Source organism: Mesorhizobium sophorae (assembly GCF_002270415.1).
Taxonomy (GTDB): domain Bacteria; phylum Pseudomonadota; class Alphaproteobacteria; order Rhizobiales; family Rhizobiaceae; genus Mesorhizobium; species Mesorhizobium sophorae.
In genome coordinates this window covers 115,344-157,606 of the sequence record NZ_NNRI01000019.1, presented here as the reverse complement: position 1 = coordinate 157,606, position 42,263 = coordinate 115,344, and the positions used below count along the sequence as shown (strand labels likewise).

The 42,263-nt window shown below is 63.2% G+C and carries 43 protein-coding genes (1 of these 43 only partly in view); 15 read left to right on the top strand and 28 right to left on the bottom strand.

Annotated features, from left to right (window positions below; all coding sequences use genetic code 11):
* Positions 1 to 191: 191 nt before the first annotated feature.
* Complete coding sequence (locus CGZ66_RS27680; RefSeq protein ID WP_095089946.1) at positions 192 to 452, top strand: type II toxin-antitoxin system prevent-host-death family antitoxin; 261 nt, start codon at positions 192 to 194, stop codon at positions 450 to 452.
* Between the two features lie 149 nt (positions 453 to 601).
* A complete protein-coding gene (locus CGZ66_RS27675; RefSeq protein ID WP_342586880.1) occupies positions 602 to 886 on the top strand; it encodes a hypothetical protein in 285 nt (94 codons plus the stop codon).
* Positions 887 to 956: 70 nt separating this feature from the next.
* On the opposite strand, the gene CGZ66_RS27670 is transcribed toward CGZ66_RS27675, so the two are convergent.
* The 19 genes from CGZ66_RS27670 to CGZ66_RS27580 all read right to left on the bottom strand — a co-directional run bounded on the left by CGZ66_RS27670 (position 957) and on the right by CGZ66_RS27580 (position 21,650).
* Positions 957 to 1,439: an EF-hand domain-containing protein gene (locus CGZ66_RS27670; protein ID WP_095089978.1), complete on the bottom strand. Its 483-nt coding sequence runs from the start codon at positions 1,437 to 1,439 to the stop codon at positions 957 to 959.
* Between the two features lie 58 nt (positions 1,440 to 1,497).
* Positions 1,498 to 4,494, bottom strand: coding sequence for a bifunctional [glutamine synthetase] adenylyltransferase/[glutamine synthetase]-adenylyl-L-tyrosine phosphorylase (locus tag CGZ66_RS27665; protein WP_095089942.1), 2,997 nt, complete (start codon positions 4,492 to 4,494; stop codon positions 1,498 to 1,500).
* Complete coding sequence (locus CGZ66_RS27660) at positions 4,494 to 5,969, bottom strand: sensor histidine kinase (protein WP_095089940.1); 1,476 nt, start codon at positions 5,967 to 5,969, stop codon at positions 4,494 to 4,496. Before CGZ66_RS27660 ends, CGZ66_RS27665 begins: the two co-directional genes overlap by 1 nt.
* Before the next feature lie 7 nt (positions 5,970 to 5,976).
* A complete protein-coding gene (locus CGZ66_RS27655; protein ID WP_167392270.1) occupies positions 5,977 to 6,651 on the bottom strand; it encodes a response regulator transcription factor in 675 nt (224 codons plus the stop codon).
* A gap of 360 nt (positions 6,652 to 7,011) precedes the next feature.
* Positions 7,012 to 8,565: a Do family serine endopeptidase gene (locus tag CGZ66_RS27650; RefSeq protein WP_095089936.1), complete on the bottom strand. Its 1,554-nt coding sequence runs from the start codon at positions 8,563 to 8,565 to the stop codon at positions 7,012 to 7,014.
* A gap of 131 nt (positions 8,566 to 8,696) precedes the next feature.
* Positions 8,697 to 9,164, bottom strand: a complete 468-nt coding sequence (locus CGZ66_RS27645) for a cytochrome c-type biogenesis protein (RefSeq protein ID WP_095089935.1) — start codon at positions 9,162 to 9,164, stop codon at positions 8,697 to 8,699.
* Positions 9,161 to 11,152, bottom strand: a complete 1,992-nt coding sequence (locus CGZ66_RS27640; protein WP_095089933.1) for a heme lyase CcmF/NrfE family subunit — start codon at positions 11,150 to 11,152, stop codon at positions 9,161 to 9,163. Before CGZ66_RS27640 ends, CGZ66_RS27645 begins: the two co-directional genes overlap by 4 nt.
* 71 nt (positions 11,153 to 11,223) lie before the next feature.
* Positions 11,224 to 11,667 (bottom strand): cytochrome c maturation protein CcmE, encoded by a 444-nt coding sequence (gene ccmE / locus CGZ66_RS27635; protein ID WP_095089931.1) that lies wholly within the window; start codon positions 11,665 to 11,667, stop codon positions 11,224 to 11,226.
* A gap of 7 nt (positions 11,668 to 11,674) precedes the next feature.
* Positions 11,675 to 12,814, bottom strand: coding sequence for a c-type cytochrome biogenesis protein CcmI (gene ccmI, locus CGZ66_RS27630; RefSeq protein ID WP_095089929.1), 1,140 nt, complete (start codon positions 12,812 to 12,814; stop codon positions 11,675 to 11,677).
* Between the two features lie 127 nt (positions 12,815 to 12,941).
* Positions 12,942 to 13,559, bottom strand: coding sequence for a hypothetical protein (locus CGZ66_RS27625; RefSeq protein ID WP_245331242.1), 618 nt, complete (start codon positions 13,557 to 13,559; stop codon positions 12,942 to 12,944).
* Complete coding sequence (locus CGZ66_RS27620; RefSeq protein ID WP_095089927.1) at positions 13,556 to 14,989, bottom strand: ATP-binding protein; 1,434 nt, start codon at positions 14,987 to 14,989, stop codon at positions 13,556 to 13,558. The genes CGZ66_RS27625 and CGZ66_RS27620 overlap by 4 nt, the downstream gene beginning before the upstream one ends.
* On the bottom strand, positions 14,973 to 15,638 hold the full coding sequence (locus tag CGZ66_RS27615) for a response regulator transcription factor (protein ID WP_023812809.1): 666 nt from the start codon (positions 15,636 to 15,638) through the stop codon (positions 14,973 to 14,975). The genes CGZ66_RS27620 and CGZ66_RS27615 overlap by 17 nt, the downstream gene beginning before the upstream one ends.
* Before the next feature lie 90 nt (positions 15,639 to 15,728).
* Positions 15,729 to 16,028: a hypothetical protein gene (locus CGZ66_RS27610; RefSeq protein ID WP_095089925.1), complete on the bottom strand. Its 300-nt coding sequence runs from the start codon at positions 16,026 to 16,028 to the stop codon at positions 15,729 to 15,731.
* A 169-nt stretch (positions 16,029 to 16,197) separates the two neighbouring features.
* Positions 16,198 to 16,605 carry a DUF3168 domain-containing protein gene (locus CGZ66_RS27605; protein WP_095089923.1) on the bottom strand — a complete coding sequence of 136 codons (408 nt, stop codon included), beginning with the start codon at positions 16,603 to 16,605 and terminating at the stop codon, positions 16,198 to 16,200.
* Between the two features lie 82 nt (positions 16,606 to 16,687).
* Positions 16,688 to 17,494, bottom strand: a complete 807-nt coding sequence (locus CGZ66_RS27600) for an ABC transporter permease (protein WP_095089921.1) — start codon at positions 17,492 to 17,494, stop codon at positions 16,688 to 16,690.
* Entirely contained in the window at positions 17,494 to 18,327 is an 834-nt protein-coding gene (locus CGZ66_RS27595) for an ABC transporter permease (RefSeq protein ID WP_095089919.1), read from the bottom strand. The genes CGZ66_RS27600 and CGZ66_RS27595 overlap by 1 nt, the downstream gene beginning before the upstream one ends.
* A gap of 25 nt (positions 18,328 to 18,352) precedes the next feature.
* Entirely contained in the window at positions 18,353 to 19,468 is a 1,116-nt protein-coding gene (locus CGZ66_RS27590; RefSeq protein WP_095089917.1) for an ABC transporter substrate-binding protein, read from the bottom strand.
* A 69-nt stretch (positions 19,469 to 19,537) separates the two neighbouring features.
* Positions 19,538 to 20,632 (bottom strand): ABC transporter ATP-binding protein, encoded by a 1,095-nt coding sequence (locus CGZ66_RS27585; protein WP_095089915.1) that lies wholly within the window; start codon positions 20,630 to 20,632, stop codon positions 19,538 to 19,540.
* A gap of 91 nt (positions 20,633 to 20,723) precedes the next feature.
* Positions 20,724 to 21,650, bottom strand: a complete 927-nt coding sequence (locus CGZ66_RS27580) for a LysR substrate-binding domain-containing protein (RefSeq protein WP_095089913.1) — start codon at positions 21,648 to 21,650, stop codon at positions 20,724 to 20,726.
* Between the two features lie 84 nt (positions 21,651 to 21,734).
* Between CGZ66_RS27580 and CGZ66_RS27575 the strand changes: the two genes are divergently transcribed.
* The 4 genes from CGZ66_RS27575 (at position 21,735) to CGZ66_RS39400 (ending at position 26,165) form a co-directional block, all read left to right on the top strand.
* Entirely contained in the window at positions 21,735 to 23,339 is a 1,605-nt protein-coding gene (locus CGZ66_RS27575; protein ID WP_167392269.1) for an amidohydrolase, read from the top strand.
* Between the two features lie 22 nt (positions 23,340 to 23,361).
* Positions 23,362 to 24,294, top strand: a complete 933-nt coding sequence (locus CGZ66_RS27570) for a dimethylarginine dimethylaminohydrolase family protein (RefSeq protein ID WP_095089911.1) — start codon at positions 23,362 to 23,364, stop codon at positions 24,292 to 24,294.
* A 272-nt stretch (positions 24,295 to 24,566) separates the two neighbouring features.
* Complete coding sequence (locus CGZ66_RS27565) at positions 24,567 to 26,006, top strand: FAD-binding oxidoreductase (RefSeq protein ID WP_095089909.1); 1,440 nt, start codon at positions 24,567 to 24,569, stop codon at positions 26,004 to 26,006.
* A 21-nt stretch (positions 26,007 to 26,027) separates the two neighbouring features.
* A complete protein-coding gene (locus CGZ66_RS39400; RefSeq protein WP_245331241.1) occupies positions 26,028 to 26,165 on the top strand; it encodes a hypothetical protein in 138 nt (45 codons plus the stop codon).
* Positions 26,166 to 26,227: 62 nt separating this feature from the next.
* On the opposite strand, the gene CGZ66_RS39395 is transcribed toward CGZ66_RS39400, so the two are convergent.
* Positions 26,228 to 26,683 (bottom strand): hypothetical protein, encoded by a 456-nt coding sequence (locus CGZ66_RS39395; RefSeq protein ID WP_143748865.1) that lies wholly within the window; start codon positions 26,681 to 26,683, stop codon positions 26,228 to 26,230.
* A 154-nt stretch (positions 26,684 to 26,837) separates the two neighbouring features.
* Between CGZ66_RS39395 and CGZ66_RS27555 the strand changes: the two genes are divergently transcribed.
* The 3 genes from CGZ66_RS27555 (at position 26,838) to CGZ66_RS27545 (ending at position 30,259) form a co-directional block, all read left to right on the top strand.
* Positions 26,838 to 28,991, top strand: coding sequence for a transglycosylase domain-containing protein (locus CGZ66_RS27555; RefSeq protein WP_095089906.1), 2,154 nt, complete (start codon positions 26,838 to 26,840; stop codon positions 28,989 to 28,991).
* Between the two features lie 121 nt (positions 28,992 to 29,112).
* Positions 29,113 to 29,697, top strand: a complete 585-nt coding sequence (locus CGZ66_RS27550) for a DUF1214 domain-containing protein (RefSeq protein ID WP_095089905.1) — start codon at positions 29,113 to 29,115, stop codon at positions 29,695 to 29,697.
* A complete protein-coding gene (locus CGZ66_RS27545; RefSeq protein ID WP_095089904.1) occupies positions 29,690 to 30,259 on the top strand; it encodes a DUF1254 domain-containing protein in 570 nt (189 codons plus the stop codon). Before CGZ66_RS27550 ends, CGZ66_RS27545 begins: the two co-directional genes overlap by 8 nt.
* Here the strand turns inward: CGZ66_RS27545 and CGZ66_RS27540 are convergent.
* Positions 30,256 to 30,444 carry a hypothetical protein gene (locus CGZ66_RS27540; protein ID WP_095089902.1) on the bottom strand — a complete coding sequence of 63 codons (189 nt, stop codon included), beginning with the start codon at positions 30,442 to 30,444 and terminating at the stop codon, positions 30,256 to 30,258. The two genes, CGZ66_RS27545 and CGZ66_RS27540, sit on opposite strands and share 4 nt — an antisense overlap.
* A gap of 210 nt (positions 30,445 to 30,654) precedes the next feature.
* Here CGZ66_RS27540 and CGZ66_RS27535 point away from each other — a divergent pair, with 210 nt between their 5' ends.
* Positions 30,655 to 31,716: a hypothetical protein gene (locus CGZ66_RS27535; protein ID WP_095089897.1), complete on the top strand. Its 1,062-nt coding sequence runs from the start codon at positions 30,655 to 30,657 to the stop codon at positions 31,714 to 31,716.
* On the opposite strand, the gene CGZ66_RS27530 is transcribed toward CGZ66_RS27535, so the two are convergent.
* The 3 genes from CGZ66_RS27530 to CGZ66_RS27520 form a co-directional block, all read right to left on the bottom strand.
* Positions 31,694 to 32,041, bottom strand: coding sequence for a DUF1491 family protein (locus CGZ66_RS27530; RefSeq protein WP_095089892.1), 348 nt, complete (start codon positions 32,039 to 32,041; stop codon positions 31,694 to 31,696). The two genes, CGZ66_RS27535 and CGZ66_RS27530, sit on opposite strands and share 23 nt — an antisense overlap.
* Before the next feature lie 69 nt (positions 32,042 to 32,110).
* Positions 32,111 to 32,923, bottom strand: coding sequence for a peptidoglycan-binding domain-containing protein (locus CGZ66_RS27525; protein WP_095089890.1), 813 nt, complete (start codon positions 32,921 to 32,923; stop codon positions 32,111 to 32,113).
* The gene (locus CGZ66_RS27520; RefSeq protein WP_095089888.1) at positions 32,898 to 34,631 is read right to left on the bottom strand and encodes an ATP-binding protein; all 1,734 of its coding nucleotides are present in this window, start codon (positions 34,629 to 34,631) and stop codon (positions 32,898 to 32,900) included. Before CGZ66_RS27520 ends, CGZ66_RS27525 begins: the two co-directional genes overlap by 26 nt.
* Positions 34,632 to 35,166: 535 nt before the next feature.
* On the opposite strand from CGZ66_RS27520, the gene CGZ66_RS27515 reads away from it, so the two are divergent.
* Both CGZ66_RS27515 and CGZ66_RS27510 read left to right on the top strand, forming a co-directional pair.
* Positions 35,167 to 35,532 (top strand): DUF5330 domain-containing protein, encoded by a 366-nt coding sequence (locus CGZ66_RS27515; protein WP_095089972.1) that lies wholly within the window; start codon positions 35,167 to 35,169, stop codon positions 35,530 to 35,532.
* A gap of 100 nt (positions 35,533 to 35,632) precedes the next feature.
* On the top strand, positions 35,633 to 36,061 hold the full coding sequence (locus CGZ66_RS27510) for a SufE family protein (RefSeq protein WP_095089886.1): 429 nt from the start codon (positions 35,633 to 35,635) through the stop codon (positions 36,059 to 36,061).
* 145 nt (positions 36,062 to 36,206) lie between these two features.
* Here CGZ66_RS27510 and CGZ66_RS27505 read toward each other — a convergent pair whose 3' ends face one another.
* Both CGZ66_RS27505 and CGZ66_RS27500 read right to left on the bottom strand, forming a co-directional pair.
* Positions 36,207 to 36,632, bottom strand: coding sequence for a Ros/MucR family transcriptional regulator (locus CGZ66_RS27505; protein ID WP_095089970.1), 426 nt, complete (start codon positions 36,630 to 36,632; stop codon positions 36,207 to 36,209).
* Positions 36,633 to 37,080: 448 nt separating this feature from the next.
* On the bottom strand, positions 37,081 to 37,449 hold the full coding sequence (locus tag CGZ66_RS27500) for an SH3 domain-containing protein (RefSeq protein WP_095089968.1): 369 nt from the start codon (positions 37,447 to 37,449) through the stop codon (positions 37,081 to 37,083).
* 150 nt (positions 37,450 to 37,599) lie between these two features.
* Here CGZ66_RS27500 and CGZ66_RS27495 point away from each other — a divergent pair, with 150 nt between their 5' ends.
* From CGZ66_RS27495 to CGZ66_RS27485, 3 genes are all read left to right on the top strand, one after another.
* The gene (locus CGZ66_RS27495; RefSeq protein ID WP_095089883.1) at positions 37,600 to 39,723 is read left to right on the top strand and encodes a S9 family peptidase; all 2,124 of its coding nucleotides are present in this window, start codon (positions 37,600 to 37,602) and stop codon (positions 39,721 to 39,723) included.
* Positions 39,720 to 40,346, top strand: coding sequence for a LysE family translocator (locus CGZ66_RS27490; protein WP_095089879.1), 627 nt, complete (start codon positions 39,720 to 39,722; stop codon positions 40,344 to 40,346). Before CGZ66_RS27495 ends, CGZ66_RS27490 begins: the two co-directional genes overlap by 4 nt.
* Positions 40,347 to 40,540: 194 nt before the next feature.
* The gene (locus tag CGZ66_RS27485) at positions 40,541 to 40,942 is read left to right on the top strand and encodes an SET domain-containing protein (protein WP_095089877.1); all 402 of its coding nucleotides are present in this window, start codon (positions 40,541 to 40,543) and stop codon (positions 40,940 to 40,942) included.
* 96 nt (positions 40,943 to 41,038) lie between these two features.
* Here CGZ66_RS27485 and CGZ66_RS27480 read toward each other — a convergent pair whose 3' ends face one another.
* Together CGZ66_RS27480 and CGZ66_RS27475 are read right to left on the bottom strand one after the other, a co-directional pair.
* Positions 41,039 to 41,989, bottom strand: a complete 951-nt coding sequence (locus tag CGZ66_RS27480; RefSeq protein ID WP_095089873.1) for a cytochrome c — start codon at positions 41,987 to 41,989, stop codon at positions 41,039 to 41,041.
* Between the two features lie 9 nt (positions 41,990 to 41,998).
* Positions 41,999 to 42,263, bottom strand: the 3' portion of a protein-coding gene (locus tag CGZ66_RS27475) for a c-type cytochrome (protein WP_095089871.1). 173 nt of this gene lie beyond the right edge of the window; the window shows 265 of its 438 coding nt (coding positions 174-438); the start codon falls outside the window, past its right edge; the stop codon is at positions 41,999 to 42,001.

The window sequence follows — 42,263 nt, the reverse complement described above, 5'->3', positions numbered from 1 at the left end:
ATCCTCGCCCCGTCGAGAACGCACGATCGTGTCGGTGCGCATTCCGGTGAAGAAGGCCGCGCCGGCGATCAAGGTCGCGGCCTAGGATATCTCGCCCCACCTTAATCCTCATCTCCCGTGCAGATGCGAGGTGAGATGCTTGACAAGTTATCTATTTTATCTATTTTAGATAAGAGAAAGGAGAATTTGTCATGCGGGTGACGTCAACGGAATTCCAACAGAATGTCGGGCGCTTTCAGGACGCTGCCCAGCATGCGCCGGTCGCAATCACCAAGAATGGCCGGACTCACACGGTGCTCCTGTCGGCGGCGATGTTCGAGGTTCTGGTCAAAGGGCGGGTCGCCCGTCCCGTGGAAGAACTCGACGACGAGACGCTTAACGCCATCGCCGAGAGCACCGTTCCGAACGAATATGCCGGGCTCGACGCAATGCTCAAAGACTGGACGCCGTGAGCCTGCCCAAGCCTATCCCCGGCTTGGTGATTTCCTATTCGTACCTCTGGGTGAGAGAACACGAAAAGGGTGCGGAAGAAGGCCGTAAAAGCCGACCCTGCGCGATTGTCGCAGCTCGCCGGATAATAGAAGGCCGTGAGGTCGTAACGGTGGTCCCGATCACGCACTCGGCGCCGTCCGATCCTGCCGATGCAATAGAGATACCCGCGCCACTCAAGGCCTATCTCGGCCTCGATGGCACGCCGTCATGGATCGTCGTGACTGAAACCAACGATTTCCTTTGGCCGGGCCCCTATCTCAGACCCATTGCAGGCATCAAGCCATCCCGCTTCGACTATGGCATGCTGCCGCCGCGCTTCTATGCCTATCTGCGCGACAGGATTTTGAAGGCACACGCGAGCCGCGTGCTCCAGCAGATACGGCGGACAGAGTAGCTGCACGAAAGTTGAAGATCGAGAAAGCTCTCCGGCGAGCCGCGCCGCCGCCGGAGCTCACCTGATCGTGTTACTGTACGTCATCACCGCCATTGCCGTCGCCATCCCAGTCACGATGACGGCCAAAGCGGTCGCCTTTCGGCAGTTCGCTCTTCTCGATCTTGCCGTCATTGTTCCTGTCGAGCATGGCGAAGACCTTCTTCTGGCGACTGGTGATGTCGTCTGATGTCAACGTGCCATCGCCCCTGGTGTCGTAGCGGGCGATGATGCGTTTGGCCATCTGCTCAAAACGCGCCTTCTCCAGCGCGTCGGCGAGCTCGGCGACGGTCAGCTTGCCGCCATTGTCGGCGACGAGTTTCTTCAGCCGTGCGTTCATGGCGTCGGAAAACTGGTCGAAGCTGATGGTGCCGTTGGTATCGCTCATCGCCTTGCTGAGGCGCATCATCGTGCCCTCGCGCATCTTTTCGCTGGCATTGTTTTCGGCATAGGCCGTGGTGCCGACGGCGCCGGCCAGGGCGACGAAGGCAAGGGCAAGTTTGGTTGTCGTTCTCATGGTCTTCTCCTGTTGCATCGTCACCCCCGATGCGGTCAGAGATAACCGCTCGTCGCGATCATCCCGTACGAAGCAAAAGGTCAAAGTCCTTCCTGACCTTTTGCGACGTCTCCTTGAGGTGCGCTTCCAGCACACCGAAATCCGGCAGGTCAGTCACCGCCAGAAGCAGATCCGAAAGCCCCGGCGGGACATCGTCGCGCTCGAAGGCTCCGGTGAGGCACAGCCGCGTCATCTGGGTCAGCGCCAGATAGAGCGCGTAGGCTTCGCCAAGTTCCTGCCTGACCCCGGCATCGGCAAAGCCCGGCGCCAGGCGGGACAGGATTTCGGCCGTGCCGGTGGCACGTCTAACGGCCGGGGCACGTGCAATTGGCAAGGCCGGAGCACGCGGCCCGGCTTCGACCTGCCCGGTGAGCACGGCCACCTGGGCGATGAATTCGAGATCGATCAGGCCGCCCGGGATCAGCTTGATGTCCCATAGGTCGCGCGGCGGCTTTTCCCTTTCGATCATGGCGCGCATATCGGAGGCCTCGGCCATCACTTTTGCCGCGTCGCGCGGCTGGCCAAGCACTGCCGCCACGTCCGCCTCAACCTCGCTGCACAGGTCGGCATCGCCGGCAATGGCACGCGCCCGCGACAGCGCCATGTGCTCCCACGTCCAGGCCTCCTGGCGCTGGTACTTCTTGAAGGCATCGACATGGGTGGCCACGGGCCCCTTGTTGCCGGATGGCCGCAGGCGCAGGTCGAGTTCGTAGAGCACGCCTTCCGCGGTTGGCGCGGACACGGCGGCGATCAGCCGCTGCGTCATGCGAGTGTAGTAATGCGAAGGCGCCAGCGGCTTGTCGCCATCGGATTCCTCGGCATCCGGCGCGTGGTCGTAGAGCAGGATGAGGTCGACGTCCGATCCGGCGGTCAGCTCGCGGCTGCCGAGCTTACCCATGCCGAGCAGCGAAACCACGCCGCCGGCAATCGTGCCGTGGCGTGCCGCGAATTCGGCGGTCACCGCCTGCAATGCCGCCTCGATGGTGAGATCCGCCAGATCGGAAAAGGCGCGGCCAGCTCGAGCCGGATCGATCGAGCCGGCCAGCAGCCGGACACCGATCAGGAACCTTTGCTCGGAGGCAAAAATGCGCAGCCGGTCGAGCACGTCCTCATAAAGCCGGTCGCCCTCGACAAAGGCGGAAAGCCGCGCCGACAGATAGGCACGGTCCGGCAATTCGGTCAGCAAGGCCGGGTCGAGCAAACCATCGAAGACATGCGGCCGGCGCGTGATGATCGCCGCCAGCCGGGGTGCGGCACCCATGATCGTCGCCATGAGCTTCAACAGGGCCGGATTGGACTGCAGCAACGAAAACAGCTGGATACCGGCAGGCAGGCCGGCGAGAAACTCGTCGAAGCGTATCAAGGCTTCGTCGGCCCGGCGCGTCTGGCCGAAGGACCGCAGCAGCGCCGGCGTCAGTTCCGTCAGCCGCTCGCGCGCTTCCGCCGACTGGGTGACGCGATAGCGGCCGAAATGCCAGCCGCGGATGACCCGGCAGATGTCGCTCGGCCGCTGAAAACCGAGGCCGTGCAAGGTCCGCAGCGTGTCGGGATCATCGACATCGCCGGTGAAGACCAGATTGCCGATGCCTGTCGAAAGCTCCGGCGCGGTTTCGAACAGGGCTGCGTAGTGGCGTTCGACCTGTTGCAGCGAGGCGCGGAAGGCCTGGGAAAAGGCGGCGGCGTCGGCAAAACCGAGCATGCGGGCGATGCGCTCCAGCCCTTCATCGTCTTCCGGCAGCGTGTGCGTCTGCTCGTCGGCAACCATCTGCACGGCATGTTCGACACGCCGCAGGAACCAGTACTGTCGGGCCAGCGCATCGCGCGCGTCTGAAGTGATCCAGCTGCGCGCCGCAAGCTGGCCGAGCATCGGCACGGTCTCTCGCCCGCGCAGTTCCGGGAAACGTCCGCCGGCGATGAGCTGCTGGGTCTGGACGAAGAACTCGATCTCGCGGATGCCGCCGCGCCCGAGCTTGACGTTGTGGCCCTTCACGGCGATCTCGCCATGGCCCTTGTGGGCGTGGATCTGGCGCTTGATCGAATGGACATCGGCAATCGCCGCGTAGTCCATGTATTTGCGCCAGATGTAGGGCTGCAACTCCTTGAGGAAGGCAGCGCCGGCGGCGAGGTCGCCGGCGACTGGACGCGCCTTGATCATCGCGGCGCGCTCCCAGTTCTGGCCGCGCGCCTCATAATAGCGCAGCGCTGCCTCGACCGGGATCGCCAGCGGTGTCGAACCAGGGTCGGGGCGCAACCTAAGATCAGTGCGGAAGACATAACCGTGCTCGGTGCGGTCCTGCAGGATGCGCACCAGGCGACGCGTCAGGCGCGAAAACAGCTCGGTGGCATCAAGTGGATCAACGACGGCGGGCGCTTCCGGATCGAAGAAGACGACGAGATCGATGTCGGAGGAAAAATTCAGCTCGTGCGCGCCAAGCTTGCCCATGCCGAGCAGGATCCAGCCCGATTGCCTCGACGGACCGTCGAGATCCGGCAGCTTGAGCTTGCCCTGGCCATGCGCGTCGCGCAGCAGGAAGTCGACGGCAGCGCGGGTGCAAGCGTCAGCCAGATCGCTTAGCCGCCGCACCGTCAGCGCCGTTTCGGCTTCGCCGGCAAGATCGGCCAACGCGATCAGGAAATGCGCCTCGGCCTTCCAATGGCGCAGTTCCATCATCAGGCCGGATTCCGAGACCGCCTCGACCAAATGCGCCTGGCCGATGGCGGCGCCGATCGCTTTCAGCCGCGCCTCGACCGTCTGTTCGAACAGGCCGTCCAAAATCTGCGGCCGACGACGCGCCGTATCGCGCAGGAACGGCGACAGATCGAAGACGGCTGCCAGGAAATCCTGGTCTGGCCCCTGGCCGGCCAGGAAATTGGCCAACCGCGCCAGCTCCTCTTCCCGCGCCGCCGAGGAGATCTCGGCGAGCTCTTGCCGAGCCCCACTTTCATCGAGCGGAGCAAGCCTGGCGACCGGCTTCAGCAGCCAATCCGTCTCCACCTGCTCGGCAGCCGTGCTCATCAGTGATCCTCCCGCGAAGGGAAACTCATGACCACGGATAATCCGGGATCGCCAGGCAAGAGATCAAGCCGGCCATTGTGGAACGTCATGACCGCCTTGGCGAGGCTCAGGCCAAGACCGGAACCCGGCTGCGAACGGCTTTTCTCCAGCCGCACGAACCGCTCGGTCGCACGGGCACGGTCGCCATCGTCCGGAATGCCCTGGCCATTGTCGGCAACCGACAGTCGAACTTCGGTACCGATCCGCTCAACAGCCACGCGCACGGCCGGTTGGGCGTTGGAGTCGGTCGAATATTTGATGGCGTTGTCGACGATGTTCGACAGTGCCTGGCCGATCAATTCGCGGTTGCCGTTGACGAAGACCGTTTCCCGCACGTCTGTCTCCAGCGAGACGCCTGCCTCCTCCGCCACCGGTTCGTAGAGCTCGACGACATCGCGCACGGCTTCCGCAAGATCGACGCGGTTGGTGTTCTCTGAGGAGTAGCCAGCCTCCAGCCGGGAGATCATCAGGATGGCGTTGAAGGTTTTTATCAGCTGGTCGGATTCGGCAATGGTGCCTTCCAGCGCCTGACGGTAATCGGTGGTCTTGTGCTTGCCCGCAAGCGTCGCCTCGGCCCGGTTGCGCAGCCGGGTCAGCGGCGTCTTCAAATCATGCGCGATGTTGTCGGAAACCTGTTTCAGGCCTTCGTTGAGCGTGGAGATCCTGGCCAGCATGGAATTGAGGTTTTCGGAGAGCCGGTCGAACTCGTCACCGGCGCCGGTGACCGGCAACCGGCCGGAAAGATCGCCGCCCATGATGCGGCGGCTGGCTTCCGACACGCTGTCGATCCGCTTCAGCGCGGCGCGGCCGACAAAGAACCAGATCAGCAGTCCGCCCAGCCCCATCATGCCAAGCGCCAGCATCAGGGCGCGGCGGATGACGGCGCGGAACCGCTCCGGCTCGCCGAGGTCGCGGCCGACCAGCATGATCATCTGGTTGGGCAGCCGAAGCACCAGCGCGATGGCGTTGTGGCCCTTCTCGCCCTGCGCCTGCGCTTCGTTCGGATCGGATTGAGTGGTGCTCTGGTCCGCCGGCAGATTGCGCTGCCGCTCGAGCTCTCCCTCACCAAAGCGCTGATAGGAGAACGGGCTGTTGGTCCAGCCTTCCGTTTCGAGCACGCCCGGCTCCAGGCTCTGCACGTTGCCGGTCAGGATCTGGCCGTTGGCGTCGGCGATCAGATAGAGGTTGGCGCCGGGCTGGCGCGAGCGCTGCTCGACGACGCGCACCAGGATCGGCAGGCCGCCACGCTGATAGGCGCGAGCGAGGCCGAGCACTTCGTCGTTGATGGTCTCCTGCGTCTGCGCGGTCAGCATGCGCGCCGACAGCGAGGTCATGTAGAAGACGAGCAGCACGGCGCAGAGCGCGAAGAGCAGGAGATAGAGCGCCGAAAGCCGCGCTGCCGTCGTCTTCATGATGGCTGGCACGGATAGGGCCATGCTGCTGCTAGCCGCTCTTCAGCATGTAACCGGCGCCGCGAACCGTATGCAGTATGGACTTGTCGAAGCCCTTCTCGATCTTGCCACGCAGCCGCGAAACATGGACGTCGATGACATTGGTCTGCGGATCGAAATGATAGTCCCAGACATTTTCGAGCAGCATGGTGCGCGTCACCACCTGGCCGGCATGGCGCATCAGATATTCCAGCAGGCGGAATTCGCGCGGCTGCAGCGTGATCTCGCGCGCCGCGCGGCGGACCGAGTGCGACAGCCTGTCGAGTTCCAGATCGCCGACGCGGTAGACGGTTTCGGCTTCCTTGGCGCTGGCGCGGCGGTTCAGCACCTCGACGCGGGCCAGAAGCTCCGAGAAGGCATAGGGCTTGGTCAGATAATCGTCGCCGCCGGCGCGCAGGCCGGTGACCCGGTCGTCGACCTCGCCGAGCGCCGACAGGATCAGCACCGGCGTCGTGTTGCCCCTGGACCTCAGGCCGGCAATGACCGACAGGCCGTCGCGGCGCGGCATCATCCGGTCGATGACCATCACGTCGTAGTCGCCGGCGTCGGCGAGCGCAAAGCCGGTTTCGCCGTCTCCGGCAACATGGGCCGTGTGACCGGCCTCGGCGAAGGCTTTCTGCAAGTAATCCGCAGCCTCGCGATCGTCTTCTATGACGAGAATCTTCATAGGACCGTTATACGCGATTTCGCTGGAAGGTTGAGTGGCAGACATCTGCATTGTGGCCTTTGCCAAAGCGCATCGCGATCAAGATCATCCGAAGCCGCGCGCGAAAAAAATCCTTGTCCCGACCTCGTTGCGCCAAGACCGCTGAAACTCTTTTTGACGACATGCCTTGAGGGTGCGGCAGCGGGCGATGGGAAGCCCGCTGCCGCCGGGGAGAGCGCGATGACTGACTAACGCGCGCTCCACCATGCTTTCCCGTACGGCGGCTCGGGGGTGTTGAAACCGCCGCACTGGAAAAGTCGAACCTGCCGCCGGAGCGCCCTCATCCGCAGGGAGAAGACAAGAACGCTCCGGCGTCGTGCCTCAGCCCTTGGCGACGGGCAGCGCGACGAAACGATTGTTGTCGTCGCGGGTGATCTGCATCAGCACGGCCTTGCGGCCGGACTTGACTGCCTCGGTCATCGCCTTGGTGACGTCGTCGGTGGCATTCACTTCGGTCGAATTGACCGATGTGATGATGTCGCCCGGCTGGATGCCGCGGTCGGCGGCATCACTGTCGGGATCGACATCGGTCACCACAAGCCCCTTGCCGTTTTCGGACTTGGTGACGGTCAGGCCGAGATCGGCCAGCGAGTCGGGCTTGGCCGGAGCGGCGGGCTGCTGCTGGTCGGCCGATGCCTGCTTGTCGCTCGAAGGCAGTTTGCCGAGATCGACCTTGACGGTCTGGCTCTTGCCATCACGCCACACGGTGACGTCGACCGACTTGCCGGGCGAGTAGGCGCCGATCAGCCGGGCCAGTTCTTTCGGCGAAGCAACGTCCTTGCCGTCGACCTGGGTGATCACGTCACCAGCAATGATGCCGGCCTTCTTGCCGGGACCCTCGTCCTGGGCACTGGAAACCAAGGCGCCATTCTGCGACTTCAGGCCCAGCGATTCGGCGATGTCGGAGGTGACCGGCTGGATTTCGACGCCGAGCCAGCCACGCTGCACGGAACCGCTCTTCATCAGGTCCTGAACGACCTGCTTGGCGGTCGAAGCCGGAATGTCGAAGGCGATGCCGACGCTGCCACCTGACGGCGAGAAGATCGCGGTGTTGATGCCGACGACCTGACCGTTGAGGTTGAAGGTCGGGCCGCCCGAATTGCCGCGATTGACCGAAGCATCGATCTGGATGAAGTCGTCATAGGGGCCAGCGCCGATGTCGCGGCCACGGGCCGAGACGATGCCGGCGGTAACCGTGCCGCCGAGGCCGAACGGATTGCCGACGGCCACCACCCAGTCACCGACGCGAACCTTGGAGTCGTCCGCGAAGTCGACATAGGTGAACTTGCCGACGCCGTCGACCTTGAGCACGGCGAGATCGGTGCGTGGGTCGGTGCCGATCAGCTTGGCGTCGAGTTCCTTGCCGTCATTCATCACCACGGTGAAGGCCGAGCCTTCCTCGACGACGTGGTTGTTGGTGACCAGATAGCCATCATCGGAGATGAAGAAGCCGGAACCCTGTGCAACCGGTCGCGGCTGGTCGTTGTTGTGGTCGCGGTGGCTGAAGCGGCGATTACCGCCACCCTCGCCGTTCTGATCGCCAAAACCACGGAATTCCTTGAAGAAGCGGCGCAACTGCGGATTGTTGGGCAGGTTGTTCATGCCGTCCGGATCGTCGGACTGATCGGAGCCGTCATCGGCCGCCGGGCTGATCTTGGCCTTGACCTTGACGCTGACCACAGCCGGAGAAACGCGCTCGACGACGTCGGCGAAGCCCGGCACCTGCGGCGCCTCGACACGCACGGCATCGGCCAGAACGGGCCCTGTTCCAGTCGTCAGCGCACCGATGCCGATCGCGCCGGCAACAGCGATGGATGCGACGGCGGCCATCAGACGCTTGCGGGTGACGGAATATGAATTGGGGGCAATACTCATGGGGTCTCGTATCCTCTTTCAAATGGACGCCCTTGATCGGCATCCTCGGGAAAGAGAATTAGAGAGGCGCACATTACAGCGCTATTTCCGACGCATGAAATTTTGGTAATGTTTGGGAACGATCGCGACCGTCAGTCGCGGCGCAAAATGGCGTCCAACGATGCCTGCTCTTCGGCGGACAGGGATTTTGTTGCCAGCGTGCGACGCGACCGCGCGGTCATCACAATGAAAATGCCGCCAATGAGCAGCAGGATGACCGGCGTACCCCACAGCAAGGCATTGCGCAGCTCGAAGCGCGGCTTCAGCAGGACGAACTCGCCGTAGCGCGACACGACATAGTCCATCACCTGTTGATCGGTATCGCCGGCAACGAGGCGCTGGCGCACAAGGATGCGCAGGTCGCGGGCCAGATCGGCGTCGGATTCATCGATCGACTGGTTCTGGCAGACCATGCAGCGCAGGCCTTCGGACAGCGCCCGCGCCCTCGCCTCGAGCGCCGGATCGGCCAGCATCTCGTCTGGCTTCACCGCCTGCGCCGCACCGGCGAAAAGCAGCGCCAGCAGCAGCACGATCGAGGTCAGCGAAAGCCGAGCGCTCATGGCAGGCCCGCGGACGGCACGGCACTGGCCTGCTTGCGCCGGCGCGACGGTGCGCCGACACGCAGGCGCCTGTCCATCAGCGACATGGCCGCGCCTGCCATCATCACCAGGCCGCCGCCCCAGATCAGCGTCACCAGCGGCTTCCACCACAGGCGCACCACGACGGAGCCGTCCTTGCCCTCGTCGCCGAGCGAGATGTAGAGCTGCGAGAGGCCCATCGTCCTGATGCCGGACTCCGTCGTCGTCATCTGCCGTACCGGATAGAAACGCTTGGCGGAGCTGATTTCGCCAATCGCGCTGCCGCTGACGCCGATCAGCTCGAAGCGGCCGCGATCCTCGCTGTAGTTCGGACCCTGGGCAGGATAAAGCCCGACGAAGCGCAGCGTGTGACCGGACAGTTCGACGGTCTCGCCGGCATGCATCGACAGGATTTTTTCCGTGCCGAAGCAAAGCGTGCCGACGATGCCGAGCGTGGTAAGGCCAAGGCCAAGATGCGCAAAGGCAGTGCCGAAGACCGAGCGTGGCAAGCCGAGCATGCGTGTGACCACGTTCCCGGCAGCAACGTTGCCGAAGCCTGACTTGACCGCGAGATCAGTGAGTGCGCCAAGGATCAGCCAGACGGCGAGGCCGACGCCAAGTGCGGCGAACACAGAGGCGCCGTCGATGAACAGAGCGGTGACCAGCGTCGCAAGAAGGGCGGCGGCAAAGGCCACCATCAGGCGCTGGGCGACGGCGAAGACATCGCCGCGCTTCCAGGCCAGCAGCGGCCCGAACGGAACCATCACCAGCAGCGGCACCATCAGCGGGCCGAAGGTCAGGTTGAAGAAGGGCGCGCCGACCGAGATCTTGTCGGCCGAGAAAGCCTCAACGGCGAGCGGATAGAGCGTGCCGACGAGCACGGTCGCGGTCGCGGTGGTCAGGAACAGATTGTTGAGGACGAGCGCACCTTCGCGCGAAATCGGGTGAAACAGGCCGCCGGCCGTCAGCCGGGAGGCACGCAGCGCGAACAGCGCCAGCGAACCGCCGATGAACAGCGTCAGGATGCACAGGATGAAGACGCCGCGTGTCGGATCGGTGGCGAAGGCGTGGACGGAGGTCAGCACGCCCGAGCGGACCAGGAAGGTGCCGAGCAGCGACAGCGAAAAGGTCAGGATGGCGAGCAGCAGCGTCCAGATCTTCAGTGCCGAGCGCTTTTCCATGACGATGGCCGAATGCAGCAGCGCGGTGCCGGCCAACCACGGCATGAAGGAGGCGTTCTCGACCGGGTCCCAGAACCAGAAGCCACCCCAGCCGAGCTCGTAATAGGCCCAGTACGAGCCCATGGCGATGCCGCCGGTCAGGAACATCCAGGCGACCAGCGTCCACGGCCGCACCCAGCGCGCCCAGGACGCGTCGATGCGCCCTTCGATGAGGGCGGCGACCGAGAAGGAAAAGCAGATCGAGAAGCCGACATAGCCGAGATAGAGAAACGGCGGGTGAATGGCGAGGCCGAGGTCCTGCAGGATGGGGTTGAGATCGCGGCCTTCGATCGGCGCCGGATTGAGCCGGATGAACGGATTGGACGTCGCCAGGATGAACAGGAAGAAGGCGGCACCGATGGCCCCTTGTACGGCAAGCACATTGGCGCGCAGCGTCGCCGGCAGGTTTGATCCGAAAGCGGCGACAAGCGCGCCGAAGAAGGTCAGGATCAGCACCCAGAGCAGCATCGAGCCTTCGTGATTGCCCCAGGTTCCGGTGATCTTGTAGATCAGCGGCTGCAGCGAATGCGAGTTTTCCCACACGCTCGCCACCGAGAAATCGGAACTCGCATAGGCGCTCGCGAGCGCTACGAAGGACAGCGCCGTCAAAGCAAAGCCTGTCACCGCGACCGGACCGCCGACAGCCATCAGGCGCTGGTTGTTCAGGCGTGCGCCAAACAACGGCACGATCGTCTGCACCAGCGAAAGCGCAAACGCCAGGACCAGCGCGAAATGTCCGGTTTCAACCATGGTTGCGCCCAGACTTTTGTTTTGCCGCAGGTTCTTGCCGCAAAACCATGGGATCCCTTTGCGGAACCTGCTTACTCACTCTTGCTCTCCTGCCAGACGCCCTTGGCCTTCAGGCCGTCGGCCACCTCCTTGGGCATGTAGCGCTCATCATGCTTGGCCAGCACGCTGTCGGCAACGAAGGTGCCGTCAGGGCCGAAACTGCCCTCGGTGATGACGCCCTGCTCTTCGCGGAAAAGGTCGGGCAGGATGCCGGTGTAGGTGACTTTGACCGATTTGTGCGTGTCGGTGACCGAAAAGGCGACCGTCGCCCCCTGCCCGCGCTGGATCGTGCCTTTTTCGACCAGTCCGCCCAGCCTGATGCGCTGGCCGGGCTGGACACTGGCGGTGGTGAGGTCGGCCGGCATGTAGAAATAGGACGCCTTCTGGCCAAGCGCATAGAAGGTCAGCCCGGTGGCGGCGCCCAGGAAGGCCAGCCCGCCCGCGATCACCGACAATCGTTTCTGCTTGCGCGTCATGTCAGTCCTACTCCGTCGCCGTCAGGCCAAGCGAGGCGGCAAAGGCGGTGAATTTCTTGGCTTCGTCACTGTCGGCTCCGAAGACGGCAATAGCGCGACCCAGCGCGTCACGCGCCTGGTCGGCCTTGCCGAGCACGACATACGAACGAACGAGCCGCATCCATCCTTCCGGGTCACGCGGATTCTGCCGCAGTTTGTCGTCGAGACCAGCGACCATGGTGTTGATCATGGCTTCCCTGTCGGCGGGAGACATGGAGGAAGCGGCGTCGACATCGCCGGCATCGGGACCGTTGGTGGCGCCGCCGGAGGCGACTTCGGGGCTGCCGGATTTGGCCAGCGCCTGCTCAACCGCGCCGCGCCATGGCGAATCCGGCGGCAGCCTGCCCAGCATCGCCTGCCAGGACGCGACCGCCTCCTTGACGCGGCCCTCCTGCGCCAGCGCCATGGCCAGGTAGAAGCTGGCTTTCGCATTGGCCGGATCGAGCTTCAGTGCAGCCTCAAAGGCATCCTGGGCATCGGCCGAGACAATGCCGCCCGCCGCATTGGCGATCGCCTCGCCAAGACCGGCCCGGCGGACCGCGCTGTCGCCATCCAGGCGAATGGCATTGCGATAGGCTGCAGCCGCATCGGAAAAGCGCTGCATGCGCAGATAGACGGGGGCGAGCACGTCCCACCCCCTGCCATCGGATGGATTGGCGGCAAGATGGGCCTCGGCCCGCGCCACCAACTCGTCCACCGAACTGTCGGCCGGATTCTTGGCCAATCGTTCACTGAGTGGTTGAGACGGCAGATCGGGAGAGCCGAGCTGGCTGTAGAGCCCCCAGCTGACCAGCGGGACCGCCAGAACGGCCGCGGTCGCCACCAGCCTCGCCGCGACCGAGGCCTGCCTGACGGATGCCTTGCCGGTCGCAGCCGCATTGTCGAGGCGGAGGATGCGGCGCGCGATCTCGGCGCGCGCTTCAGCCGCTTCCGCCGGCTGGATCAAGCCACGCGCGGCGTCGCGGTCGAGTTCGGACAACTGATCGCGATAGACTTCCAGATCGTGATCGCCCGTCGACGACGCGCCGTTCGAGCTGGCGGCCAGCGGCAGCAGCACCGCCAGGCTCGCACCCAGCGTGAGAATTGCGGCTATGACCCAGAACAGCATGGTTCTTCCAATAAAGGCAGAGCCATGCCCTGCCAACAGATGCATCCTGCGACGCTTTGACGGCAGGCGCGCCGCATGTCCTTGATCGACATCAACCGGCCGGACATCAGCCGGACCCGGTTGATCGTCAGGTCAGCGGCGTCCAGCTGCCGTCGGCGTTGCGACAAGCAGTGCCGCGCGCCGTGACGCCGGCTCCGCCGGCAAACACCGTCTGCGTGTACTGGCGGCAGTCCTGCGAACCGACCCGGTAGGGCTGCCCGGGAACCACCTCGCCGTAGTGCGAAGCCTGGTCGCCCTTCCATGTCACCTTCTGGCCACTGGTCGTATATTCGAGCGCCTTGTATTCCGCCTCGAGCGCGCTGCGCTTCTCGGTCTCGCTCAGGCCGTTGCCGATCGAGCCGCCGACCAGGCCGCCGTCCATCGCAGAAATGATCGTCGTGGTGACCTTGCCGCTGGACGGAGGCGTCGAGGCCGGCGTCGGCGCAACCGAGGGGCCCTTGCCGCTCAGGGTGGTGCAGCCGGAAACGGCCAGCAATGCGGAAACAAGCGCGACGCGAATCTTCATGCCAACAACCGGTTTTCTTGAGTTGGAGCCTGTCATGGATGAGCCGGGGGCCGCGTCATCGAAGAAGTCGGCGTGGCCATAGTATTGATATTTGTCGGAAATTTGGCCGCTGGGATCAATCGACATGCCGCCATAGTAAATACTGTCCGTCGAACTCGGATTGATCCGGGAAGGCATCATTGAAGGCTCCGCAATCGCACCACCGCCTTCAATCCGCCCATGCCGGACCGTTCGAGCGCCAGAACGCCTCCATACTCGTTGACGAGGTCGGCGACAATGGCCAGCCCCAGACCTGTTCCGGGCTTTGTCTCATCCAGGCGCCGTCCACGCTTCATCGCCTCGCGCGCCTTGTCCTCGGGAATGCCCGGGCCGTCATCCTCGATGCTGATCTCAAACAGGCTGGCCGCCTCGTCCTTGCCGGTCAAAGGCACGACCGATACCAACACCGCGCTCCTGGCCCATTTCATCGCGTTTTCGAGCAGATTGCCCAGCAATTCCTCAAGGTCTTCGCGCTCGCCGGCGAAGACGATCTCGGTGGCCGGCAGCGCCAGCGACAGGTTGGTCTGCGGGTTGAGTTTCTGCAAAACCCGCACCATGCGCTGCACCAGGGGCGCCACCGGCGTGCGGTAGACGACGCTGTCGCGTTGCGCCGCGACACGGGCGCGCTGCAGGTAGTGATCGACCTGCTTCTGCATGGAAGCGGCCTGCTCGGCAATCAACTGCCCCTTGGCGCCGCCAAGCGCCCGGCCCTCGTTGAGCAGCACCGCCAGCGGCGTCTTCAGCGAATGGGCGAGATTGCCGACCTGGGTGCGCGACCGCTCGACGATACGCCTGTTGTTTTCGATCAACGCATTGGTTTCGTTGGCAAGCGGTTCGATCTCGGCCGGAAACTGGCCGTCGAGCCTGTGCGCAGTGCCCTCGCGCACCATGGCAAGTGCGTTCCTGACCCGGCGCAGCGGCTGCAGGCCGAGCAGAATGGCGATCGCGTTGATGGCGATCATGCCGACACCGAACAGGCTGAGATACGTCAGCAGGCGGCGCTGGAAGGTCGAGATTTCCTGTTCGAGTTCGCTCTGGTTGCCCATGACGCGGAAGCGCGCGGCGCGGTTCTTGGAGTCGAGAACGAATTCGCTCTCGAACACTTCGAGCTGCTCGCCGTTGATGCCTTCGGTCGCATAGCTGCGCTGGAAACTGGAATTGAAGGGCACATCGGCGACATCGGGCGATGGGATCGTCTTGGTCATCGACGATGAGTGAAGATCTCCGTGCACGCCTTCCGAAGCAGGTTCCACCGACCAGTACCAGCCCGAATTCGGCTCCGAGAACCGCAGGTCACCGAGATCCGGAGCGCCGGTGAGCGCACCGCTGTCGGAAATGCCGATGGAGCCGATCAGGTTGAACAGATGCGCCGAAAGCAGGCTGTCGAAGCCGCGCTCGCTGGCCTGGCGATAGAGCGTGGTGATCAGAGTGAAGATGATGACAAGGGTCACGATCGCCCACACCGTGGAAAAGGCGATCACACGGAACGTCAGCGAACGCGGCCACAAACGCAGCGAAAGCGGCGTCCTTGCGGTTTGTTTGAGCGGTTCCGAGTTACGCCTCCGGCTCACGCATGCGGTAGCCCATGCCGCGCACGGTTTCGATCATGTCGATCCCCATCTTCTTGCGCAGCCGCCCGACAAAGACCTCGATGGTGTTGGAATCGCGGTCGAAATCCTGGTCGTAGAGATGTTCGACCAGTTCGGTCCGCGAGACCACCTCGCCCATATGATGCATCAGATAGGCAAGCAGGCGAAACTCGTGCGAGGTCAGTTTCAGCGGCACGCCGTCGACATCGGCCTTCGACGCCTTGGTGTCGAGGCGTAGCGGCCCGCAGGTCAGTTCGGACGAGGCATGGCCGGCGGCGCGCCGGATCAGGGCCCTGAGCCTCGCCAGCACCTCCTCGATGTGGAACGGCTTGGTGACATAGTCGTCGGCGCCGGCGTCGATGCCGGAGACCTTGTCGCTCCAGCGATCGCGCGCCGTCAGGATCAGCACCGGCATCTTGCGGCCGCCGCGACGCCACCGCTCGACCACGCTGATGCCATCCATCTGCGGCAGGCCGATGTCGAGCACGACGGCATCGTAGGGCTCGGTGTCGCCGAGGAAATGCCCCTCCTCGCCATCGAAGGCGCGGTCGACGACATAGCCGGCATCGACCAGCGCGTCCGATATCTGCCGGTTGAGATCCTTGTCATCCTCGACGACGAGTACGCGCATGCGAAAATCGATACCTGTTGATGAGCTGGGGGCAGATATAGGCCGATTCCGGCGGCCTGGGAAACGAAGGCCTGTAAGATGAAAGATTGGTCAGTTTTGCGGCACGACGATTTCGGAGCGGCGCGGACGCTGCCCGTCCTTGCCCGGGACGAGCACGACGATGACGCAGACCGGCTGGCCGCCGCGTGTCGATTGCGAGGCCTTGGCCAGCGTTCCGCCATTCTGCGCGGCCACCTGCTGGCCGATGGCGTAGCAATCGGAAGCCGCCAAAACGATCGGGCCGCCCTGGTCAGGCGTGATGACCGGTGTCGCCATCGCCTGCAACGCAAACAGCCCGGCAGCACAGAGCGCCAGTGTCGCGGTTCGGAAGTGGGAGCGAAGCGTTTTCATGGCTGGCGTTGTAACGCATCGGTGCTGAACGTGAAATGAACAGTGAACGCCACCAAGACCATGCCCGCTACCCCCTGAAACGCGAGACGACCGATCGGATTTCGCCGCCCACCCGACGAAATCCCGGAAGTGTCAGTCTAGACCCCGTTTGGACCATATTGAAAGCGCATCAGTCACTATCCTGCGTTATGGCGCGAAAACGCAGCAAACCATGATGCACGAGCAGGTCCTCGTCATAGCGGGCCTCGGCGAATTCCAGCACGAGGCGTGTCTGTCCACGCGGGCCGATGATCAGCACCGCGTCGGCGAGGCGCGCCTTGATGCTGTCCATGATGGCACGCGTTTCGGCCTCGCCATGGGTCTTCGACCAGACGTGCAGCGTGACCAGTTGATCGGCATCGTTCTGGACCCCGGTATCCCAGTCGAAGGCGCTGGTCTGGCCGCAGGTTACGTGTGGAAAGGCGGCATTGTCGGCCGCGTGTTCGAGCAGCCCGGCGCCGCCCAGCAGCGCCGACAGCGATGCATCGCTCCTCAATCTCTGGAACAAGGCCTGCTGCAAGTCGCCGGACGCGGTCATCGTTTTCCTTCATCGTAGCGGCTTGCCGATCATGTGCCGGGATTGCCCCTCGAGGGTATCCGGCTTCTGCCCGGCTTGCCAATCAGCGGACGCCGCGCAACCTAACCACGAAACTGCGCAGCGCAAGCACCAGCACCGTGATGATGATCAGAATCACGGAAAGCGCGGCGATCGCCGGATCGATGTTGTCGCGCAGGCCCATCCACATCAACCTGGGCAGCGTGATGGCGTTGACCGAGGTGATGAACAGCGTGACGCCGATCTCTTCCCAGGACAGCACGAAGGACAAAAGTGCCGCGGTGACGATTCCGAACTTGATGTTGGGCATGATGATGCGGGTGGCGCGCTCCCATACCGAGGCGCCAAGGCCGCGCGCGGCGAGATCGATGCGCCGGTCGAGCTGGCTGAGCGACACCAGCATCAGCACGGTGGCGAAAGGCACCGTCATCACCGAGTGCGCCATGGCAACGCCAAGCCAGGTGTCGTAGCCGAAGAGCGAGCTGAAGCCGGAGATCGAGGTGAGCAGGAAGTAGAGCGTGATGGCCGAGACCACCGGCGGTACGACCATGGGCAGCAGCACGAAGCCGACGAGTGCCGCGGTGAAACGCGGCTGGAACATCCACACGCCGAGGCTGAAGCACAGTGCCAGCACCGTGGAAAAGGCGCTGCTGACGATGCCGATGCGGATGCTGAGCAGGATCGAGTCGATCCAGCGCGGATCCTCGATCAGCGCCCGGTAGTGGCGCAGCGACAGTTCGCCGGATGGCATGGCCAGCATGCGGCTCGGCGTCAGCGACACCGGGATGACGGCGAGCAAGGGCATCAGCAGGAACAGCGCCACGAAGGCTGCGATGATCAGGGAGACGGGACCGGGGCGATAGGTCGGCATCAGATCAATTGCTTCGGTCTGACATAACGGAACAAGAGCGCCATCAGCGCGCCGACGAACAGCACCAGCACGACGCTGATCGCCGCGCCCAGCCCCCAGTCCGGGCTCTGGAATATCCTCAGATAGATCAGCTCGGCGACCATGACGCTGCGGCCGCCGCCGAGGATCGCCGGCGTCACGAAGAAGCCGAGCGAAAACACGAAGACGATGAGGGCCGCGCCGATGATGCCGGAGCGGGTCATGGGCACGAAGACCGACCAGAAGGTGCGCATGCGGCTGGAGCCGAGTCCGCGCGCTGCCAACAGCACGCGGTCGTCGAGGCTGCGCATGGCGGACGCCAGCGGAAAGACGGCGAAAGGAATGAGGAAATGCGTCATGCCGACGATGACGCCGAATTCGTTGCGCACCAGCGCCAGCGGTTCGGAAATGAAGCCGATCGCCTGCAGCCAGGTGTTGATCAGGCCGCGATTGGACAGCAGCGCCACCCAGCCGAAGGCGCGGGTCAGCACCGAGATCCAGAAGGGAACGAGAATGCAGAACTCGGCAACCAGGCGCTGAGCCGGGGTTCCGCGCACCCAGACGACGGTGATGGCATAGGCAGCGGCCACCGAGACCACGGTGACGACCGCCGCGATGCGCAGCGTGCGGATGAACACCGACTGCACCAGATCGTCGGTGAGCAGCGCCTCGTACTGGCCGAGCCCCGGCGTCGGCAGCGTAAAGCTCCATTTGACGACACCGAGGAACGGCCAGGCATACGCCAGGACAAGAAACAGGAGCAGCGGCGCCATCAACAGCGCCGCCCCCATCCTGTCGGAGAGATATGCTCTCATGTCGACCCGATAATCCCTGCCTCGGTCAGGCGGAGATGATCTTGGTGTATTCGTCGAGCGCTGGCCCGTAGTTCTTGGCGTACCAGTCCATATCGAGCGCGATCTGCTTCTTCATGTTCTCGGGGTCGACCGGGTTGATGCGCTTCTTGTCGGCGGGGATCAGCGCGTCGGCGGCCGGGTTTGCTGGGCCCTGGCCGAGCTTGTCGAACATGACCAGCTGCTTTTGCGGGTCCTGGGCGCTGGCGATGAACTTCATGGCCGCGTCCTTGCCGCCGGGATTGCCCTTGAGCACGGCGAGCGCGCCGGGCGAGATCAGCCCCTGGTCCCAGATGAACTTGATCTTGCCGCCGGAATCCTGCTCGATCAGCGAGGCGCGGGTCGACCAGACGATCGCCATCGAGGCCTCGCCATTGAGCAGCACGCTCTGGCTTTCGGCACCGCCGCCCCAATAGGCAACGACGTTCTCCTTGAAGGCGGCGATCTTGTCGTGCGCGCGCTTCAGGTCGAGCGGATAGAGCGAGGCGGGCGCGATGCCGTCGGCCAGAAGCGCTGCCTCCCAGCTCGACACGCCCCATTTGTAGAGCGAGCGCTTGCCGGGGAATTTCTTCACGTCGAAGAAATCGGCCATGCCGGTCGGCGCGTCCTTGCCATATTTCTCGGAATCATAGGCGATGACATAGGAGAAGAAATAGGTCGAAGCGGCAAAGTCCCAGCCGAAGCCGGGCCGCATCTTCTTCTTGTCGACGATGTTGTAGTCGATCGGCTCGAGCATGCCTTGCGCGCCGAGCGTGATGGCGGAGAACGGATCGACGTCGACGAGGTCCCAGGTCGGCGCGCCGCTCTTGAACTGCGCGGCGATCGCGCCTTCGGTCGGGCCGGAGCCGTCCATCTTGACGGTGATGCCGGTGTCCTTGGTGAAGGCTTGGCCATAGGCGGCATCATAGGCCGTGATGGCGTCGCCGCCCCAGTTGACCAGCACCAGTTCCTTCGCAGCGGCAAAGGCTCCGGTCGAGCGCAACAGCATCGGCGTGCCGGCCAGCACGATTGCCGCCAGCTGCGCGAATTGCCGGCGCGAGATCTCGCCGCGCCCTGCCCTTGCGGACAGGCTCTCGATGGCTTGTTTCTTGGTGTCATTTGTCATGTCAGTTCCCCTTTTTTGTCGTTGATAGTACCGGAAAGCGGTGGCGCCGATATCTCGCCACACCGTTCGTCATTGTCCTCCATGCGGAAGGAGGAAACCCTTTTCCGCCGGCCAGGTGAGCCAGACGGAGTTGCCCTTGCTCAAGGCGGCGGCAGCTATCTCGTTGGGCACCGAGACCGTGACCTTCGCGCCTTGCCGCGTCGTCAGGTCAAGCCGCGTTGCCGCGCCAAGATAGGTGGAGTTGGTCGCGGTCGCGGCGATGCCGTTCTCGCCGGCTGTCGCCTCGCCTGATATCGACATATATTCGGGCCGGATCGCCAGGATTGCATCGCCGCGCACCGTCTCAGCCTTGCAGCGCATGGAGACCGCGCGGTCTTCGCAGAGGCCGGTCGAGCCATTGTCGGCCGGGCGCACCCCCTTCAGCGGCAGCATGTTGATCTCGCCGAGGAACTCGGCGACGAAACGGTTGTCCGGCCTGTCGTAGACCTCGTCGGGCGCTCCGACCTGCAGCAGTTTGCCATGATTGAAGATGGCGACGCGCGACGACAGCGCCAGCGCCTCGCTCTGGTCGTGGGTGACGAAGACGAAGGTGGTGCCGGTCTCCTGGTGCAGCCGCTTCATCTCGGCCTGCATCTGGCCGCGCAGGCCCTTGTCGAGCGCGGAAAACGGCTCGTCGAGCAACAGCACGCCCGGCTCGAACACCAGCGCGCGGGCGAGCGCGACGCGCTGCTGCTGACCGCCTGAAAGTTGCGCCGGTAGCTTCTTCTCGTGGCCCTTGAGGCCCACGCGCTCGATCATCTCGCCGACTCGGCGCTTGATGTCGGCCGCCGATTTCTTGCGCACCTTGAGTGGGAAGGCGATGTTGGCTTCCACGCTCATATGCGGGAACAGTGCATAGCCCTGGAACACCATGCCGGCCGTGCGCTGTTCGGCCGGTCGGTCGGTGATGTCGACGCCGTCGCTGAACAGCCGGCCCTCGGTCGGTTGCACGAAGCCGGCCAGGATCATCAGGAAGGTGGTCTTGCCCGAACCAGACGGCCCGAGCAGGGTCAGGAACTCGCCACGGCCAATATCGAGCGTCAGATTGTCCAGCGCACGGAACGAGCCGAAGCTCTTGCCGATTCCGATTGCCTTGATCTCTGCGGCCCGGCCGGGTTGCTGCATCCTGTCTGTTTCCTCAATTCCAAAAGAAATCGTAGGGCAGCGTGCGGCCTCACCGCAACCAAATAGTTTTCGCCGGATCGGCAAATTCCATTCATCTGTCCAATCGGTGGCGCCCGTGGTCGGCCATGACCTTGGCAATGCTCTCCGCGAGTTTCGATCGCAGCCATCCGGCAAACGCGTCAAGCACCGGATGCGTCGCCTTGGCGTGTTCGGAGACGAGGAAGTAGGAGCGCGGCGATTTGATCGCGATGTCGAAGGGACGCACGAGCCTGCCTTCGGCCAGGGCCTTGCCGCTGGTCAGTTCGTCGCCCATGGCCATTCCCTGGCCGGCGATCGCGGCCGAGAAGACGAGATTCATGTCGGAAAAGAAGATACCGCCTTCCGGGTCGGGGTTCTCGACCTTGGATAGCGCCAGCCAGCGCGCCCAATCCTCGGTGTCGCCGAGATGCAGGAGAGTGGCGCGCAGCACATCGGCGGGCTTGGAGAATCCGCCGACTTTGTTGAGGAGCATCGGACTGCAGAGCGGCGTAAAGGAAATCTCGCACAACAGTTCGGCGGCCCGGTTCGGCCAATTGCCAACGCCAAAGGCGATGAAGGCGTCGGCGTCGGCATTGCTGACGTCATCCAGCCGACGCGGCGTCAGGATGCGCAGCGCGACATCGGGGTACATCTGCCTGAACTCGCCGATATGGGTGCACAGGAACAGCGAGGCGAAGCCCGGCGTGCAGCTGATGCTGAACGAGCCGCCGACGCCTGTGCCGGCATGGCGCGTCACCGCATCGCCCAGCACGGTCAACGCTTTGCGCACGTCGCTGGCATAGCGCTGGCCACGCGGGGTCAGCGCCACGCCCTTGCCGATGCGTTCGAGCAGATCGAAGCCAAGGTCGCGTTCAAGCAGGCGAAGCTGATGGCTCACCGCGCTGCGGGTCAGATGCAACTCGTCGGCGGCGCGCCAGACGCTGCCATGACGAGCGAAGCTGTCGAGCGCACGCAGCGCTTGGGTGGATGGTATGCGCAAGAGGCCTCAGGTGAACCGAATTTGCATGAGCCGGGAAAACATATCACTTTCTAGCGAACCGCTTCACTGCTTTCTTCTCGGCTCATGGAGGAACCCGTGGCCACCTCGGCGCAAACGACCGCCCTTGCCTGTCTCGACGACATCCAGCCGTTGCTGTCGGCGTGGACGCGGACCATTTTCGACTTCGGCGAGACCGCATGGCGCGAGTATCAATCTGCCGCCTGGTACGTGGAGCGGCTGAGGCGCGAAGGCTTTTCCGTCGAAGAGGGTTCCGGCGGCATGCCCACCGCCTTCTGTGCCCATTGGACCAACGGTCCCGGCCCGACCATCGGCATGTACGCCGAATACGACGCGGTGCCGGGCAATTGCCAGGATGCCGCCACCGTCAAGCGTCCGCGCCCAGGCCTCTCCGAACATGCCGGGGGTCATACCGACCCGCATTCCGGGCTGGGCATTTCGGGCCTTGGCGGGCTGCTGGCGACCAAGGCGGCGATGCAGCGCCACGGCATTCCAGGCACGCTGCGCTTCACCGGCGAGCCGGCGGAAAAGGTGCGCGGGTCAAAGCCGATCCATGCCGCCAAGGGCTATTATGACGGCCTTGCCGGCATGATCTCCTTCCATCCGTTCTACATGCTGCCGCTCTGCAACACGGCGCGCTGGGACACGCATTGCGGCGCGGCTTACGCGATGATCTATCGCTTCATCTGCGACCAACCGGAGCGCTGGGCGCGGGCGGCGGGCGGCGCGGCACCCATTCCGCAGGCGCATTCGGCGGTGCGCGCGCCCGGCGCCAACGACGCGCTCATGATGATGTACATGGCGTCCAAGGCGCTGCGCGATTCCATGCTGCCGCACCAGGGCGGCTGGTCGATCAGCGAGGCGATCCTCACCGCCGGCCAGGCGACCGCCGACAACCTGCCGGCCGAGCTGGCCGAAATCCAGTACATGATCCGCGTGCCGACGCTGGCGATGGCCGAACAGGTCACCGCCGTGCTCGACCGGAATGCCGAGGCTGCTGCCGCCGTGAGCGGCTGCCGCCACGAGCGGCATTGGGTGTCGAAGTCGCGGCCCGGGCTGGCCAATCACGCCATGGCCGAAATCGCCTATGAATCGCTGTCGACCGTCGGGCCGCCGCGCTGGGACGAGGACGCCAAGGCAATCGCGCGCGACATGCAGGTCAATGCCGGGCGCATGGCGAGCGACGAGCCGTTCATCGAAGACCTTGAGCGCCTGATCGAGCCGCAGGCGGCGGAAGCGATCCTGCGCCGCGATCTGCCGCCCTCGCAGGTGAATTCGACCTCCGACGATTACACCGACATGAGCTGGCATGCGCCGACGGCGCGCTTCTATGTCGCCCGCCCGGCGCTGCGCTCGGAAACCGGCTACCCCTATCCGTCATGGGTGATGAACGCTCTGGGCGGCATTCCCGCCACCATCGACCCGATGGTCGTCTGCGCATCGAAGACCATTGCGCTCGCCGCCCTTCGGCTGCTGGAAGACCAGGCCGCCCGCGATTCGGCGATGAATGAATTCATCGCGCGCACAGGCGGAGGAATCGGCGGCTCGAACTGGATCGCGCCGCTCTGCGACTACGAACCGCCGATTGGATTTCGGTGGCCGGAGTATGTCACCACCCCGCGCGGACGAGACTGGTGGATACCGGGCAACCAGCCCAAGTCAAACGCATGATCAAAGCACGAGGAGAAACCCCATGACCGTTCATGACCGCATCGTCGCCGAGCCGTTTTCACTGCAGCGCCGCAACCCGGCCGGCGGCACCAAGCCGCTGACTGCCTGGGGCTTTGCCAACGAGACCGATGTCTTGACCGACGTGCTGCTCGGCTCGCCCAATTTCCTGCGCCACTTGTCGACCAGCTCGCTGTCGCGCAAGCATCTGCGCGAGGCGCCTTGCAACGTCCAGATCGCGCAGGCGCAGCACAAGGACCTTGTCGCCGCCTATGAGCATTTCGGCGTCAACATCCACTGGCACGAGCCGACGCCGGAACTGCCGATGCAGGTCTATTCCCGCGATTCCAGTGTTATGACGCCTTACGGCGCCTTCATCACCGCAATGGCCAACTGGTGGCGGCGCGGCGAGAACTACGCGGCGATCCGCACCTACGAAAAACTCGGCATCCCAATCTACGACATGGTCACAGCGGGCACGTTCGAGGGTGGCGACTTCAACGTCATCGAAGAGGGCGTCGTATTGATCGGCTGCGGCGGCGCCCGCACGCAGGAAGAAGGCGCGCGGCAGGTGCAGGCCTGGTTCGACAAGGAAGGCTGGGAAACCCGCATCGCTTTCATCGACGAGTACTATGTCCATATCGACCTGATGGTGGTGCCGATCGCCGAGAAACTGACGGCCGTCTGCCTCGCCTGCACCGAACCCGGCATCGTCGACTGGCTGAAGGGCAAGGGCCACGAGATTATCGACGTGCCGTTCCAGGATACGATGGCGCTCGGCTGCAACTTCATGTCGCTGGGCAAGGACCGGGTGATCGCGCCGACCTCCAGCCAGGCGCTGATCGGCCAGCTCAAGGCACGCGGTTTCGAGGTCGCGGCGGTCGACATGAGCGAGATCTCGAAGACCGGCGGCGGCATCCACTGCATGGCGCAAGCGCTGAAGCGCGAACCGGCCTGAGGAGTGGAATAGCGCTGCGCTACTTCGTTCACATTCGCATCAGCATGATCGGCATCCTGCCGGCCGAGGATGCAAGGTTGGGCGTGAAAACCGGCTGAGATCGCCGGCTGGCAGAAGCAGGTGCCCAAGCCAATGCAATCACTACATCGGCTGCGGACGCCCACTTGGGCGCCGCAACGCCAATGCGAAACTTGCACGATATCTAATATAAGCGCACAGTAAAAATGTTTTTTGGGGAGGGGGACGGCTCATCTGCAAATCGGGAGGAAACCATGAACACCATGAGCCTCACCACGCTTGAACGCGGCAAAACGACAATCGACGCCGCTGCCTTGGAAGCATTTTCGGCACAATTGCGCGGCACGGTGCTGAGCGAAGGCGATGCCGCTTACGACGAAGCACGGACTGTCTGGAATGCCACGGTCGACCGACGGCCTGGGCTGATCGTGTGCTGCGTGGGCGCTTCCGACGTCATCAGTGCCGTGAATTTCGCCAGGGAGAACAGACTTCTCGTCTCCGTGCGCGGCGGCGGCCACAACATTGCCGGAAGTGCGGTCTGCGATGGTGGCCTGGTGATTGATCTCTCGTTGATGAAGTCGGTGCGGGTCGATGTCGCTGCGCGGCGGGCATGGGTCGGGCCTGGCGCGACGCTTGCCGATGTCGACAAGGAAACGCAGGCCTTTGGCCTGGTGGTGCCGACCGGCATCAACTCGACCACCGGCATATCCGGCCTGACACTGGGCGGCGGCTTCGGCTGGATAACCCGCAAATTCGGCCTGACCATCGACAATCTTGCCTCGGCAGATGTGGTCACCGCCGACGGCAAACTGCTCCGGGCCAGCCAGACCGAAAATCCGGACTTGTTCTGGGCGCTGCGCGGCGGCGGCGGCAATTTCGGCGTCGTCACGGCATTCGAGTTCCAGCTCCATGAGCTTGGACCGCAGGTGCTTTCGGGGCTTGTCGTCCATCCCTTCGCCGATGCCGAAAAGGTGCTGCAGGAGTATCGCAAGGCGCTCGAAACCGCTCCTGACGAGTTGACCTGCTGGGTGGTCATGCGGCAGGCGCCGCCGCTGCCCTTCCTGCCGGCCGAATGGCATGGCAAGGAGGTGCTGGTTCTGGCCATGTGCTATTGCGGCGACATCGCCGCAGGCGAAAAGGCGACGCATAAGCTTCGAGCCATCGGCACGCCGATTGCCGATGTCGTCGGCCCCAGCCCGTTCACCGGCTGGCAGCAAGCATTCGACCCGCTACTTGCGCCCGGCGCCCGCAACTACTGGAAGAGCCATGACTTCACCGAGTTTTCCGAGGAGGCGGCTGCGGTCGTCACGGGGGCAATAGCCAAGCTGCCGGGACCCGAATGCGAGATATTTGTCGGCCATGTCGGCGGCGCGGCAGGCCGCGTCAAGGCGGATGCTACGGCGTTTCCACAGCGCAGTTCGCATTTCGTCATGAACGTTCACGCCCGCTGGCGCGAACCGGCGATGGACAAGGCCTGCACCGACTGGGCTCGTGCGATCTACGAGGCGGCCAAGCCTTATGCGGCCGGCACCGTCTATGTGAACTTCATGCCGGAGGACGAGGTTGACCGGGTCGAAGCGGCCTACGGTGGCAACCATCGGCGGCTTCTGGAAATCAAGCAGCGATACGACCCACTGAACCTGTTCCGCATGAACCAGAATTTGCGCCCGAAAGAGAACCTGCGGGCCGCTTGAAGCGTTCTATCGCTGATCGCTTTGACGTCGAGCCAGACGCTGACCTGCCAGTTCGAGGCACACCGTTTCGAACTGGCGATCGTCGACGTGAGCGAGATCTCAAAGACCGGCGGCGGCATCCACTGCATGGCGCAGGCGCTCAAGCACGAGCCGGCCTGAGGCGGCAGCGGTTGGCTGGGCGCCAACTATCCCGCGTTGACTGACAAAATCGGCGCGCGGCTTTACGCTGCGCCTGTCATCTCAGCGTATCGTCTGAGCCCCATCCCGGCAAAAAAGATGACCATCAGGATGGTGAAGGCGATGAGCAGGCCGATGCGAAAGAACTTCGCAAGCGGCGAGATCTTGACGTTTGCAAGCTGCTTGAACGGAACGCCCCTCGGTTTCGTCGCCGCCAGGCCAAGCCAGAAAATGCAGGTGATGACAAAGAGCACACCAATATAAGAATCCATCCAGTCCGGCACTCTCATAAACCCGAAATTGAACGCGAATGCTCGGCTTACGGACAGGAACAGCAAGGAGGATATGGAGCAGATAAAAAACAGGCGTTTCATGCTACTTTCTTTCGCTGCAATTTTTAGCTCACCAAACATATAATTTGCCTTGATTGAAGGAACGTTATGTCTGCTTGCCTTCAACAATTTACCTTTCTCTGGGCGCGCGACAGAGTTGCCTTTCACGCTGCCCCCTGCCCTTGCGCCAACAAACCTTGCAGCTGTGTCCTCGCCGCCCTTGTGAGCGTCCACAAAATGGATGAATAGTCGGGACAGGCGCCGCCCTGAAATTGCCGGTTTGCGGTTTTCAGGTCACGCCACAGCCGAGCCGGATTTCCGAATGGCCAGTCCTGAACCGCACAAGAGAAGAGGTCCGATCGCAGCCCGGCTGTTGGCGCTCGATGCATGGCTCGATTCCTCGCTCTACGAGATCGGTTTCAAGGCGCGCCAGTTCTGGGAAGCCGCGACGATCTTCTCGCGGCGCTTCCGCGTCAACGGCTGGCGCCGCGGCATCATCGAACTGTTGAGCGAAGGTTTTACGCTGGGCGCCGGTGGCATTGTGGTGATGCTGGCGCTGGCCGTTCCGGCATTCCAGGATACGGCTGGCGACTGGCGCGCGCAGGGTGACTTCGCCGTCACCTTCCTTGACCGTTACGGCAACGAGATCGGGCAGCGCGGCATCATCCAGCGCGATTCGGTGCCGGTCGACGAGATGCCCGATCACGTCATCAAGGCGGTGCTCGCCACCGAGGATCGCCGCTTCTTCGATCATTACGGCATCGACGTGCTTGGCCTTTCACGCGCCATCTTCGAGAATGTGCGGGCGAACTCCGTCGTCCAGGGCGGTTCCAGCATCACCCAGCAGCTGGCCAAGAACCTGTTCCTCACCAACGAGCGCACCCTGGAGCGCAAGATCAAGGAAGCCTTCCTGTCGCTGTGGCTCGAGGCCAATCTGTCGAAGAAGGAAATCCTGCAGCTCTATCTCGACCGCGCCTATATGGGCGGCGGCACGTTCGGCATCGAGGCGGCCGCCGACTTCTATTTCGGCAAGAGCGTCAAGGACCTGAACCTCGCCGAAGCGGCGATGCTGGCCGGCCTGTTCAAGGCGCCGACGAAATATGCGCCGCACATCAATCTGCCGGCGGCGCGCGCGCGCGCGAATGTGGTGTTGTCCAACCTTGTCGATTCCGGTTTCATGACCGAGGGTCAGGTGCTGCAGGCAAGGCTGCACCCTGCCGATGTCGTCGATCGCGGCGAACAGAAAAGCCCGGATTATTACCTCGACTGGGCGTTCGACGAGGTCAAGAAGATCGCCAAGCCAGGCCAGCACTCGCTGGTGGCCCACACCACCTTCGACGCCAACATCCAGAAGGCGGCGGAAGAATCGGTGGAGTTCCACCTGCGCCAGTTCGGCAAGGAGTATAACGTCACCGAGGGCGCTGTCGTCGTCATCGAGACCAACGGCGCCGTCAGAGCCATCGTCGGTGGCCGCGACTATGGCGCCAGCCAGTTCAACCGTGCCACCAAGGCGCTGCGCCAGACCGGCTCGTCGTTCAAGCCCTATGTCTATGCAACGGCGATGGAGCACGGCTTCACGCCCGACTCCATCATTTCCGGCGGCCCGATCAGCTGGGGCACCTGGTCACCGCACAATTACAGCGGCGAATCGGCCGGCCGGATCACACTGATCATGGCGATGGCCAAGTCGATCAACACCGTGCCGGTGCGACTGGCCAAGGACTATCTCGGCATCCCGCCGATCAAGGCAATGGCCGAGGCGATGGGGGTGGAATCGCCGCTCGAATCGCACAAGACGATGGTGCTCGGCACCTCGGGCATGACGGTGATGGATCAGGCGACGGGCTACAGCGTGTTCGCCCAGAACGGCTTCGTCGGCTCCCGGCACGGCATCACGCAGCTCGTCACCCGCACCGGCGAGGTGGTCTACGACTTCGCCAAGGATGCGCCGCCGCCGCACCGGGTGTTGTCCGAGCAGGCGCTCAAATCCATGAACACCATGCTGGCGGCGGTGCCGGTGATGGGCACGGCGCGCCGCGCGCAAATTCCCAACATAGTCGTTGCCGGCAAGACCGGCACGACGCAATCCTACCGTGACGCCTGGTTTGTCGGCTTCACCGGCAACTACACGGCGGCCGTGTGGCTGGGTAACGACGATTTCACGCCAACCAAGAACATGACAGGCGGCTCGCTGCCGGCAATGGTTTGGCAGCGTCTCATGGTCTATGCCCATCAAAACATCGACCTCAAGCCGATCCCCGGCATCGACAAGCCTTTTGTCGATGAAGAGATCGCAGCCAAGGCCGGGGAAGCGCAGAAGAAGAGCGACGACCAGGCGGCAGCCGATGCCGCGGCCGAACGGCCGCCGGTGTTGTCCAGCCGGACCACGCAGACGTTGAGGGACATGACTAAGCAGTTCCAGTCAGCGCCGGCCCTCGCCGCGCCTCAACCGCCGGAAAAGCTGTCGGCACTGTGATTCTTTTCGACTGAGTGGGTGTTTGCGACTGGCTTGGGCGGGCAAATCCATCGGCCCGCTTGCCACGGGACCCCGCACCGCGATATCCCCGAGCGGCAACTCTTCGTGTCCCCGGCCCTTCATGCTCAAGAATGCACTCCTGACGCTGCTTTCGCTTGTCATAGCCATCGGCGGCGGTGGCGGCAGCGTCTGGTATGCGCTGAAAGCCCAGGATGGTGTCGGCGCCATCCGGATCGGCCAATGGACGGCCTTTCCCGATATTGGCACGCCAGCCGCCGACCCCTATTCGAAGGCCCGCGTGGCACGCGAGGGCGTGCTTGCGCTCGGCCGTGCCGAAGGGCTGTCCTTCGTCGCCGAGCGCGACGCTGGTGGCGGCGAACTCAAGCGCGAATGCACCTACACGATCGAGGGTGGATTTCCGACGGCACGGTTCTGGACGCTCTATGCCGCCGATCAGTCGCTCGGCGTGGTCGAAACCGGCAAATCACGCCTGGCGGCGCTGCAATCCTATGGGGTGGTACGACAACCCGACAATTCGGTCATCATTTCCGCCAGCGATCACCCGATGCCGGGCAACTGGCTGCTGACCGGCGGCTTCGGCAGAATGTATTTCGTGCTGACATTCTACGACACGCCGATCGCCAGCAGCACCGGCCTGTCGGACGTTTCGCTGCCGCGGATCCTGAAGGTCGGCTGCAATGCGTAGCTCTTATGCGGCGATGCGCAAGCTTCTGCATGCTGTCCTGCTCGGCCTGGTCGGCGCCGGCATCGTGCACATCGTCGTGCTGCTCCTGGTGCCTGAATTTTCCGAACGAGACGCCTGGTCGCGGCTGTCCATGGCCTCGGACCTTTACAGGATGACCCGTCTCGATGCGGAGGCCGGTGGCGCGCCAGTGGTGAAATCCGTCGACCCGTTGTTTTACGCGACGGCGTGCCGGTTCGATCTGGGCGAAGGAGTGGTTCGCATCAAGGCGCCGGGACATGTGCCGTTCTGGTCGGTGTCGGTCTATGACCGCAGCGGCCACAACATCTATTCCTTCAACGACCACACCGCCAACGACCGCGTGCTGGATGCCGTCGTGCTGACGCCGGCGCAGATGATCGACGTGCGCAAGGACCTTCCCGAGGACCTTCAGGGCGCAATCTTTGTCGAGGCACCGATCGAGGAAGGCATCTTCGTCATCCGCACCTTCGTGCCCGATGACAGCTGGAAGCCGATCGTATCAAGCTTCCTCGAAAAGAGTTCCTGCGAGCTGCAAGACTTCTAGTGGTGAGGAACCGGCTTCGTCCCTGGCGATCCCGGCTTGTCGGGATCGACCGGCCGCACTTCGCCGGCATGCGACCGCTCGTAGCGGATGCCGGGGAAGATGATCACCGCCGCCGGAATTTTGGCGGGTTGCTTTGTCCGATTGCTTGGTGCCGTACGCGGCACGAAAGACAGTACCATGCCCATGATTCGCGCATTCCTCTCGGTTTCCCCGGAGCACAACGCAACGCCTCCAAATATCATTAAGGACGGCAGAGGGTTAACGGAGCGCTAACGGATCGTCGCTAACTTGATCTTTGTCTCGAGGTCAGGGCGTTCTGACCCGCGGCAAACGCGAAACCGACACAGTCCCGGTCGAGCGTGGTCGAGTTTGTGTCGAGTGCGGGCGTATCCTTCGTGTCATCTTCCGACTTCAGGCAAATCGCGATACGGACCGACTCGGGCAAAGCTGAAAGGCTGTTCCGCGCCGCAGTGTCGGCGTTCTGCTCGCTCACCCGCCCGTCACGCCGCGAGATCGGCCAGCTCGAGGACCTGACGCTGCCGCTGTTCGACAATGTGTCCGTCGAATCACGCCGTTACGTGGCAGCCGCCCTTTCCGAATGCGAATATGCCCCCGCCGCATTGGTGCGCCGTCTTTGCGAGGAGCCGGTCGACATTGCCGCGCCGCTGCTCATCCGCTCCCGCGCGGTCAGTGACATCGACCTCATCGCGCTGATCGGGCAGCACGGCCTGCCGCATGCACGCGCCATTGCGCGGCGCAAGGACTTGAACCCGACCATCGCCGACCTGATCAGGGCGCTTGAAAGACCAACCCTGGTACGCGTGCGGGAGCCGGACGCGAACGGCATCGCCGCGGACAGGGCCGTGACGGCCACGGCGGACAAGATTGCACCGATGAGCACGGATGCCGTCTCGGAAGAGCCCGCCAGAGAACGGGCGGCCGGCATTGCCGCTGAAAACGCACGGCGCAGGCTGCGCACCATGATGCGCACCGGCGACGAAGCCGGGGCGACGACCGCCGATCCGTTCACGGGCGCGGATGCCTATGTCAAACTGCGCGAGACGGCGCTGACGGGAAACGCGGCGTTCTTCCAGACCGCGCTCGCCGACGCACTGGATATCGATTTCTCGATCGCGCGATCGCTCACCGGCAACCAGAATTATGCCTCGCTGCTTGCAGCACTGCGCTCTCTTGACCTCAGCGAGGACCGGGCATTCCTGATCACGGTTGCGGTCTATCCCAGCCAATTCCCGCATCCGCAGGCCATCCGCGCCTTCCTCGACCGCTACCGCCTGCTGCATCGCGATGCGGCTCAGGACAAGGTGCGGCTCTGGAAGGCGGAGACCCTTTCAAGAGCGGTTCGCGATGCGGCACCGGCAAACAGCGATAACCGGACGGGATCGAACAGCGACGATGCGGCGGCTTCGTCCGGCCTCAGGGCGACTTCACGGAAATAAGCTCCTCGACGGAGACGGCACCGGCCTCGATCTCGACCACCCAGATGTCGGGATCGAATTTCTTTTCCCGTTCCAGTCGTGCTTCGAGCACGGTGGCATCATCGCCGGCGCCGAGAAGGCTGAAGAAGCGATCGTCGGGCTTCGCCGAATCGTAGCTTGTCTGCGATGCCGGCCCGAACAGGGCAATGTCTCCAGACCTGCCACGCGCCAGCACGAACACAGCGCCGGCTTCGGTTGCGCCGCGCTTGACCACGGCGGCAAATCCGCCGGCGCCGAAAACCCGGCGCAACAGGGCCGAGACCCACAGATCCGATGTGACGCGCATGAGAAGCTCCAGAAAGCGTACGGGCTATCTATCGATATTTCCGCCGCTCTGCGAGCCGTCGTTTCAGCCCTAGTTGGTCAGGCCGATCTCGCGCATCTTGACGTACACGAGCTCATCGGGCTCGCCGGTCTGGGGCAGCCCGAACAGTGACTGGAATTCCTTGATCGCCGCCTTGGTGCGCGTGCCGACGACGCCGTCGAGCTGCATGTCGTCATTGCCGAATGCCTTGAGCCCGGCCTGGATCTTGACGATGCGGGCATCGGGTGCCTGCGTCGGCGCATTCGCCTGGTCGGCATTCGCCTGCCCGGAATTGGTCTGCCCAGAATTTGTCTGCAACGATACCGGAACGGCGGCCGGCGTATCCGGACGCGGCTGCGGTCTCGGTATGACGGCCGCTGTTTTCGGCGTCGCGCCCAATTGGTCCAGCAGAAGCGCGTCGATCTCGCCGGACGCGTTGAGCCCGACCTTCTGCTGATAGGCCTGGATGGCCTTGCGCGTGTTGGGCCCGGAAATGCCATCGACCGTTCCGGAATAGAAATCGAGATCCTTCAATATGCCCTGCACCTGCTCGACCACCGGATCGCCCTTGATCGGTGCCGGCGTGCCGGATGGCCGCACGATGTTGAACGTCGTCTCCGGTTCGTCGGACGCCGTATGCCGGAAGCCCTCCATGCTGCGGGTCGCGAAGAACGCGCCCGCATGCGGGAAAGGCTGGTACCACAAGGCATTGGCGGAAACGTAGAACAGCGTCACCAGGAATGCCGTCGACCCGCCGACCAGGACGGGATTGCGCGAGATCGCGCCGCCGACGGCGACGGCGCCGTCCTGAAAGGCGTTGCTGCGGCGCTTGACCGCCTTAGGCCGTTTTGCGGAGCGAGCCATTTCTGTCCCCTTTCGCCATGGCCGCCGGCATCGTCAGCACTCCGGCCTTCTCCGCCTGGTGTCCCTTCGGTCCGTTCACCGGCAGGCTGATGGTCACCGTGGTGCCCTCGCCCGGCATGCTTTCGATGGACATCGTGCCTTCGTGCAGGGCCACCAGGCCCTTGACCAGCGAAAGGCCGAGGCCAGTCCCCTCGAACCGGCGGGTATAGTCGTTCTGGATCTGCATGAAGGGCTTGCCGAGATTGGCAAAATCCTCCTCGGCGATGCCGATGCCGGTGTCCCTGACCCAGAAATGCAGACGCGAACCAATCCGCTTGGCGCCGACGACCACATCGCCGCCATCGGGGGTGAACTTGATCGCATTGGAGACAAGGTTGATGAGCATCTGCTGCACGGCACGCCGGTCGGCATTGATATCGCCGGCGTCCGGCGCGACCTGCGTCTGCAGATCGATGTTCTTCGCCTGCGCCTGCAGCCGCAGCATGGACTGACACATGTCGACCGCTTCCGCGAACCGGAACGGCTCCGGCTCGGTCGCATAGACGCCCGACTCGATCCTGGACACGTCGAGTATCGAGGTCACGACGGCCAGCAGATGCTGGCCCGAATCCCTCACCAGGCCGACATACTCCTTCTGGCGCGGATCCTTGAAGGCGCCGAACATCTCGTGCAGCAGCATGTCGGAGAAACCGATGATGGCATTCAACGGCGTGCGCAGTTCGTGGCTGACCACCGCCAGGAAGCGTCCCTTGGCGACTTCGGCCGAGGCCGCCGCTTCATTGGCCGCAGCGAGATTCTCGCGCAGCCGGGCAATGTCGTCGTTCTCGCGCAGGACAAGCGTGAAGACGTCGCCGTGTTCTTCACCTCGCACTAGATCGAGTGAGAACGGGCGATAATTGTCGGCCGCCTGGCCATTGCCGTTCTGAGGCAGCCTGATGCGCAATTCGAGCCGGCGCGACTGCGCGCCGTCGCGCATGTCGGCCAAGGCACTGAGATAGCAGACGCGATCCGACAGATGGACACGATCGAAGAAGCCGTTTCCGGACAGCAGCTCGGGCGGCAGCTTCAAAAGCGTGCGCGCCTTTGCCGAAGCGTCCAGAACCTCGCCATGGCGGGCGACGCGCAAGACCACCGCATCGATGATGTCTTCAAGACGGTCTGCCGTGTCGGTGACGTCGGCCGCACCGGTCGTGTTTTGAAACGCCGACGCGCGCGGGATCAATGTGAGGGCCCAGGCCAACGGCACCAGCCAGTGCCACGCGGCAATCTGTGCTCCGGCGAACGGCAACAGAATTCCTGCCAGAGGCTGCGCCAGGATGGCCACAGCGGCCGACACGGCTCCCCACAATGCCGCACGCCGCGAGGCGCCGATCCACCAGACTTCGAACGGCAGCGCCACAACGAGCATGGCGACGGGAGAGCTCAGCCCGCCGGCGGCGGCGATGAGACCGCCTAGCGCAATGCCGGCCATCGCCAGAGCGACCTGAGCAGCGATGGCCATCTTGCCGGTCGCCGCCACCAGCAGGGCGACGAACCAGCACAGACCAAAGGCCGCGAAGATGGCGGCCACGGTGACGGCGGCGCCCATTCCCGACGTGACCAGCGTGACCGCGGCGCCGGCGGCAAAGAAAGGAGCCGCGAGCATGACGCCGATGAAGCGGCGCTGGCGCTCGCGGTCGTTCTGCCCAAGGATGGACGGGTGAACCATACGTTCGCAACCAGCCGCTATCGCGCCAGGCAATTCAACGTATCTGGCCTTGATCGAACTCAACTCAACGCACCCGTACTTGTCGTGGACAGCTCTGCTTTTGCAGATTGTTTTGGTTGACTCAGAAACTCGCATCCAGCGTTTAAGGAATGGATAAGGCAGCGCCGACCAAGGCCCGGCCTGCGGCAAATATCGGGATGCCGGCAGCCGAAAGCCCGGGCAAATGCAGCCATAGTAAACGGAGGGTTATCCGGCGCCGGCGCGCATGGGGTGTATCCACGCGACGCCTGGACTCCCGGGTTTCACGAAAAACGCATTCAAGACAAATAGATAGATGGTTATCCGGCGTTAAGAAAAATCGTTCGGATTTGAAACAAACTGTTTGCACAACGGTTCGTTTCGGATTTGCCTAAAATTTGCGGAAAATTCTCGGCGAACCTGCAAGCCGTCCTTTGCGCCTGTGTGCCACCATCCTGCCTACAAAAGAGGTCATGCCATATGGATGCATGATCCGGTCACGACGAGAGGCAAGGGAATGGTCTTCCTCATAAGAATGGCTTTCTGGTTCTCGCTGGTGCTGCTGGCGCTGCCACTGACTGTCGGTCCCGACGAATCGGGCCGCGAGAGCGTCGGGCCGATCCAGGCCCTGTTTGCGGCGCGTGAAGCGGTTGGCGACATCGCCGGCATTTGCGAACGCAAACCCGACGTCTGCGAAACCGGCAAGTCGGCCATGCACACCATCACCGCCCGCGCCAAGGAGACCGCCAAGATCGCGGCCGCGATGCTGGACGACAAGTCCACCGCGGGCCCTGACACGTCGACGATGACCGGCAGCGTGCCGGAGGAAATCGTCTTGCCCCAAACGGTCAATTTGCCAGTCAACCTGCCGGTCCAGAATTAAGCCGTCTCGACGGCGCACCGCGGGCCGTCTGCCCTCTCGACGCCCGCGGTGTCCTTGTTTTTTCCGTGACGTGGCGCCGCCGCGTGACTATATCCGAACTATGACGACGATGATCCAGACGATCCGCGACGACTTCTCGTTCCTCGAGGAATGGGAAGACCGCTATCGTTATGTCATCGACCTCGGCGAGGCGCTGCCGCCATTTCCGGACGATGAGCGCAACGCTGCCAACAAGGTGCCGGGCTGCGTCAGCCAGGTCTGGCTGACCACCGAACGCGGACCGGGGGCCGATCCGGTCATAACCTTCACCGGCGATTCGGACGCCCATATCGTGCGCGGGCTGGTCGCAATCATGCTGGCGCTGTTTTCCGGCAGGACCGCCAGCGAGATCCAGAGGACCGACGCGGAAGCAACGTTGAAAGAGCTCGGCCTCGACGAACATCTGTCGCCGCAGCGCGCCAACGGCCTTCGCTCCATGGTCAAGCGCATCAAGCGCGATGCCGAGGCGGCGCTGAGGCAGACCGCCTGACAGCCGGAGCGGTTCATCGTTCCACGGAGCGTAGAAGCGCTCTACTTCGTCATCTTGACGCAATTCCGGATGGAAAACCCTTTCACACAAAATCAAACGGCGCCCGAAGGCGCCGTTGATGTCGATCCGATGTGGCGAGCAGCGATTACCGCGCCTTGCGCTTGCGGCCGAGACCCATCTTCTTGGCAAGCTGGGACCGCGCAGCGGCATAGTTGGGTGCAACCATCGGATAGCTCGGGTCGAGGTTCCACTTTTCGCGGTACTGATCCGGCGTCAGGTCGTAGTGGGTCATCAGATGACGCTTCAGCGACTTGAACTTCTTACCGTCTTCAAGGCAAACGATGTAGTCGTCATGAACCGAGCGCTTCGGGTTGACTGCCGGCTTTTGCTTGTCGGCAGGCGGCTGTTCGGCAGTTCCACCCACGCGCCCGAGCGCGGCATGGACATCGGATATCAGGTTCGGCAATTCGCCGACCGGCACGGGATTGTTGCTGACATAGGCGGCCACCACATCGGCGGTCAATTCGATCAGCGCATCGCTGTTTCTGGAAGGTGTTTCGACAATATCCATGGTCATCAGGCCCCAACAAGAGTTACGTCAGTGTGCGCCCTTTTTTTCAGGCAGGGCATCGCGCGAATTTTATGCAGGTAGAGCTTCTGCGATTCGTGTCGCGTGCACATCAATGACCCTGCTGATCAAGTAAGTCAATTCGGTCTTTGCGCTATATTGAACAATGTTGATCAATTGTTCCCGGATTAGCTTCAACCTTTCGTGCATTTTGTAATTTTTCGATATTTCGCCCGCCAACCAGCAACCGCTGACGCAACGTCAGTTCGTCGTTACATTCGCGATAACTCACAAAGCAGGTTTCAATGCTTGATTTTGCTTGGCAATCGCACGGGCAAGCTTGGTTGCTCATACCTGTCCACAAAACCACAGGTTGCCGCATGTCCTGCGCAAGCAACCAGGCGACATGCCGGTCATGTGAACTGGCTTGGATCAGTCGCTGCCAGGTCAGTCAATGCGGCGTGATGTATTTGCCATAGGCCCAGCCCGTGACGAAGTTGCCGTTCTGGGCCGGGTCATGCCAGACTTCGCACCAGCGATAGCGAACCGTCTGTTCCTGCTTCCACGCCGGTTGATTGGCGATGTCGAGCAGGCTTATCCCGCCGGTGCATCGTCCGGTCATCTGCAGAACAGTTCCGTTCGGATACGCCGCCTGTTTCTGGGATGTGCCCGAAGGGTATTTGCGCACATTGAGCGTGTCACCGAACGGCACATTGGCCACTTGCCAAGCCGCGAATACGGTCGCATGAGACTGGCCGGTAGAAGCCAGAGTTAGCGAAGCAACGGCGAAAGCTGCTGCAATCCGAGGATATATATTCATCATCTCTCCTCCCGGCCCATCATCTGGAGCCGACACGACCCTTAAGCTGCGGCTCTTGAACCCGACCTGATGGGCGTGTTCATTCGCTATTCAAGATAGTTCCCCATTCAAGATGCTTCCCCATTCAAGAAATCGGCAAAGCGAGACGCAATGACCAGCACTTCCGCATTTCCGCACGTCAGCCCGCCAGCGCCCGAGAAACGGCCTGTTTCCGACACGCATCACGGCATCACGCGAACCGACGACTATGCCTGGCTGCGGGCCGACAACTGGCAGGAGATGTTCCGGGATCCGTTATTGCTCGATGCGGGGATCCGCGCCGAGCTCGAGGCCGAGAACGCCTATCAGTCGAAGCTGATGGCCGACACGGCCGAGTTGCAGAAGCAGCTTTTCAAGGAAATGAAGGGCCGCATCAAGGAAGACGATTCCTCCGTGCCGATGAAGGACGGACCTTATGCCTATGGCTCGTCCTTCAAGCTTGGCGGCGAGCAGCCGCGTTATTTCCGCATGCCGCGCGACGGCGGCGCCGAGCAGATCCTGCTTGATGGCGATGCGGAAGCGACGGGCAAGGCCTATTTCCGTCTTGGCGGCGTCGACCATTCGGCCGACCACCGCAAGCTCTTGTGGGCATTCGACGACAAGGGCTCCGAATTCTACACGCTTCGCGTGCGCGACCTTGACGATGGCAGGGAGCTCGCCGACCGGATTCCCGACACGGGCGGTTCAGGCGTCTGGAACGCCGGCGATGACGGCTTCTTCTACACGCGTCTCGATCCCAACCACCGCCCGTCCAAGGTGCTGTTCCATGCGCTTGGGCAAAGCCCTGAAAGCGACCGGCTGATCTACGAGGAAAGCGATCCCGGCTTCTTCATGAATGTCGACGGCACGCGCAACAACGAATGGATCATGATCGGCATCAACGATCACGAGACCTCGGAATACCGCCTGATGCCCGCCAGCGACCCGTTTGCCGAACCGAAGCTGGTCTCGCCGCGCGAGACCGGCCTTCAATATGATCTGGAAGAAGGCGGCGACATCTTCTTCATCCTGACCAATGCCGATGGCGCCAAGGATTTCAAGATCATGACCGCGCCGGCGAGCGATCCGGCACGCGCCAACTGGCAGGAACTGGTGCCTCATGAACCTGGCCGGCTGATCCTGTCGGTGATCGGCTTCAAGGACCACATGGTCCGGCTCGAACGCTGGGAAGGCCTGCCGCGCATCGTCGTGCGCGACCGCAGCAGCGGCGAGGAGCATCTTTTGTCCCTCGACGAGGAGGCCTTCTCGCTCGGCCTGTCAGGCTCTTATGAGTACGACACCGAGATCATGCGCTTTTCCTATTCCTCGATGACGACGCCGGCCCAGGTGTTCGATTACAATATGCGCACGCGCGAGCGGGTGCTGCTCAAGACCCAGGAAGTGCCCTCCGGCCATGACCAGGATCACTACGTCACCAGGCGGCTGATGGCGCCCGCCGCCGATGGCGAACTGGTGCCGATCTCGCTTCTCCACCACCGCGACACGCCGCTGGATGGATCCGCACCTTGCCTGCTTTACGGCTACGGCTCCTATGGCATCACGGTGCCGGCCGCATTCAACACCAACTGGTTCTCATTGGTCGACCGCGGCTTTGTCTTTGCCATCGCTCATGTCCGCGGCGGCAAGGACAAGGGCTATGGCTGGTACGATGACGGCAAGCGGGCGCACAAGATGAATACGTTCACGGATTTCATCGCCTGTGCGCGCCACCTCGTTGCCGAGCGCTATACGACGCATGACCGCATCGTCGCGCAAGGAGGCTCGGCCGGCGGCATGCTTATGGGCGCCATCGCCAACATGGCGCCGGAGTGTTTTGGCGGCATCGTCGCCGAGGTGCCCTTCGTCGACGTGCTCACCACGATGCTCGACGCCAGCCTGCCGCTGACGCCGCCGGAATGGCCGGAATGGGGCAACCCGATCGCGTCCGCCGACGACTACCGAACCATCGCCGCCTACTCGCCCTATGACAATGTCGCCGCGCTCGACTATCCGCCGATCCTGGCGCTGGCCGGTCTCACCGATCCGCGCGTCACCTATTGGGAACCGGCAAAATGGGTGGCTCGGCTGCGCGACCGCAAGACCGGCGACAATCCCGTGCTGTTCAAGATCAACATGGATTCGGGCCACGCCGGCGCTTCCGGTCGATTTTCGCGACTGGAGGAGATCGCCTATACTTATTCCTTCGCACTGAAGGTGATGGGCAAGGCGCAGCTTACAGGAGAGAACCGCCAATGATCGATCTGTCAACATTGACAACCTACATCGCGGTTGTGCTCGGCTTTGTCTTCATTCCAGGCCCAGCCACCCTCCTTACCGTCGCGCGGGCAACGAGCTCCGGAACGAAGGTGGGCATAGCGACCGGTGCCGGGATCGCGGCCGGCGACGTGTTTCACACGGTCATGGCCATGGTCGGCATATCGGCGATCATCGCCACTTCGGCGGCGCTGTTCAGCATCGTAAAGTACATTGGCGCCGCCTATCTCGTTTATCTCGGCATTCGGGCGATCATCGAGAAAATGCCGGCCAACCCGGCTGCCGGCGCACTTGCCATCTCCGCCGGTAAGGCGTTTCGACAGGCTATCCTGACCGAAGTGCTCAACCCCAAGACCGCGCTTTTCTTCCTTGCATTCCTGCCCCAGTTCGTGCGGCCTGAAAACGGGTCGGTGATGCTTCAGTTGACCACACTAGGGGTCATCTTCGTCATGCTGGGTCTTCTCAGCACGGTCGTCTTTGCCGTGAGCGCCGGTCGGCTTGGCACTTTCCTGCGCCGAAATCCGAGGGTGCTCAAGTGGCAAGGCAAGATTGTCGGCGGCATCTACTGTGCCTTGGGCGTCCGTCTGGCACTGCAGCAACGCTGACGCGAAGCGATGTGTCGGCACTGCGCCGCCGGCCGCTCACGGTCATCATTTTTTGATTTGCGCATTGTCCCTTTCCGACGCTTCTGTTCCAGCCATGTGAAGCGGATTTTCCGCTCGCAATTGCAATGGCTGCGCGCTACCCAGTGCACGGCTTCTGTGAGGCCACTACAGCCCCAATCGCGTAAAGGTCCATTATGCTGCTCGTCGACGTCTATCTCGACAAATCGCCCATCCAGGGCATCGGCGTCTTTGCCAGGAACCGCATTCCCCGCGGCACGCGGATCTGGAAGCTGGATCCGAGGTTCGACCGGCTCATCAAGGTCGAGACCTATGAGCGCGAGAGCGGGTCGGTGAAGAGCTATCTCGACCGCTATTCCTATCCCGACAGGCGCGACCCGAACTTCATCGTCTTCGAAGCCGACGATGCGCGCTACATGAACCATGCCGACGAGCCGAATTGCGACGTCTCCTCGCCCGAGGAGAGCTTTGCGCTGCGCGACATCGCACCCGGCGAGGAGCTGACCTGCAACTACAACCATTTCTTCGAGACGGGCTTCGACTTTCTGGGCGACCGCCACCCGGCGTCCGACAACTGAAAGCGTCGCACCTGACGAGAGCCGCGCGCGGCGCTTCAACTGTTGTTTTTATACACGTCGTTGACCCAAACCGCTGAGCAGTTTTGGCGGCATGCGTCAGTTCGCGGTCTTCTTGCGCGCCGGATAGCCGTTTGGATGCGGTGGTACTACCTTGAGGTAGGCGGCAATCGCCGCACGATCCCCCGCGGTCAGTTCGGCCATGTTCTTCTGCACGTCGACCATCGCGCCGCCGACAGCATCGAAATCGGGCGTGAAGCCGGTCTCCAGGTAATTGGCGATGTCGGCTTCGGACCAGTTGCCGATGCCGCCCTCGCCCGATGTGATGTTCGGCACGACGCCGCTGCCTTCGGCGGCCACGGCGCCCGCCAGCCACTCGCTCTTCTTCGTCCCGCCCGCAAAGTCGCGCGGCGTGTGGCATTCGCCGCAATGGCCCGGCCCTTCGACCAGGTAGCGACCAGCCATCACCGGATCAGGCGTGCCTTCGGGAAGCGAAACGACCGGCTGATCGCCGAGATAAAGCCGTTTCCAAAGGCCGATGCCGCGGCGGATGTTGAACGGGAACGTCAGCGAATTGCCTGGCGCCTTGCCGGCGACGGCCGGCAGCGTTTTCAGGAAGGCATAGAGGTCGGCAATGTCGCCCGGTTTCATGCGAGCGTAGGACGCATAGGGGAACGCCGGATATAAATGCTCGCCCGACGGCGACACCCCCTTCAGCATGGCATTGGCGAGGTCCTCGACCGACCATGCGCCGATGCCGTCCTTGGCGTCCTGCGAAATGTTGGGCGGCACGAAGGTGCCGAATGGCGTCTTGAGCGCGAGGCCACCCACCAGCTGAAGCCGGGCATCGCCCTGCGACCCCGGCTTTGCATGGCACGAGGTGCAACCGCCGGCATAGAAGATGCGTTTGCCCCTGGCCGCGTCGCCAGGGCCGAGCTTGGCCAGGGTCTCGCTGTCGAGCCTCACCGGCGCCGACAGGACCCACCCGGCAACCGCGCCGACGCCGCCCAAAACGACGAGGGCGCCGACGAGCTTTTTCAGCCAGGGCATCGCCCGCCATCAGCCCTTTTTCACTCGATAGGTCTGGTGGCAGGTGCCGCAGTTGGACGCGATGGTGTCAAATTGCGCCTTCAACGTATCGACGTCTGCGGGAGCGGCAGCGGTCGCTGCCTTGACGTCGGCGATGAATTTGTCGTTGGCCGCCTTGAAGCCGGGCATGTCTTCCCAGATCTTCGGCGCAGCCGTGGTGTCGCCCGTGTCGCTGCCGGCCGGGAACAACGCGTCGACATCGACCTTCTCGGCATTCGCCTGCAGTGCCTGCAGG

Bases quoted from the DNA above. Each gene is read 5' to 3' on its own strand.
- CGZ66_RS27680 (WP_095089946.1), top strand. From the start codon at position 192: ATGCGGGTGACGTCAACGGAATTCCAACAGAATGTCGGGCGCTTTCAG.
- CGZ66_RS27670 (WP_095089978.1), bottom strand. From the start codon at position 1,439: ATGAGAACGACAACCAAACTTGCCCTTGCCTTCGTCGCCCTGGCCGGC.
- CGZ66_RS27665 (WP_095089942.1), bottom strand. From the start codon at position 4,494: ATGAGCACGGCTGCCGAGCAGGTGGAGACGGATTGGCTGCTGAAGCCG.
- CGZ66_RS27660 (WP_095089940.1), bottom strand. From the start codon at position 5,969: ATGGCCCTATCCGTGCCAGCCATCATGAAGACGACGGCAGCGCGGCTT.
- CGZ66_RS27655 (WP_167392270.1), bottom strand. From the start codon at position 6,651: ATGAAGATTCTCGTCATAGAAGACGATCGCGAGGCTGCGGATTACTTG.
- CGZ66_RS27650 (WP_095089936.1), bottom strand. From the start codon at position 8,565: ATGAGTATTGCCCCCAATTCATATTCCGTCACCCGCAAGCGTCTGATG.
- CGZ66_RS27645 (WP_095089935.1), bottom strand. From the start codon at position 9,164: ATGAGCGCTCGGCTTTCGCTGACCTCGATCGTGCTGCTGCTGGCGCTG.
- CGZ66_RS27640 (WP_095089933.1), bottom strand. From the start codon at position 11,152: ATGGTTGAAACCGGACATTTCGCGCTGGTCCTGGCGTTTGCGCTTTCG.
- ccmE (WP_095089931.1), bottom strand. From the start codon at position 11,667: ATGACGCGCAAGCAGAAACGATTGTCGGTGATCGCGGGCGGGCTGGCC.
- ccmI (WP_095089929.1), bottom strand. From the start codon at position 12,814: ATGCTGTTCTGGGTCATAGCCGCAATTCTCACGCTGGGTGCGAGCCTG.
- CGZ66_RS27625 (WP_245331242.1), bottom strand. From the start codon at position 13,559: ATGATGCCTTCCCGGATCAATCCGAGTTCGACGGACAGTATTTACTAT.
- CGZ66_RS27615 (WP_023812809.1), bottom strand. From the start codon at position 15,638: ATGCGCGTACTCGTCGTCGAGGATGACAAGGATCTCAACCGGCAGATA.
- CGZ66_RS27610 (WP_095089925.1), bottom strand. From the start codon at position 16,028: ATGAAAACGCTTCGCTCCCACTTCCGAACCGCGACACTGGCGCTCTGT.
- CGZ66_RS27605 (WP_095089923.1), bottom strand. From the start codon at position 16,605: ATGACCGCGTCCGGCGACTTGCAGCAGGCCTTGTTCCAGAGATTGAGG.
- CGZ66_RS27600 (WP_095089921.1), bottom strand. From the start codon at position 17,494: ATGCCGACCTATCGCCCCGGTCCCGTCTCCCTGATCATCGCAGCCTTC.
- CGZ66_RS27595 (WP_095089919.1), bottom strand. From the start codon at position 18,327: ATGAGAGCATATCTCTCCGACAGGATGGGGGCGGCGCTGTTGATGGCG.
- CGZ66_RS27590 (WP_095089917.1), bottom strand. From the start codon at position 19,468: ATGACAAATGACACCAAGAAACAAGCCATCGAGAGCCTGTCCGCAAGG.
- CGZ66_RS27585 (WP_095089915.1), bottom strand. From the start codon at position 20,632: ATGCAGCAACCCGGCCGGGCCGCAGAGATCAAGGCAATCGGAATCGGC.
- CGZ66_RS27575 (WP_167392269.1), top strand. From the start codon at position 21,735: ATGGAGGAACCCGTGGCCACCTCGGCGCAAACGACCGCCCTTGCCTGT.
- CGZ66_RS27570 (WP_095089911.1), top strand. From the start codon at position 23,362: ATGACCGTTCATGACCGCATCGTCGCCGAGCCGTTTTCACTGCAGCGC.
- CGZ66_RS27565 (WP_095089909.1), top strand. From the start codon at position 24,567: ATGAACACCATGAGCCTCACCACGCTTGAACGCGGCAAAACGACAATC.
- CGZ66_RS27555 (WP_095089906.1), top strand. From the start codon at position 26,838: ATGGCCAGTCCTGAACCGCACAAGAGAAGAGGTCCGATCGCAGCCCGG.
- CGZ66_RS27550 (WP_095089905.1), top strand. From the start codon at position 29,113: ATGCTCAAGAATGCACTCCTGACGCTGCTTTCGCTTGTCATAGCCATC.
- CGZ66_RS27545 (WP_095089904.1), top strand. From the start codon at position 29,690: ATGCGTAGCTCTTATGCGGCGATGCGCAAGCTTCTGCATGCTGTCCTG.
- CGZ66_RS27540 (WP_095089902.1), bottom strand. From the start codon at position 30,444: ATGGGCATGGTACTGTCTTTCGTGCCGCGTACGGCACCAAGCAATCGG.
- CGZ66_RS27530 (WP_095089892.1), bottom strand. From the start codon at position 32,041: ATGCGCGTCACATCGGATCTGTGGGTCTCGGCCCTGTTGCGCCGGGTT.
- CGZ66_RS27525 (WP_095089890.1), bottom strand. From the start codon at position 32,923: ATGGCTCGCTCCGCAAAACGGCCTAAGGCGGTCAAGCGCCGCAGCAAC.
- CGZ66_RS27520 (WP_095089888.1), bottom strand. From the start codon at position 34,631: ATGGTTCACCCGTCCATCCTTGGGCAGAACGACCGCGAGCGCCAGCGC.
- CGZ66_RS27515 (WP_095089972.1), top strand. From the start codon at position 35,167: ATGGTCTTCCTCATAAGAATGGCTTTCTGGTTCTCGCTGGTGCTGCTG.
- CGZ66_RS27510 (WP_095089886.1), top strand. From the start codon at position 35,633: ATGACGACGATGATCCAGACGATCCGCGACGACTTCTCGTTCCTCGAG.
- CGZ66_RS27505 (WP_095089970.1), bottom strand. From the start codon at position 36,632: ATGGATATTGTCGAAACACCTTCCAGAAACAGCGATGCGCTGATCGAA.
- CGZ66_RS27500 (WP_095089968.1), bottom strand. From the start codon at position 37,449: ATGAATATATATCCTCGGATTGCAGCAGCTTTCGCCGTTGCTTCGCTA.
- CGZ66_RS27495 (WP_095089883.1), top strand. From the start codon at position 37,600: ATGACCAGCACTTCCGCATTTCCGCACGTCAGCCCGCCAGCGCCCGAG.
- CGZ66_RS27490 (WP_095089879.1), top strand. From the start codon at position 39,720: ATGATCGATCTGTCAACATTGACAACCTACATCGCGGTTGTGCTCGGC.
- CGZ66_RS27485 (WP_095089877.1), top strand. From the start codon at position 40,541: ATGCTGCTCGTCGACGTCTATCTCGACAAATCGCCCATCCAGGGCATC.
- CGZ66_RS27480 (WP_095089873.1), bottom strand. From the start codon at position 41,989: ATGCCCTGGCTGAAAAAGCTCGTCGGCGCCCTCGTCGTTTTGGGCGGC.